General features: G+C 67.9%; 50 protein-coding genes and 2 tRNA genes (1 of these 52 running past the window's edge). 33 read left to right on the forward strand and 19 right to left on the reverse strand.

Annotation, left to right across the window (positions count from 1 at the left end; all coding sequences use genetic code 11):
• Both AC1DV7_RS09970 and AC1DV7_RS09975 read left to right on the forward strand, forming a co-directional pair.
• The coding region (locus AC1DV7_RS09970; protein ID WP_477596965.1) for an ERAP1-like C-terminal domain-containing protein at positions 1-845 on the forward strand (845 nt) is incomplete at its 5' end.
• Between the two features lie 152 nt (positions 846-997).
• Complete coding sequence (locus AC1DV7_RS09975) at positions 998-1960, forward strand: serine/threonine-protein kinase (RefSeq protein WP_477596966.1); 963 nt, start codon at positions 998-1000, stop codon at positions 1958-1960.
• Here AC1DV7_RS09975 and AC1DV7_RS09980 read toward each other — a convergent pair.
• Positions 1947-2447, reverse strand: a complete 501-nt coding sequence (locus AC1DV7_RS09980; protein WP_477596967.1) for a YajQ family cyclic di-GMP-binding protein — start codon at positions 2445-2447, stop codon at positions 1947-1949. The two genes, AC1DV7_RS09975 and AC1DV7_RS09980, sit on opposite strands and share 14 nt — an antisense overlap.
• Before the next feature lie 102 nt (positions 2448-2549).
• Here AC1DV7_RS09980 and AC1DV7_RS09985 point away from each other — a divergent pair.
• A tRNA-Tyr gene (locus tag AC1DV7_RS09985) sits at positions 2550-2630 on the forward strand.
• A gap of 599 nt (positions 2631-3229) precedes the next feature.
• On the opposite strand, the gene AC1DV7_RS09990 is transcribed toward AC1DV7_RS09985, so the two are convergent.
• Positions 3230-3823, reverse strand: coding sequence for a TetR/AcrR family transcriptional regulator (locus AC1DV7_RS09990; protein ID WP_056924151.1), 594 nt, complete (start codon positions 3821-3823; stop codon positions 3230-3232).
• An 89-nt stretch (positions 3824-3912) separates the two neighbouring features.
• Between AC1DV7_RS09990 and AC1DV7_RS09995 the strand changes: the two genes are divergently transcribed.
• Positions 3913-4473 (forward strand): NADPH-dependent FMN reductase, encoded by a 561-nt coding sequence (locus AC1DV7_RS09995; protein WP_056924150.1) that lies wholly within the window; start codon positions 3913-3915, stop codon positions 4471-4473.
• Positions 4474-4593: 120 nt separating this feature from the next.
• Complete coding sequence (locus tag AC1DV7_RS10000) at positions 4594-5631, forward strand: aldo/keto reductase (protein ID WP_477596968.1); 1038 nt, start codon at positions 4594-4596, stop codon at positions 5629-5631.
• Positions 5632-5746: 115 nt separating this feature from the next.
• On the opposite strand, the gene AC1DV7_RS10005 is transcribed toward AC1DV7_RS10000, so the two are convergent.
• Positions 5747-6904, reverse strand: a complete 1158-nt coding sequence (locus tag AC1DV7_RS10005; protein ID WP_477596969.1) for an ROK family protein — start codon at positions 6902-6904, stop codon at positions 5747-5749.
• A 337-nt stretch (positions 6905-7241) separates the two neighbouring features.
• Here AC1DV7_RS10005 and AC1DV7_RS10010 point away from each other — a divergent pair, with 337 nt between their 5' ends.
• From AC1DV7_RS10010 to AC1DV7_RS10065, 12 genes are all read left to right on the forward strand, one after another.
• Complete coding sequence (locus AC1DV7_RS10010) at positions 7242-8120, forward strand: sugar phosphate isomerase/epimerase family protein (RefSeq protein ID WP_477596970.1); 879 nt, start codon at positions 7242-7244, stop codon at positions 8118-8120.
• Positions 8117-9181 carry a Gfo/Idh/MocA family protein gene (locus AC1DV7_RS10015; protein ID WP_477596971.1) on the forward strand — a complete coding sequence of 355 codons (1065 nt, stop codon included), beginning with the start codon at positions 8117-8119 and terminating at the stop codon, positions 9179-9181. Before AC1DV7_RS10010 ends, AC1DV7_RS10015 begins: the two co-directional genes overlap by 4 nt.
• Complete coding sequence (locus AC1DV7_RS10020) at positions 9178-9972, forward strand: hypothetical protein (RefSeq protein WP_477596972.1); 795 nt, start codon at positions 9178-9180, stop codon at positions 9970-9972. Before AC1DV7_RS10015 ends, AC1DV7_RS10020 begins: the two co-directional genes overlap by 4 nt.
• Positions 9973-10027: 55 nt before the next feature.
• Positions 10028-11356: an ABC transporter substrate-binding protein gene (locus AC1DV7_RS10025; RefSeq protein ID WP_477596973.1), complete on the forward strand. Its 1329-nt coding sequence runs from the start codon at positions 10028-10030 to the stop codon at positions 11354-11356.
• Between the two features lies 1 nt (position 11357).
• Positions 11358-12287, forward strand: coding sequence for a carbohydrate ABC transporter permease (locus tag AC1DV7_RS10030; RefSeq protein WP_477596974.1), 930 nt, complete (start codon positions 11358-11360; stop codon positions 12285-12287).
• Positions 12284-13165: a carbohydrate ABC transporter permease gene (locus tag AC1DV7_RS10035; protein ID WP_477597024.1), complete on the forward strand. Its 882-nt coding sequence runs from the start codon at positions 12284-12286 to the stop codon at positions 13163-13165. The genes AC1DV7_RS10030 and AC1DV7_RS10035 overlap by 4 nt, the downstream gene beginning before the upstream one ends.
• A 47-nt stretch (positions 13166-13212) precedes the next feature.
• Positions 13213-14232, forward strand: a complete 1020-nt coding sequence (locus AC1DV7_RS10040) for a sugar phosphate isomerase/epimerase family protein (protein WP_477596975.1) — start codon at positions 13213-13215, stop codon at positions 14230-14232.
• Entirely contained in the window at positions 14229-15356 is a 1128-nt protein-coding gene (locus tag AC1DV7_RS10045; protein WP_477596976.1) for a Gfo/Idh/MocA family protein, read from the forward strand. Before AC1DV7_RS10040 ends, AC1DV7_RS10045 begins: the two co-directional genes overlap by 4 nt.
• 366 nt (positions 15357-15722) lie before the next feature.
• Positions 15723-18116: a GH116 family glycosyl-hydrolase gene (locus AC1DV7_RS10050; RefSeq protein WP_477596977.1), complete on the forward strand. Its 2394-nt coding sequence runs from the start codon at positions 15723-15725 to the stop codon at positions 18114-18116.
• 148 nt (positions 18117-18264) lie between these two features.
• A complete protein-coding gene (locus AC1DV7_RS10055) occupies positions 18265-19245 on the forward strand; it encodes an acetylxylan esterase (RefSeq protein ID WP_477596978.1) in 981 nt (326 codons plus the stop codon).
• A complete protein-coding gene (gene ppgK / locus AC1DV7_RS10060) occupies positions 19242-20069 on the forward strand; it encodes a polyphosphate--glucose phosphotransferase (RefSeq protein ID WP_477596979.1) in 828 nt (275 codons plus the stop codon). The genes AC1DV7_RS10055 and ppgK overlap by 4 nt, the downstream gene beginning before the upstream one ends.
• Positions 20070-20244: 175 nt before the next feature.
• Positions 20245-20529 (forward strand): LacI family DNA-binding transcriptional regulator, encoded by a 285-nt coding sequence (locus tag AC1DV7_RS10065; RefSeq protein WP_477596980.1) that lies wholly within the window; start codon positions 20245-20247, stop codon positions 20527-20529.
• Positions 20530-20859: 330 nt separating this feature from the next.
• Here AC1DV7_RS10065 and AC1DV7_RS10070 read toward each other — a convergent pair whose 3' ends face one another.
• Positions 20860-23394, reverse strand: coding sequence for a glycoside hydrolase family 32 protein (locus AC1DV7_RS10070; RefSeq protein ID WP_477596981.1), 2535 nt, complete (start codon positions 23392-23394; stop codon positions 20860-20862).
• Between the two features lie 385 nt (positions 23395-23779).
• Positions 23780-24805 carry a LacI family DNA-binding transcriptional regulator gene (locus tag AC1DV7_RS10075; RefSeq protein WP_477596982.1) on the reverse strand — a complete coding sequence of 342 codons (1026 nt, stop codon included), beginning with the start codon at positions 24803-24805 and terminating at the stop codon, positions 23780-23782.
• A 389-nt stretch (positions 24806-25194) separates the two neighbouring features.
• Here AC1DV7_RS10075 and AC1DV7_RS10080 point away from each other — a divergent pair, with 389 nt between their 5' ends.
• From AC1DV7_RS10080 to AC1DV7_RS10115, 8 genes are all read left to right on the forward strand, one after another.
• Entirely contained in the window at positions 25195-26484 is a 1290-nt protein-coding gene (locus AC1DV7_RS10080; protein WP_477596983.1) for an ABC transporter substrate-binding protein, read from the forward strand.
• A gap of 136 nt (positions 26485-26620) precedes the next feature.
• On the forward strand, positions 26621-27577 hold the full coding sequence (locus AC1DV7_RS10085) for a carbohydrate ABC transporter permease (RefSeq protein WP_477596984.1): 957 nt from the start codon (positions 26621-26623) through the stop codon (positions 27575-27577).
• Positions 27578-27579: 2 nt separating this feature from the next.
• Positions 27580-28500, forward strand: coding sequence for a carbohydrate ABC transporter permease (locus AC1DV7_RS10090; protein WP_477596985.1), 921 nt, complete (start codon positions 27580-27582; stop codon positions 28498-28500).
• Between the two features lie 159 nt (positions 28501-28659).
• The gene (locus AC1DV7_RS10095; RefSeq protein WP_477596986.1) at positions 28660-29889 is read left to right on the forward strand and encodes a glycoside hydrolase family 32 protein; all 1230 of its coding nucleotides are present in this window, start codon (positions 28660-28662) and stop codon (positions 29887-29889) included.
• 122 nt (positions 29890-30011) lie between these two features.
• The gene (locus AC1DV7_RS10100) at positions 30012-30173 is read left to right on the forward strand and encodes a LacI family DNA-binding transcriptional regulator (protein WP_477596987.1); all 162 of its coding nucleotides are present in this window, start codon (positions 30012-30014) and stop codon (positions 30171-30173) included.
• A gap of 79 nt (positions 30174-30252) precedes the next feature.
• Positions 30253-31251, forward strand: a complete 999-nt coding sequence (locus AC1DV7_RS10105; RefSeq protein ID WP_477596988.1) for a glycosyl hydrolase family 32 — start codon at positions 30253-30255, stop codon at positions 31249-31251.
• Positions 31252-31449: 198 nt separating this feature from the next.
• Positions 31450-31526 (forward strand) — tRNA-OTHER (locus tag AC1DV7_RS10110).
• Positions 31527-31676: 150 nt separating this feature from the next.
• Positions 31677-32120: a hemerythrin domain-containing protein gene (locus AC1DV7_RS10115; protein ID WP_477596989.1), complete on the forward strand. Its 444-nt coding sequence runs from the start codon at positions 31677-31679 to the stop codon at positions 32118-32120.
• Positions 32121-32185: 65 nt separating this feature from the next.
• Here the strand turns inward: AC1DV7_RS10115 and AC1DV7_RS10120 are convergent, their stop codons facing one another.
• The 7 genes from AC1DV7_RS10120 to AC1DV7_RS10150 all read right to left on the reverse strand — a co-directional run bounded on the left by AC1DV7_RS10120 (position 32186) and on the right by AC1DV7_RS10150 (position 41372).
• Positions 32186-32530, reverse strand: coding sequence for a cupin domain-containing protein (locus tag AC1DV7_RS10120; protein ID WP_477596990.1), 345 nt, complete (start codon positions 32528-32530; stop codon positions 32186-32188).
• 38 nt (positions 32531-32568) lie between these two features.
• The gene (gene narI, locus AC1DV7_RS10125) at positions 32569-33297 is read right to left on the reverse strand and encodes a respiratory nitrate reductase subunit gamma (RefSeq protein WP_477596991.1); all 729 of its coding nucleotides are present in this window, start codon (positions 33295-33297) and stop codon (positions 32569-32571) included.
• Positions 33294-34004: a nitrate reductase molybdenum cofactor assembly chaperone gene (gene narJ, locus AC1DV7_RS10130; protein ID WP_477596992.1), complete on the reverse strand. Its 711-nt coding sequence runs from the start codon at positions 34002-34004 to the stop codon at positions 33294-33296. The genes narI and narJ overlap by 4 nt, the downstream gene beginning before the upstream one ends.
• Positions 34001-35650 carry a nitrate reductase subunit beta gene (gene narH / locus AC1DV7_RS10135; protein ID WP_477596993.1) on the reverse strand — a complete coding sequence of 550 codons (1650 nt, stop codon included), beginning with the start codon at positions 35648-35650 and terminating at the stop codon, positions 34001-34003. The genes narJ and narH overlap by 4 nt, the downstream gene beginning before the upstream one ends.
• The gene (locus AC1DV7_RS10140; protein ID WP_477597025.1) at positions 35650-39366 is read right to left on the reverse strand and encodes a nitrate reductase subunit alpha; all 3717 of its coding nucleotides are present in this window, start codon (positions 39364-39366) and stop codon (positions 35650-35652) included. Before AC1DV7_RS10140 ends, narH begins: the two co-directional genes overlap by 1 nt.
• A 35-nt stretch (positions 39367-39401) precedes the next feature.
• Positions 39402-40577, reverse strand: a complete 1176-nt coding sequence (locus AC1DV7_RS10145; RefSeq protein ID WP_477596994.1) for an MFS transporter — start codon at positions 40575-40577, stop codon at positions 39402-39404.
• 417 nt (positions 40578-40994) lie between these two features.
• Entirely contained in the window at positions 40995-41372 is a 378-nt protein-coding gene (locus tag AC1DV7_RS10150; RefSeq protein ID WP_477596995.1) for a VOC family protein, read from the reverse strand.
• A 198-nt stretch (positions 41373-41570) separates the two neighbouring features.
• Between AC1DV7_RS10150 and AC1DV7_RS10155 the strand changes: the two genes are divergently transcribed.
• Both AC1DV7_RS10155 and AC1DV7_RS10160 read left to right on the forward strand, forming a co-directional pair.
• A complete protein-coding gene (locus tag AC1DV7_RS10155; RefSeq protein ID WP_477596996.1) occupies positions 41571-42116 on the forward strand; it encodes a gluconokinase in 546 nt (181 codons plus the stop codon).
• Positions 42113-43606 (forward strand): GntP family permease, encoded by a 1494-nt coding sequence (locus AC1DV7_RS10160; protein WP_477596997.1) that lies wholly within the window; start codon positions 42113-42115, stop codon positions 43604-43606. Before AC1DV7_RS10155 ends, AC1DV7_RS10160 begins: the two co-directional genes overlap by 4 nt.
• 18 nt (positions 43607-43624) lie before the next feature.
• Here the strand turns inward: AC1DV7_RS10160 and AC1DV7_RS10165 are convergent, their stop codons facing one another.
• On the reverse strand, positions 43625-43963 hold the full coding sequence (locus tag AC1DV7_RS10165) for a VOC family protein (RefSeq protein WP_477596998.1): 339 nt from the start codon (positions 43961-43963) through the stop codon (positions 43625-43627).
• A gap of 22 nt (positions 43964-43985) precedes the next feature.
• Positions 43986-44540, reverse strand: a complete 555-nt coding sequence (locus tag AC1DV7_RS10170; protein ID WP_477596999.1) for a TetR/AcrR family transcriptional regulator — start codon at positions 44538-44540, stop codon at positions 43986-43988.
• Positions 44541-44604: 64 nt separating this feature from the next.
• On the opposite strand from AC1DV7_RS10170, the gene AC1DV7_RS10175 reads away from it, so the two are divergent.
• On the forward strand, positions 44605-45513 hold the full coding sequence (locus AC1DV7_RS10175; protein WP_477597000.1) for an alpha/beta fold hydrolase: 909 nt from the start codon (positions 44605-44607) through the stop codon (positions 45511-45513).
• Positions 45514-45924: 411 nt separating this feature from the next.
• On the opposite strand, the gene AC1DV7_RS10180 is transcribed toward AC1DV7_RS10175, so the two are convergent.
• Together AC1DV7_RS10180 and AC1DV7_RS10185 are read right to left on the reverse strand one after the other, a co-directional pair.
• Positions 45925-46224, reverse strand: coding sequence for a hypothetical protein (locus AC1DV7_RS10180; protein ID WP_477597001.1), 300 nt, complete (start codon positions 46222-46224; stop codon positions 45925-45927).
• 201 nt (positions 46225-46425) lie between these two features.
• Positions 46426-46581 (reverse strand): DUF6131 family protein, encoded by a 156-nt coding sequence (locus tag AC1DV7_RS10185; RefSeq protein ID WP_477597002.1) that lies wholly within the window; start codon positions 46579-46581, stop codon positions 46426-46428.
• A 124-nt stretch (positions 46582-46705) separates the two neighbouring features.
• Here AC1DV7_RS10185 and AC1DV7_RS10190 point away from each other — a divergent pair, with 124 nt between their 5' ends.
• A complete protein-coding gene (locus tag AC1DV7_RS10190) occupies positions 46706-47680 on the forward strand; it encodes an NAD(P)H-binding protein (protein WP_477597003.1) in 975 nt (324 codons plus the stop codon).
• A 28-nt stretch (positions 47681-47708) separates the two neighbouring features.
• Here AC1DV7_RS10190 and AC1DV7_RS10195 read toward each other — a convergent pair whose 3' ends face one another.
• The 3 genes from AC1DV7_RS10195 to AC1DV7_RS10205 are packed head-to-tail and all read right to left on the reverse strand — an operon-like array spanning position 47709 to position 52909.
• The gene (locus AC1DV7_RS10195; RefSeq protein WP_477597004.1) at positions 47709-48176 is read right to left on the reverse strand and encodes an SRPBCC family protein; all 468 of its coding nucleotides are present in this window, start codon (positions 48174-48176) and stop codon (positions 47709-47711) included.
• Between the two features lie 29 nt (positions 48177-48205).
• Positions 48206-51754, reverse strand: a complete 3549-nt coding sequence (locus AC1DV7_RS10200; protein ID WP_477597005.1) for a galactose oxidase-like domain-containing protein — start codon at positions 51752-51754, stop codon at positions 48206-48208.
• Positions 51755-51811: 57 nt separating this feature from the next.
• Positions 51812-52909 (reverse strand): glycosyltransferase family 4 protein, encoded by a 1098-nt coding sequence (locus AC1DV7_RS10205; protein ID WP_477597006.1) that lies wholly within the window; start codon positions 52907-52909, stop codon positions 51812-51814.
• Positions 52910-53261: 352 nt separating this feature from the next.
• On the opposite strand from AC1DV7_RS10205, the gene AC1DV7_RS10210 reads away from it, so the two are divergent.
• The 4 genes in view from AC1DV7_RS10210 to AC1DV7_RS10225 are tightly spaced (at most 28 nt apart) and all read left to right on the forward strand, a layout consistent with a single transcriptional unit that may run on beyond the window.
• Positions 53262-54437 carry a glycosyltransferase gene (locus AC1DV7_RS10210; RefSeq protein WP_477597007.1) on the forward strand — a complete coding sequence of 392 codons (1176 nt, stop codon included), beginning with the start codon at positions 53262-53264 and terminating at the stop codon, positions 54435-54437.
• Positions 54434-55492 (forward strand): glycosyltransferase, encoded by a 1059-nt coding sequence (locus tag AC1DV7_RS10215; RefSeq protein ID WP_477597008.1) that lies wholly within the window; start codon positions 54434-54436, stop codon positions 55490-55492. Before AC1DV7_RS10210 ends, AC1DV7_RS10215 begins: the two co-directional genes overlap by 4 nt.
• A 17-nt stretch (positions 55493-55509) precedes the next feature.
• Positions 55510-56838, forward strand: coding sequence for a glycoside hydrolase family 130 protein (locus AC1DV7_RS10220; RefSeq protein WP_477597009.1), 1329 nt, complete (start codon positions 55510-55512; stop codon positions 56836-56838).
• A 28-nt stretch (positions 56839-56866) separates the two neighbouring features.
• On the forward strand, positions 56867-57671 hold the 5' portion of the coding sequence (locus AC1DV7_RS10225) for an ROK family protein (RefSeq protein WP_477597010.1). Its footprint extends 110 nt past the window's final position; 805 of the gene's 915 nt are visible here — the first part of the coding sequence; the start codon lies at positions 56867-56869; its stop codon lies beyond the right edge, outside the window.

Raw genomic sequence — 57671 nt, forward strand, 5'->3', positions numbered from 1 at the left:
GGGCAGTGCTGTGGGTCTCGCTGATCGACGGCGCGTGCCTCGGCTCGGTCGACCCACGCACCGTGGTCGAGACCTTCGGCAGTGCCTGGCCGCACGAGGTCAACGACTCGATCCTGAACCGGACCGCAGGCACCCTGCTGGGCCGCCTCATCCCGACCTTCCTCCCCGACGAGCGCCACGACTGGGCGAAGGCCGTGGTGGCCGAGGCCGCCAAGGTCGTGCTCGACCGCGCGCCCGCCGGGTCGACGCGCGCGCTGCTCGGCGCGCGGACGCTGGCGCGCAGCAGCGCCGACGAGGAGCTGCTCGCGGACTGGGCTGCCGGCAAGAACCTGCCAGCGGGCCTCGACGACGACTCGGACTTCCGTTGGCTCGTGGTGCGCAACCTGGCCGGACACGGGCTCGTCGACACGGACCAGATCGCCGGCTTCCGTGCCGAGGACGACACGCTCCAGGGGCGGCTGGGCGCCCTGACCGCCGCGGCGTCCCTGCCGACGGGCGACGCCAAGGAGTGGGCGTGGCGCGAGCTGGCCACCAACCGGGACCGGTCCAACTACGAGCTGAACGCCTTGGCTCTCGGCTTCTGGCACGGTGCGACGGAGGTCCTGCGGCCGTACGTCGCGCGGTACTTCGTCGACGTGCCCGCCCTGACCCAGTGGCTCGGCGAGGACGCGGTCGCCCGCGTTGCCACCCTCGCCTACCCGGCCAGGGTCGTCGAGGACCGCACCGCGGAGCTCAGCGCCGCCGCCCTCGGCCGCCAGGACCTCACGCCCGCGGTGCGCCGGGCCATCGTCGACGCCGACTCCGAGCTGCGCGAGGCACTGCGTTCTCGAGCCACGTTCGGCTGATTTGGGAGGCATCTTCGCAGGTCAGCGGGCTGCTCCCCGGCGCTGGGTGACGCGTGCTGACCGTTTACGGGCTACTATCGACAGTGGCGAGGCCCCAGAGATGTCAGTTGACGTTCACCCCCGTCTGCGGAGGACTGGGTGGATTTCCCACGATGAACAGACTGAATGAGGGCTTCACCCTCGGTGGACGCTACGTGCTCGGGGTGCGCATCGCCTCGGGGGGCATGGCAGATGTGTGGGCCGGTACCGACCTGGTCCTGCAGCGCCAGGTGGCCGTGAAGGTCATGCGGCCCGACACCGGTCTCGAGGAGCTCTTCGCCCTGCGGTTCCGCGACGAGGCGGTTCACTCCGCAGCCCTCTTGCACACCAACATCGCGACGCTGTTCGACTACGGCGAGGACGACGGGCTGGCCTTCCTCGTGATGGAGCTGGTCAAGGGTGAGCCACTGTCCTTGCTGCTCAAGCGACGCGGCCCCCTCGACCCCGTGGAGGTGCGCTCGCTCATCGGGCAGGCCGCCCTAGCACTCGGCGTCGCCCACGAGGCTCGCGTCATCCACCGCGACATCAAGCCCGCGAACATCCTCGTGCGCCCCGACGGCCTCGTGAAGCTCACCGACTTCGGGATCGCGCGGGCGTTGGACTCCGCTGGGCACACGAGGGCCGGGGAGATGCTGGGGACGCCGGACTACCTGAGCCCGGAGCAGGCCCTCGGCGAGACCGCCACGGGCGCGAGCGACCTGTACGCCCTCGGCGTGGTGGCGCACGAGATGCTTTCCGGTCGCAGGCCGTTCGACAAGGGGACACCCATCGCGACGGCCCTCAGCCACGTCAACGAACCGCCGCCGCCGCTGCCCGAGGGCATCCCCGAGGACCTGGCCTCGCTCGTCAACGACTGCCTGGCGAAGAAGCCCAGCGACCGCCCGGCGAACGCCCGCGAGGTCGCCCAGCGGGTGGGCCTCGGCGACCACGAGATGGCCGGGCTGGCCCTCGGCCTCGCCCGCGCGCTCGACACCTGGTCCGAGGACGACTCACCCGACACCGACGGCTCGGTCATCCGGTTCCCCGACCTGGGTGGGCCCACCATGACGATGAAGGCCGAGCTCAGCGGTAGTTAGTGAACTGGATCGCGAAGTCCAGGTCGTCCTTGCCCTTGAGCAGCGCCTGCACGGCCTGGAGGTCGTCGCGCGACTTGGAGGTCACACGCAGCTCGTCGCCCTGGATCTGGGACTTGACGGACTTGGGGCCCTCGTCGCGGATGATCTTGCCGATCTTCTTGGCGTTCTCCTGCGAGATGCCCTCCTTGAGGCCGAGCTCGAGGCGGTACTCCTTGCCGGACAGCTGGGGCCCACGCTCGGGGACGTCGAGGTGCTTGAGCGAGACCTTGCGCTTGACCAGCCAGGTCTGGAAGACGTCGAGGACGGCGTTGGCACGCTCCTCGGTGTTGGCCTTGATGACGACCTTGTCGTCGCCACTGGCCTCGATGGAGGCGCCGACGTTCTTGAAGTCGTAGCGCGTCGACACCTCGCGAGCGGCGCTGTTGAGGGCGTTCGCGACCTCCTGGTGGTCGATCTTGCTGACGATGTCGAACGAGCTGTCGGCCATGGTGGCGTGTCCTTCCGTGGGCCGGCGCCGGCTGCCATCCCGGTGGGGTGGCGCCGGTTTCGGCAATCGTGGCTGTCCTTGCTATCCTTCCACGCGCACCCAGGCAGGTTGCCCGAGCGGCCAATGGGAGTGGACTGTAAATCCATCGCGAAAGCTTCGAAGGTTCGAATCCTTCACCTGCCACCCAGTGCACGAGAGGGCGTCTGACCTGCGTAAACGCGGATCAGATGCCCTCTGTCGTTACCCGGGAGGGGTATGTGGAGCAAGAAGATTTGCGGCCGGAGCGCCAGGCCTCTGACCTGCGGAAACGCGGCGCCTGTTTGGGCGCGCGGGGAATGGGCGGGGAAATGTGGGGTCCGGAGGCCGTGACAGTCGGACTCACGCGCCGCGTGACCTGCGCGGACACGCGGGGTGGGGGTATGTAATCGCGATGGAGTTGCGCACCCTCCCTATTCCGCGCCGATGAGGCGCTTGGCGCGCGCCGCGTCCTGCAGTACCCGCAGCGGCGAAGTGAGGACGGATCCGTGTGCCAACGCCTCGTCAAAGTCGAGCGCGTCCACGAGTAGACGTCTGGCTGGGGTCGGCCGCGAGCCCTCCGACAACTCATTCTCAGAAGTGGGCGGACGCGCAGGTCGGGACCTCTTTTGGAGGTGCGTGCGGCTTCACGTGCTATAGCTCGCCAACGGAGGATCACATGGACTCCCCGCGCTCCTGCCGGCGTCATTGGCCCCTCATCAGCCGTCCAGAGAGGCTGGCTGGGTGTGGCATCGCCGGTTATGTTCTCAGCCCTCGATGACGCGGCGGGCGAGGTCCTGCCAGCCGGCGACGAATCGGTCCACGGCGAACCCTTCCAACTGCACGGCCTCCTCGACGATCACGGACTCCAGGGGTGCCAGAAGGGCCTTCGCGAGGAACTGCACGTCTCCGCGCACGTCCAGCTCGCGCAACAGATGTATGACGTGAAGCGTGGTGAACGATTTGGCGGCGACGGAGCGGCGGCCAGGCTGCCCCGCCGCCTCAATGAGGCGGGCCGCCTGGAGGTTGTACTCCAGGCGAGTGCGGCCGAATGCGACCAGTCGCTCCCAGGGCTCAACGCCGGGACCCAGGGGCGGCGGACCGCTCATCACCAGGGCCTGAAACTGTGCCTCTCCATGGTTGAGAAGTGCCGCCATGAGGCCAGCCCTGCTGGTGAACCGACGGAAGACGGTTCCCTTGCCGACGCCCGCCTCCCGGGCAAGCGCATCCATGGTCACCGACTCGACGCCGTTGTCCTCGACCATCCGGCGGGCGGCCGCGAGCAATGCCTCGCGGTTGCGTGCCGCGTCAGAGCGCTCGGGTCGGGGGCCCTCGAGCAGCGGGAGCGGGTGGCCACTCATGGCCGCAGTGTAGGGGTGGGAATATAAGCGGACCACGGTCCGTTTAGGTCAGTAAAGCCAAACCCTCACACAGCCTTCAGGAGCCCACCATGACCACTAGCGCCGCCACCCGCCTTGTTGTGCTTGTCGGAAGCCTGCGGAAAGACTCGTTCAATCGCCGTGTCGCCGAGGCGGTCGTCGAGCGCGCACCGCAAGGCGTCGAGGTCGTGATCGCTGACGGGCTGGGCGAGATCCCGTTCTACAACCAGGACCTCGACGCCGCGTCCGTCCCGCCTTCTGCCCAGCGGCTGCGGGAGCTGGTGGCTGGTGCCGACGGGGTGTTGGCCGTAACGCCGGAGTACAACGGCACCATGCCAGCGGTATTGAACAACGCAATCGACTGGCTGTCTCGGCCCTACGGGCGCGGCGCAATCACCGGCAAACCGTTCGCGGCGGTAGGCACGACGTCCAGCCAGTACGGCGGTAGGTGGGCGCACGACCACGCTCGTCGGTCGGCAGCCATCGCGGGTGCGGTTGTGCCGGAGCACATCGAGTTCTCGCAAACCACCACGGACGTCGATGTGCTGGGCGATGAGCAGGTCGTCAGCCGCCTGATCGCGGCAGTGGAGGCGCTAGTGGCGGTCGAGCCTCGGGCCCGCGCCGTCGCCTAGCCCCTGCATGGTCGCCACAAGACTCGACGTCGGCACCGCATCACCTAGGCAATTCTGCTTCTCTTGAGGTTGCGGCTACTCCCGCCTGGCCTGCCCGCCGCATAAGAGAAGGAAATGCTGATGAAGTACTCCGTCCTCGGTAAGACAGGTTTGAAGGTGTCCCGGATCTGTCTGGGAACTGCCACTTTCGGGGTGGCTCCCGCCGCGAAAGACGCCGATCGGCTCGTTCGCACTGCGATCGACGTTGGCATCAACTTCGTCGACACCGCCGACGTGTACGGCAACATGCCGGTTTTCGACCGGCCCGGCGCCCCAGCCGCCGCCGATCGTGAACCGGCCGAACAGATCCTCGGCCAGGCCCTCCGCGGCCGCCGCGACGAAATCGTGATTGCTACCAAGTGCAACGGCATCGTCGGACTGAACATCAACGACCGAGGCCTGTCGCGGCGCCACATCTTCCGCCAGGTCGAGACCAGCCTGCGTCGCCTGGAAACGGACTACATCGACCTGTATTACGCCCACGACCCCGATCCGGACACACCGCTGGAGCAGACCCTTGGGGCGTACGACGATCTCATCAGGCAAGGCAAGATCCGCTATGTCGGCTTGTCCAACCATCCCGCCTGGCAGATCATCCAAGCTCTGTGGATCGCTGACGACCGGCGTCATCAGGCGCCCGTTGCCGCTCAGGTGAAGTACAACCTCATCGACCGGGCAGCCGAACGCGAACTCGCACCGGCCTGCGAGCAGTTCGGTCTGTCCCTCGTCCCCTACGCTCCGCTGCATGGCGGGCTGCTAGCTGACCTTGGAGTTCTGGACCGCGAGGTGGCAGGCGACCGACGCTTTTCCGGAGCAGGCTTCACCGCCGCCGAAATCGCTATCGGCCGCGAAGTCGACCGGCTCAGCCGCAACTGGGAGCTGCGGCCGTACCAGGTGTCGTTGGCTTGGTTGCTGTCCCGCCCGGCGGTCGCCTCTGCGATCGTCGGCGCGGAATCCATCGAAGAGCTGCAGGCCAACGCCACCGCAGCCGAAGTCGAGCTCGAACCAGCGCAGCTCGACGCGCTGACCGCACTGACCACTGAGGCGGCACCCTTCCATCATCATGCGGGCGACGGACCTGAGCAGACGCCCCCAGCGGGCTCGGGCACATCCCACTGAGAACGCATTCCGTCGCGACCCCAACGACCCTCGAGCCGCCAGCCGAGGATGCCCCCATCGACCTATTGATGACCGGTGACGAAACGCCAAGGCACTCGCTCAGGCGCGGTACGCACTATCCAGCGGCCGGCTCCATGGAGGGATCATGAACGGCCGTCTGCCACGCCTCGAGCTGTTCGCCGGAAAGTAGCCCGCGGATCACCGTGTCGGCGCAACCAGCGACGCCAGCGATGTTGGCGTTCTGTGAACTCTCGATCTGCAGACTCTCCGTCGCGAGCGGAAATGAGCGCTTGTCGACAGATCGACGGACCGGTTCTGTCAGGAGGTGTCCTGCCTTGCCTCCTACGCGGCCCCCGATGACGATCAAGGCGGGGTTGAAAAGGTTCGTTGCGCCGGCGACAGCGAGGCCGAGTGCTTCGCCGGCCCGGGCCATGATCTGCACGCACGCTTCGTCACCAGCCAGCGCGCCGGCGACGATGTGTTCGTCCCGGATCTGACGTGGCGGCATCCCCTCGAGGAAGGGACTGTCTCCTCTGCGCATCGCGGCGACACCGAACTTGGTTATCGCCCGCCCGCTTGCCAGCGTGCCCAGGCATCCGAAGTTGCCGCACCAGCAGACCAGAGACCGATCGTTGGAGATCGTCATGTGGCCGATTTCACCGGCCACGCCTGAGGCGCCCCGGTAGAGGACTCCGTCGCTGATCAGTCCCGCACCGATTCCGGTGCCCATCTTCAGATAAAGCATGTTTCGACACTCCTGGGTGGACCGCTCGCGCGCCTCACCTGCGGCCATCATGTTGACCTCGTTGTCGACCCATACGGGAACGTCGTACTTGGCTGTGAACCAGTCGGCCACCGAGAAGCCACCCCATCCACCGTCGCGGGTCGTGTCCATAGTCAGGCCGTCGGGCCCAACCGGGCCTAGCACGCCGACACCGATTCCCCGCAGGGGTCCACGGGCTCTGGCCGTGCTGGCCTCAAGCAACCGCGTGAAGACGGCCTCGGCCGCTGCCAGTGCTACGTCCGGACGCGCTCCCAACGGCAACCGGCGATGACGCGCCACAAGGACACTGCCGGAGAGGTCGGTGATCGCTGCCGCCAGGCCGGTGGCGCCGAGCGAGACCGCGAGCACGCTACCCGCGTCGGCAACGAAGTCGAGCCGACCAGGCGGACGGCCTCCTGTGGAGGCGACCGTCGGACCCTCGCGGACAAGGTTCATCGCAATCAGCTGATCGACCCGCTGGATGACGATCTTCCGGCTGAGCCCAGTCACGCGGACAAGGTCGGGTCGGGTGCTCGCGGTGCCCTCGCGGATCAGCCGAAGCACTTGCTCGAGGTGGGTATCGCTCGACGCGACAGGCTCGGTACTGACGGGCCGTTTTGACACGTGTCCTCCGGGTGTGGTCAGGCGTATTCCAAGGTTACATCCCTCGGGGTTACATCCTTTGCGGATAAAACCTTGACTTTTGGCTCTGAGGTACATATGTTCAGCGTCACATGGCGAGTTGGTCACCTACACCGATCGCCCGAATGGAAGCCGACGCAACCCGCACGTCGCGACTCGCACCCTTCCTGGCGCAAGAACAAGGACACCGATGTCTGGTCAGACGATGAAGGTCGCCGTCAACCCGCTGCCTTGGGTGCTCAGCGACGGCCGGTTCCAGCTGAGCCGCGCAGTCGTGGTCGACGCTTTGGCTGACCTGCGTGAGGTGGGTTTCCGCGCGCTACACGCCCAGGTGCCTGACGACATGACGGTCGTGGAGTACCGCCGGACCCTCGCGGACTACGGGTTCGTGCCGGCGCCCGGGTACTTTTCCGAGGACTTCGCGGAAGCGGGTTCTAGGCAGGAGGTCCTTGAGCGGGCCCGCCGTGCCGCCGAAGAACACATCGAGCTCGGGCTCTCGGAGATATTCATCGCGTCCGATATGGCGACGGAGCGGATGGCCCGTCCCGCCGTCGGGCACCTTGCGGATGACCAACGATTGAGGCGTCTCACCGATGGCATGGTGGCGGCCGCCGAGGTCATGCAGGTGGAAGGAGTCACCGCTGCGTTGCACTCGCACGTCGGCTCGTGGGTGGAGACGGAGGAAGAGATCCGGGCGGTCCTCGACTGGTCGGAGGGTTCTGCGTTGGCGTTCGGTCCCGACACAGGCCATCTGTTCTGGGGCGGCGCGGACCCAGCGCGCCTGGTGAAGGCCTATGCGGCGCGGGTGGCTTGCGTCCATATCAAGGACGTTGACGCCGCCGCGGCCGCAGCCGCCCGCGAGCAAGGAGACGACTACCAAACTGCGACCTCCGAGCGGCACGTGTGGTCCGAGCCCGGACGTGGAGACGTCGACCTCGAGGCCGTCATCGCCGCCCTGGATGGCTTCGGCGGGTGGGCGGTCCTCGAGGTGGACGTGCCGAACCTGCCATCGCGGGTTGAGAGCGCCCGTGCCGGCCTGAGCTACTTCGAGGCCAACCCGGCGTTCGAGGTCTCCGCGTCATGACGGGTACCGCCACGCTCGGCGTCGGCTTCCTGGGAAGCGGGCCGGTCACGCAGGCCATCCACCTACCCGCATTGGCGCGGCTGACGGACTTGTTCACCGTGCAGGCGGTGATGGACGTCAGTGAGGCCACCGCCGACGAGGTCGCAGCTCGAGTCGGCGCTCGAGGAACCACGTCGGTCGACGACGTGTTGCAGGACCCCACCGTGGACGTCGTCGCGGTCTGCAGCCCGCACCAGTTCCATGCCGAGCAGGTCATCGCCGCCTGCCGGGCGGGTAAGCGAGCCGTGCTGTGCGAGAAGCCGTTCGCGACCACCACCGACGAAGCGTCACGGATCGCGCAGGTGTCCCAGGAGACCGGGGTGCCGATCATCGTCGGCGCGATGCACACCTACGACCCCGGGTGGGTAGCGTTCACAGAGGCCTGGGGAGCAACCCGAGGAAGTGCGTCTCACATCAGGTGCTCGGTGGTCCTGCCGCCTAACCCTCGCTTCGAGGACTTCGCCACGGAAGTGACCAACCGCCAGCCGCCCCAAGAGTCCTCACCCCCGAACTCGGTCGACGATCGCGCGAACCGACTCCGTGGCGGGATCCTGGGCCTCGCCATCCACGACCTGCCTTTGATCCGTGCGTTCCTGACCACAACGGACGGCATCGTCGTGCACACGGCGCAGACGCTGAGTCCGTTCGGGTATCTGGTCGTCTTCTCCTGTGGCGACCAGGTCGTTGAGCTGCACGCCCACATGTCCGAGAACTGGAGCCCGAACTGGTTGTTGGAGGTGTACGCCGGCGACAGGGTCGGCTCAGTCAACTTCACCCCGTCCTATGTCCAGGCCGGCTCCGCGGAGGCAGCCATCAGCTCAGCAGGCCAACGGGTGCTTTTTGGGCCCAGCGGGCGAAACGGATACGTCGAGCAGTGGCAACACCTGTACGACCTTGCTCGGGGCCAGGCGCCCCGCTATTCCCCGACGGATCTGATAGCCGACCTGACCTTCGCCCTCGATCTCTCCGCGAAGGCAACCAGCGCGTTGGCGAGCAGCCCTGAACCGGCCGGTGCCCGATGACCGCCCTGCGGGTCAACGCCGGAACCGACGACGCTGTCGCCGGCGACATCCTCCCCGTCATCGCCTCCCTGCCCATCTCCTTGGTGGCCGCTGATTCTGAGAATGCGGCCGACCTGTTCGCCGTCCACGGCGGTCCTGGTTGGCTACAGCGAACCGCCGAATGCCTCCTCCACGAGCCGCGTGGATTGCTGATCGTCCAGCCGACGCCTGTCCTGGCGAACCAGGTCCCCGACGTACTTGCCATACCGGTTGTCGTCGACTACCGGTTCGCGGGGAACCCGGCCCTGGCCGCGGCGGCTGAGGTGTTCGTCGGCTGGCCCGCGGACGCGATGATCGAGATCGCGGCAACGGACCACGAAGCGTCAAATTTGGGTGCCACCCTCATCGACCAGCTTGCCACGCTGCGCAGCCTCGGTCAGCCCTTGGGGGACCTCCACCGACTGAGCTGGAACGGCAACGGCTACTACCTGCGCGCTTCGACGACCGCAGGATCCCCGGTACTTCTCAGTGCCCACGTCACCTCCGGCGCTCCGGCCTCCGTTCGAGTTAGGGGACTGGCCGCCACCGCCGCCATCGAGCTGGTCCTGCCGGACCCCGCCACCGCCCGACCCGCTGTGCTCGTCAGCACCACGCCGGGCGGCGCCACCACCATGCCCACCCTGTGGGAGACCTCCCACCGTGCGGCATGGCGCCGACTACACGCCGCCGTCAATGAGGCCCGGCGGACGACCGACCTGGTCGAGCTGCGGGCGGACCTGACCTTGGTCAACAACGTTCTTCCCACGCCATGACCCCTGCCATGACCCAACTGGCTCAACACAATCCACATCCACGAGAGGACCAATCATGACCAACCCGAGCATTCCCAACTTCTCCCGACGCGGCTTTCTCAAGGCCACCGGCGCAGTTGCCGGCCTGGCCCTCGTCCCCGGTTTGGCGGCCTGCGCCGAGTCGAAGACCCAGACCGGCACAGGTGGCGCCGCCGGGACATTGAAGTTCTGGGACATGCCATGGTCCACCGGGACGTACGACAAGGCCTCGCAGGCGCTGGTCGCCGCCTACAAGCCGGCGGAGGGACTGCCGGGCGCGGCGTTGCAACGGATCCAATGGAACAACTTCACCACCACCTTCTCCTCGGCGCTGGCATCCAAGACCGGTCCCGCGGCTAGTTCCGGCGGCGGGTTCCAGGCCTTCCAGTTCGCCGACCAGGGCTACATCGCCATGGCCGACAACCTCATCTCGACGTGGGAGAAGGAAGGCTTCAAGAAGGACTTCCTCCCCGGCACGATCGAGGCGATGAAGACCGACAAGGGCTACGTCGGCGTCCCTTGGCAGTCCGACTACCGGGTGTGGTGGTACCGCAAGTCCCTGTTCGACGACGCCGGCGCGACGATCCCCACAACATGGGATGAGCTGATGACCGCCGGGGCCGCACTGAAGAAGAAGGGCTACTTCGGTTTCGGTTTGGGGGCGGGAGCAGGCAACAGCTTCGGTGTCCAGGGAATCGTCATGATGATGATCAACAACGGCGGCGGCATCTTCTCGCCCGACGGCAAGCTCGACCTGCTCAACGAGCGCAACGTCGAGGCCATCGACTTCGTCGTCGAGCTGGTCAAGGCCGGCATCAGCGACCGCGCCTCAGTCAGCTATTCGGCGGACAATCTCCTTGCCCAGTGGAAGAACAAGAAGAACGCGTTCGGCATTCACACTGCCGGCCTCAACGAGTCGATCGGAGACACCACCGGAGACTTGGTGGTTGCCAGCCCCTTGACAGGTCCGCACGGCGACAAGGCAATCCTGGCGTACGTCAACAGCATCATGATGTACACCAACACCCCGTCCCAGCAGGCGACGGAGGCGTTCGTGTCCTACTACATCAAGAACATGAAGTCTTACTGGCAGCAGGGCGTCATCAGCGCCCTCCCCGTTCTGCAGTCCATCGTCGACCTGCCCGAGTTCCAGAAGGACGAGGCCAAGGCGAAGGTGGTCAAGGAGTACCAGCCGGTTGCCAAGACCTTTGGCGCACGTTCGGACAAGCTGTTCGGCGCGATCGGCCAGGTCGACGGCAGCCAGCCGCTGAACCAGTTCGCCCAAGCGGTCCTTGGCGGGCGAACCGACGCCAAGTCGGCGCTGACGACCCTGCAGCAGGGCCTGTCCAGCATCGTGAAGTCGTGACATGACGTCCACGACCACGGCCGCGTCGACCCGGGAGAGGCGTGCCCCCGGGACGCCGGGCGGGCGACGGTTCAAGCCCGGTACGTGGACCATGTTCTTCCTGGCTCTGCCGTCCATCGTGCTGCTGCTGCTGATCCATGGGTGGCCGCTCATCCAGGCGTTCCGGCAGTCGCTGCACGATGGCACCCTGATCAACCCGGGGCAGTTCGTGGGGCTGCAGAACTACATCGACAACCTGAACAGCCCCACGTTCTGGAAGGCCGCCGGGTTCACCGTGGTCTTCACCGTGGTCGGGGTCTTCGGCAGCTGGGTCATCGGGCTTGCGCTGGCGCTGCTTCTGCGCACCCGCATACCGGCCGGTGGCATCTTCAAGGTGCTGCTGCTGCTGCCTTGGGTCGTGCCAATCGTCGTCTCCTCGACAGCGATCAACTGGCTGGTCGCTACCAGCTCCAGCCCAATTCCCACGCTGTTCGAGAACCTCGGCCTCGCCCCGCCGCTGTTCCTCGCCGATCCGACCTGGGCTCGGATTCTGGTCTGCGTGTTCAAGGTGTGGGTCAGCTTTCCGTTCATGATGTTGATGTCCAGCGCAGCCCTGGCGAGTGTCGACGAGACCGTCTACGAGGCGGCCCGCATGGACGGCGCGAGCAGTTCACAGCAGCTGCGCTGGATCACCTTGCCGATGATCGCCCGGTCCACGTACATCTCGTGGATCCTCATGACGATCTTCTGCGTCAACGACTTCCCGACCATCTTCTTGCTCACCGGCGGCGGCCCGATCGACGCCACCAACTCCCTGGTCGTCCTCGCCTACAGAACCGTCTTCCAGAACCAGCAGGTCGGCCTCGGAGTCGCGGTCGCGTTCATGATGACCGTCGTGCTGGTGTTCATCGCCACCCTCCTCTACCGGCAGATCCGAAAGGCAGCGATCTGATGGCTATCGTCCACCACACGGCCGAGATCGGTCAGGTCACCGAGAAGCAGCTGCTGACATCAAGGGACAAGGGCACCCGCGGTCAGTGGTGGCGCTTCGTTCTCGTCCTGCTCATCGTGGTCGTTGCTCTGGTACCCATTGCCGTCGTGCTGTTCCTGGCGTTTACCCCAACGGTGACCTCCACCAACAGCGGCGGGTTCACCCTCGAGAACTTCAGCAACGTCTTCGCCAACAGCGACGTCATTCTGTGGTTGCAGAACAGCCTGCTCGTCACTCTCGGCACGGTCGTGGTCTCGGTCGCTGTCGCGGCCCCGGCTGGCTACGTCCTCTCCCGGGGTCGCAGTAGGGCCGTCTCTGGGTACTCCCTCTTGTTGTTCGTCTTCCAGAGCCTGCCCGTGGTCACGTCGGTCATCCCCCTGTTCATCCTGTTTGCCAAACTCGGCCTGATCGACAACCTGTTCGGCGTCACGATCGTCTACGTCGCCTCCGCCATGGCGGTCGCGACCTGGATGATGGCCGCCTACATGGACTCGATCCCCATCTCACTCGAGGAAGCCGCCTGGATCGACGGCGCGTCACTCTTCCGCGGCTTCGCCCAGGTCGTGCTGCGCAACTCCCTGCCCGGCGTCCTGTCCACCGCCATTTTCACCTTCCTTGTCGCCTGGAACGACTACCTCGTGGCCATCGTGTTTCTGCGCTCAGCCGTCGCGTTCACGCTGCCCCTGGGCGTGCAGTCCTTCTTCCAGCAGAACACGACCGACTGGGGCGGAGTCATGGCCATCGCCGTCGTGATGATGATCCCGCCCGTCCTCATCTTCGTGCTGCTCAACAAGTACTTCAGCGTGGGAGGAATCGGCGGCTCACTCGCCGGCCAGTAGCCCGCCCACGCCCACCAGCACCGAAGCGTTACGGATAGGAGAACGCCATGACGCGACCCTTGACCCTGTTCACCGGCCAATGGGCGGACCTGCCGTTCGAGGAGGTATGCCGGCTGGCCTCCTCATGGGGGTACGACGGACTGGAGATCGCCTGCTCCGGAGACCACCTCGACGCCGAACGCGGTGCGGTCGACGACGCCTACATCGCCGAGCGGCAAGAGACCCTCGACAGCTTTGGCCTACGCGTGTACGCGATCTCCGCGCACCTCCAAGGTCAGGCCGTCTGCGACGACCCGATTGACCAACGCCATCAAGGCATCTTGGCTCCTTCCGTCTGGGGTGACGGCGACCCAGAGGGAGTTCGTCGTCGCGCGGCCGAGGCGGTCAAGAATGCGGCACGCACAGCCGCGCGGCTGGGCGTTACCACCGTCGTCGGCTTCACCGGCTCGTCGATCTGGAAGTACGTCGCGATGTTCCCGCCGGCTTCCGCCGCCATGGTCGAGGCGGGCTACGTCGACTTCGCCGCGAGGTGGAACCCAATTCTCGACGTCTTCGACGAGGTCGGCGTCCGGTTCGCACACGAGGTCCACCCCTCCGAGATCGCCTACGACTACTACTCCACCCAGCTCGCCCTCGAGGCAGTCGGCCACCGACCCGCCTTCGGCCTCAACTGGGACCCCTCGCACATGGTGTGGCAGGGCATCGACCCGGTGAACTTCATCTGGGACTTCCGCGACCGGATCTACCACGTCGACTGCAAGGACACCAAGATGCGGACCCCTGACGGCCGCCGCGGCATCCTCGGGTCGCACCTGGCCTGGGCCGACCCCCGCCGCCGATGGGACTTCGTGTCGACCGGGCGCGGCGACGTGGACTGGGCCGACTGCTTCCGCATGCTCACGACCATCGGCTACGACGGACCCATCTCCGTCGAGTGGGAGGACGCCGGCATGGACCGGCTGCAGGGCGCCGCCGAGGCAGTGACCTTCCTGCGCAGCCAGCTGTTCGAGGCGCCCGAGATGTCGTTCGACGCCGCCTTCTCCGCCGCCGCGGGGCTGACGTCATGAGTCGCCCCTTCGCCACGTCAGCCCCGCGTTCGGTCATCGTCGGTACCGGGTTCATGGGCGACGTCCATGCGCGGGCGGTGCGCGCTGCCGGCGGCACGGTAGCAGGGGTTGTCTCGCGCAACGCCGACCAGGCGGCCGCCGCGGCGGCACGGTTCGGCACGGACTCCGCATACACCTCACTCGAGCGGGCACTGACCGACGGCAACGTCGACGTCGTCCACATCTGCACCCCCAACCACACCCATCTGGAACTGGCGCACGAAGTGATCGCCGCGGGCGTGCACGTCATCTGTGAGAAGCCATTGGCCACGAGCGCCTCGGACGCCGAGAGCCTCGAGGCGGCCGCAACCGCGGCTGGCGTGGTCCACGCGATCCCATTCGCGTACCGCTTCTACGGCTCGGTTCGCGAAGCCCGGGCACGTGTCCTCGCCTCCCCGAAGAGCAGCGTCCGGATCATCCACGGCAGCTACCTTCAAGACTGGTTGTCACGTCCCGACGACACGAACTGGCGGGTCGACCCCGCCCTCGGAGGACACTCACGAGCCTTCGGCGACATTGGCGTCCACTGGTGTGACCTGGTCGAGTTCGTGACCGGCCACCGCATCGCGCGGGTCAGTGCGCGACTGTTGGCGTTACCGCGAACAGGAGCCGGGGGATCGGGCACTGAAGACGCCGCAGTCATACAGTTCGTCACCGACCACGGGGCGATCGGTTCGAGCGTCATCAGCCAGATCTCACCCGGTCGCAAGAACCGGCTGTGGTTCTCCATCGACACCGCCGACGCCTCGTACCAGTTCGACCAGGAAGACCCCGACTCACTCTGGATCGGCGGACGGGGACACAACGTGGAACTGCCGCGTGCCGCGGAGGACCAAGTCATCGGCCCCCATTACGACCTGGTCCCTGCAGGGCACCCCCAGGGATACCAAGACTGCTTCACCAACTTCGTCAGAGACGTCCATCGGGCGGTGCGCGGCGAGCGACCCGACGGCCTACCCACCTTCGCGGACGGGCTTCGCGCAGCCGCACTGACCGACGCCGTTCTGGAGTCAGCGCGCACCGGCGCGTGGGTCGAGCCTGCGACGCCCCGGCAGGGGGTCGTCAGTGCCGCGGCCCGGCGCTGATCTTCAGCCCCCATCGAGCCCAAAGGCCGTCCTCGGGCGCCTTCGGAATGTCCCATCCGTCAGTGCCGACCGGAAGCGAGTCAAGTCATGAAAGATCCAACCTTCTCCACAAGCCGGAGCGCCCGCAGGCGCCGGGCGGCTCTTGCCGTCGCAGTCGGCATAGCCGCCACGGGCATCGCACCAGCCCTAGCGTCGGTGCCGCTGGCGCCAGCCGCGCAACCGGCGCGACACACTGCCCTTGGCGACGCCGCATACCAGCGACCCCTCGGAGTCATTGGAAGCGTCCCATGCAGCGTTCACGACTGGCAGCGGTGCGCGGGGGATGCCTCCGCACCTGACACCGTTCCCTTCGCGCTCGGCAACCCGATGGCGCAGCCCGGCCTCGGCATCCCGCTCGGTGGCCTTGGAGCGGGTTCCTTCATGATCAACCAAGCTGGGACCTTCGGTCCGTGGAGCATGGGCGGAGCCACAAACTCCAACTACGAGAAGCGCATCCTTCCTCAGGCTGCCATCCACATCCGCGAACAGCAGCAAGGCCGAACCGCCTCGACGAGGACGCTCGCCGTCAACAGCTCCGAGTTCGGTTCCGTCCTTCCTGCCTGGTCGACCCTAGATGCTGGCAAGGGGACCTACAGCGCGCTCTACCCCTTCGGCCGTATTGAATACACCGACGCTGTGCCCTCCACCTCTGTGTCGACCACATTCTGGTCTCCCATCGTGGCCGGCAACGACGAGTCCTCGTCCCAACCGGTGGCCTACTTCGACGTGCAACTCACGAACAAGACGAGCAAGGCGACGAAGGTATCGACGATGTTCACCTTCCCGAACGCTCCAACCCACGTGGCCAGCACTGTTCAGAACACTCCCAGCCCCGTGTCCAGTGTCCGCACGGGCTACACCAGCCACAAGACAGTCGATCACCGCAACAAGATCACCGGCATCACGCTGGGGGCCTCCAGCCCCGCCAACACCGCAGACTCGCAGAACAGCGAGTGGACCACCGCCGTTCGCAGTGAACCCGGACAGCGAGTCACCTACGCAACTTCCTGGGACGCCGACGGCGACGGCTCCGACATCTACACCCCCTTCAAGGCAACCGGTCACCTCCCCAACGCTGCCCTCGACGACAGCAGCTCCGCCAGCGCCCTCGCAGTCGCGATGAACCTGCCTGCTCATCAGACGCAAACCGTCCACTTCGTCCTGGCCTGGGACTTCCCGCAAATCACTTTCGGTACTGCTGGCGACACAGTCTGGATGCGGCGCTACACCTCCTACTACGGAGCCCGTGAAGACGCACGAAACAACTACATCCCGGGCAGCTATGCCGGCAACCAGGGCTTCGCCATCGCGGCCCGGAACCTCGCCCGCGAAGACAAGGCAGCGAAAGCCGTGGCAGGCTGGTGGAAGCCGGTGGCATTCGACAACACGGTGTCGCCCGCAATCCGCATGGCCGCTCTGAACGAACTCGGACAGCTCCCGTTCAACGGCTCCTTCTGGGAATCCGGCCTCGTCTCCAGTCCACACCTGACCGGCGCACCCCGGATAGGCTCCGCGGTCCCTGGCACCCACCTGTTCCACACGGTCACGGGTGGCGGCTGGGCCGACGCCGGCGAGACCGACGTCGCAGGGCAGATGGCGATCGCCCTGCGCGAGTTGTTCCCCTCCACCGAAGCCGCCTGGGTACGCGCAACCTCCGAGATGGTCACCCAAGACCCGAACGGCCGAGTACCCGGCAGCCCGGGCTTCAACGGCCAGGTCGGCACCTACCTTTGGTGGCACCTGACCGCACCGTGGCTGCTTTGGGAGCACTCCACCAGTCCAGCCGTCCCCGAAACTACCTTCTTCGACCGTCCGGCTAAATACCTGATCCGCTCGTACGGCGCGTATCACAGCTCCGGCAACGACGCACTGTTGCGCGACATCTACCCTGCGATGCTCCGCGCCTGGACGCACGACGTCCAATCTCGCATACCGCAGGGCGACACGCTGCCCACGGAGCCGGCCGCCTTCGCCAGCACCTACGACATCATGGGGCAGTCCGGTGGAGTGCACGGTGTCTACAACTCCGGCCTGTACGTCTTGGCCGCAGACATCATGGCAGCCGCTACAAAGGACGCAAAGCGGCTCGGGATCCCCGCAGCCTCGACGGTGGATCTCGCCGCCCTCGACCACACGCGGGCCACTTCCCGTGCTGCGTATGAGGCGGCCTTCTGGACCGGGAGCTACTACAAGTTCACTGATGCAGGGGCCCGGTCCACGGATGCCTTCGTCGACGTGCTGTGGCCTCAGCACGTGGCAGAGCAGCTCGGCCTGCCGGACATCAATCCGCCTGCACATGTGGCCGCCCACCTGACCAACACCTTCGACCTCATGACGCAGCTGAAGGACTCCACGGGGCACATGCTCGGAGCGCCGAATCTCGTCCCATACGGTGGCAAGCCCTACCCGTTCCTGCTCAACCGGCCGCTGGAACTCGGGTTCCAAGCCGCAGAGGTGTGGACCGGGACGAACTTCGAGCTCGCCGGGACGCTCATCCGGGAAGGCCGACGGCTCGGACGACCCGACCTGGTCGCCGACGGCAACGAGCTCGCGGAGGGTCTGGTGCACCAGATCTACAGCCCCACTGCCGCCGCAGGTGGTGCATACGCCTTCAACACCCCCGAGGCGTGGAACGGCTACGACCCCACCACCTACCGGGCGGCCTACTACGTGCGAGCCCTAGCCGCCTGGGACACGTACGCATCGGCCCGACGCCAGTGACCGCGCAGACCTAACGCTCGTGCACCAAATGAGGACGCAGGGTCAGCCCGTGACCCTGCGTCCTCATCACGTGCGTAAGTCAGCGTCCGTCGACCCCTCTGATGCAGCGTGGTTCCTCCATCCTCGCCAGCCCCGAAAGGCCCACGCCATGCCTTGGTTTGACCTACCCGAGGACCAACTGCGCACGTACCGCACGACCACGGTTGAGCCTGAGGGACTCGACGCGTTTTGGGACGCCCGGATCGACGAGGCGCGGGCAGCGGCCCGGCCGACGACGATGACGCGTCACCGCCCCGAGGTCTATGGAGACCTGCCAGTCTGGGACGTCGAGTTCTCCGGCGCTCGCGGTGACCGCGTACGCGGCTGGTACCTGCGCCCAGCAGGGTCGGGCGACACCCAGCTGCCGCTGGTCATCACCTACATCGGCTACGGAGGTGGGCGCAGCGTCCCGAGCGACCACCTCGCGCTCGCTGCCGTCGGCTTCGCCAACCTCGTCATGGACACGCGTGGGCAAGGCGGTCGCTGGTCAACCGGAGCGACGCCGGACGGGACAGGGACCTTCGCGGAACGAGCCGAGGTCATGACGAGAGGCATCACCCACCCCGAGGACTACTACTACACCCGGCTCTATGTCGACGCCGTTCGTGCAGTCGAGGTCGCCGCTCAGCTACCCGGCGTAGACCCTGATCGCATCGGCGTCACCGGCAGCAGTCAAGGCGGAGCGCTCGCCCTTGCGGCGGCAGCCCTTCTGCCACCAGCAGTGCGGGTCTGCGCGGCAGACGTACCTTTCCTGTGCGACATCCAACGCGCGATCACACTCTCGGACGAGTACCCGTACGGCGAGATTTCCGACTTCCTCGCCATGCACTTCGACCTGGTCCAGGCCGCCCGCGACACGCTGCGTTACATAGACAACGCTCTACTCGCACGCCGCATCACGGCAGACACCACGATAGTTGTGGGCCTGATGGATCGAGTGTGCCCGCCATCAACCGTCTTCGCTGCCTATAACGCCATCACCGCGCGAAAGCGCATAGAGGTCAATCCATTCGGCGTGCACTCTCACAGCAGGCAGCACGACGAAAGCAAGGTTCAATTCCTCCGCGAGCGTCTGGTGGCACCCCAATGAGCGACCAGCCAGATGTCGCCCTTGGCATCGACATCGGGGGCACCGGAACCAAAGGCGGTTTGGTCGACATCTCATCAGGCTCCCTGGTTAGTCAGCGGTACCGGCTTGATACCCCACAACCAGCAACGCCGACCGACGTGTCCGACGTCGTTGCCGCCGTTGCCGCCCGCTTCGACTTCGCCGGCCCTGTAGGCGTCGCTTTCCCCGGCGTCGTCCTCGACGGCGTAGCTCACACCGCCGCCAACCTGGACGACAGCTGGATCGGTTCCTCCTTGCACCAGCTCATCGGTCTCCGGCTGGATGGGCCATCGACCTTTCTGAACGACGCCGACGCCGCCGGCCTCGCCGAAGCTCACTACGGCGCAGCCCGGGGCCAGCAAGGCGTCGTCGTTGTCGTCACCTTCGGCACCGGCATCGGTGTCGCCGTGATCAACAACGGCGAGCTGGTCGCCAACTCTGAACTCGGCCACATTGAGATCGACAACGTTGAGGCCGAACGCCGCGCGGCCGCGTCAGCCCGCGAACGCGACCAGCTGACCTGGGCCGAGTGGGGCGCTCGCGCCGACACCTATCTGAAGGCCCTGGAAAACCTCGTCTGGCCCAACCTGATCATCCTGGGCGGCGGCATCTCCAAGAACCCCGAAAAGTGGCTTCACCACCTCAACCCGCGAACCCCGGTCCGGCTCGCTCAGTCGACCAACAACGCCGGCATCATCGGTGCAGCCGACGCCGCCTGGATGCAGCACCGCGCCGACGCCACGCAGCTGATCCAACACCGCGCCGGGCGCGCCATCCAACCCCCAGCAGAACCATTCCCGTCATGAGCGGGAGGTCTTTGAATGCGGGCTGGAACCCGCCGACCACCGCCTGGGCCGAGATCGGTGACCCCGGCCGACCAGACCCCGGCGGCGCGACTGCTCATAGGACTGCGTGTCGGGTCGCCCGCCCCCACCACATCGTGGCGGATTCCTGGGCCTTCGTGAATGGAGGGCAACCCTCATGACGGACGCCTCAGCCGCGCGCCGAAATTCCCGTGTGTCGAATGTCGAGGTTGAGGGCACCCATGCCAACGGGACTGCGGACCGAAGTGACGCTCCCAGGCCCCCGACCATCAAAGACGTCGCTCGCATGGCGGGGGTGAGTTTCGCGACGGTGTCCCGGGTTATGAATGCCGAACCGCATGTCCGCGAGGAGACCCGGCTGCGGGTGAAGCGCGCCGTCGCGCTGCTCGGCTACGAGAGGAACGAGGCAGCTGCCCAACTTCGTCGCGGCGCCGGGTCATAGGGCTGGCAACAGACTTGGAACCAGGCAACGAACCCGCGTCGATGGCGGCCGTGTGCGACACCAATCGTGGGCGGAGCGCCTCATGCTCAGGGCATGACCTAAGGGTCCGGGTGTGGTCGAAAGTCGACGTCTGATGTCGAGTGTCTGTGGGGAAATCGCGGCTAAATTCGCTGGCGAGCCGAGAAGGTCCAGGCGAGCGGGCGGCATACGCCGGTCTGTAAATCCATCGCGAAAGCTTTGAAGGTTCGGGGCCTTCACCCGCCCCCAGGGCTGACAGAGGGCGCCTGGCCCGCGGCTACGCGGGTCAGGCGCCCTCCTTCGGTACCCGGGTCAGGGGCGGATGGGCGTCACCTTGACGTCGACAGCCTTGGCGGTGCCGCCCACCGCGTAGGCAGCGACACCCGTCGCCGAGGCGGGCGGGTAGATGAGGTCGGTGACAGAGACCTGACCGTCCTCGGCCAGAACCTCGACCGAGCTGCGGTCGAGGTATGCCGTGAAGGTCACCTCGCCGTCGCGCACGCTCACGGGAGCCTCCTCGACGCTGGGGAAGAGGGGGTTGAACGTGACGTTGCCGCTGCGGGTCCGGTCAACGACCAGCGTGCCGTCGCGACGGACCCCGATCCTGGTGCCCACCGCGCCGTCGGCGCTGCGCCGCAGCACGACGCCGGCCTCGGACGCCGAGCCCAGGGCGACGCGGACCTCGACCCGTGCCACGGTCGCGGCGAGCCCGGTCGGCGTCACCCCGGCCGCGAGCGAACGCTCCTTGGCCTGCTGCTTGTCGCGGTTCACGGTCACCGCATCGACTCCGGGGACCGGGGTCTGGCGGAGGCGTGGTCCCGCCTCGGTCGTGACCAGGGACAGCCTGCGGGGCATCGTCATCTGGCCGCGCCACGGGTCGGTGGGCACGTCGCCGGCATACTGCCAGTTGTTCATCCAGCTGATGGTGGTGCGCTGGTTGTCGGGCAGCCCGTTGAAGGTCACGCCGGCGTAGTTGTCGCGTCCGAAGTCGACCCAGCTGGCACGGTCGGTCCCGCTCTTGGCAGGCGCGGAAGCGAGCATGAAGTGGTCGGCGAGGATGTGRCCCCACCCACCGGAGCTGTGGTCGACCACCGTGATCTGCGCGGTCCTGCCCTGCAGGTCGCTGAGGTCCCACGAGGCCCAGTCGAGGGCTTCGCTGTCGGACCCCGTGCTGGACCGGACGGCCTCGCCGCCGACGACGAGGTTGACGGTCGTCTGGGTGTCGCGCGGGCCGGCTGCCATGTCGGAGAACCGGATGTCGTCCACCATGAGGTGTCCCCAGTCACCTCCGCTGTGGTCGTCCCGGACGACGATGCGGGCCTGCTGGCCCACCAAGGCCCTGGCGTCGATGTGGCGCCAGTCCATCTCACCGGAGTTGTTTCCCGTCACCGACCCGACAACCTGCCCGCCCGAGACGAGCTCGACGACGGTCGGGCCACTGGTCCCGGCCGGGTGCGTTCCGCCCGCGATGAGGAGGTTGACGTAACCCTTGGTCACGGTGAACTCAGGCGACACGAAGGTGCCCACGGCGAGGTCACACTTGTCGGGCACGACGCAGGTGTCGAGCACCTTGTCACCCTGGTGGTAGGGCAGGCCTGAGCTGGTCGCGCCGTAGCCGACGAAGTCCCCTGTGGCACTCCACCCGGCGGGCAGGTGCGTCGCGGGGTCGAGGTTCTCGAAGTTGGTGAAGACCTCGCCACCGGGGTCGCCCTGGGTCGCGCCGGCGACAGCCTCGTGGTGGCCGCCGCCGATGAGGAAGTTGAGGTACTTCTGGTTGACCGTGAACTGCGGGGAGGTCAGCTCGCCCTGGGCGCCGTCGAAGTCGATGAAGCTGTTGACGAGGTGCTCGCCCACGTAGCCGGTGACCGGCTGCTGGCCCGGCAGCGAACCGGATGCCGGCTCAGACCCGAAGGCGGTCCCGGTCGGGGTCCACCCGGCATACCCGTTCTCGAATCCCTGCAGGAGCGTCCCGGTGGGAGGCTGGTAGCTCGCGGGCCCGTCCGGCGTGAACGTCGTGCCGTCGAAGTCACCGACGAAGTACTGGGTGCCCGAGCCGCCGGCGATCCCGCCCGGGTTGAGGCTGACGATCATGACCCACTTGACGTTCTCCGGGTCACCGTCGACTGCCAAGGGAAAGAGGTCCGGGCACTCCCAGAGGCCGCCGATGGCGTCGCGGGGGCCGAACTCGGAGAGCCGGGTCCAGTGCTTGAGGTCGGCGGAGCGCCAGATCAGGACCTTGTGCTCGTTGGCGATCACCGACACCATCCGCCACTCCTTGGCGGCCTCGTACCAGAAGACCTTGGGGTCGCGGAACTCGCGCGAGCCGATGTCGATGACCGGGTTGCCCGAGTACTTGGTCCACGTCTGACCGTCGTCCGTCGAGTACGCCAGCGACTGTGCCTGAATGCCCTCGCGACCGCTGGCGGCCGTGTAGGCGCTGGTGTACATCGCCACGAGTGGGGGGTTCGTCACCGTGCCGAAGCCGGAACTGTTGGTCTTGTCGATGACCACCGAGCCGGAGAACACTCCCTCGTTGGCGTCGAACGGGATGGCGACCGGTTGCTCCTTCCAGTGGACGAGGTCGGTGCTCGTCGCGTGCCCCCAGGACATGTTGCCCCAGACATTGCCCAGAGGGTTGTGCTGGAAGAAGAGGTGGTAGACGCCTTTGGAGAACACGAGCCCATTGGGGTCGTTGATCCAGTTTTTCGAGGGGCTGAAGTGGTATGCGGGGCGGTGTTGGGGTGTGTCTGCCGCCGCGGGCGCCACCCCGAGTGCGGCGAGGGCCGCGAGGACCAGCAGGACGACGGCGAGCGGCCGGCGCAAGGGTGAACGAGTACTGACAGACATGGACGAACCTCCGCTATGACAACGTTGTCATTGGCGAGTGTGAGGGTGACTGCCCGGTAGGTCAAGAAATGGGTGTCGCATCGTGGGACGCCTGCAGGGCCGCACGGGGTCGAGGCATCTGTGCGCGCTGCAGTGCCTCGCTGTGAGAAGCGCCGGGCTGTCATAGGCGATCGGGGGAGCTTCAGTTGGGTGGAGCGCCGCCTGCGCCGATCTGGTGTCTGATGGTGTGCCTGACGGGTGCCGACTGGCGTCGAGTCTCCGTGGCGAATTCGCGGCGAGGTTCGCCGGCGAGCGGAAATCTGCAGGTGGGCGGGCGGCATACGTCGGTCCGTAAATCCATCGCGAAAGCCTTGTCTTGCTCGCCGCGGACTCGGATGCCCGAGGGCTACGAGCGGGGCGCGGCGATGGATTGGCGAAGTTGAATCGGCATGTCGATGAGCTGGATTCCCCGGGGGGCATCGGGATCCAGGACCTGTGTCATCGCGCGTCGACCCATCTCTTCATAGGGGAGCTTTGCGGTGGTGAGGCCCGGTCGCATGTAGGAGGCGAGCTCGTCGTCGTCGAAAGAGGCGATGGACACATCATCGGGGACGGTCGCGCCATCTTCCGTCAGCGCCTGGTGCGCGCCGAAGGCGACGCGATCATTGAGACAGATCAAGGCGGTGACCTTCACGCCCGAATCGAGGATGCTCCTGGTGGCGTCGTACCCATTCCAGGGCTCCCACACTTCGAATTCGGCCGTGACGGCAGGCGCAACCCCTGCCTCGTCGAGTGCTTGGTAGATGCCCGCGAACCGGCTGCCGATGGTGGCCGAGATGATGGGGCTGGCGATGGCCTTCGGGGCGTATCCGACGATCCCAATTCCGTGGCGGTGGCCGGCGTCCAGCAGCTGCCGGGTCACCCGGTAGCCCGCCTCTTGCTCCGCCGGTAGGACGGCTGAGTGAGCACTGGTGCTGGTGGCGTTTGCAGTGACCGCGCGGAGGCCTTCGGGGAGGTCCGGCAGCTCAAGCAGCCGTGCGGTGAGCGAGCCGAAGACGATTCCATCGACCTGGCGGTCGATCATGAACTCCAGGGCCTTCTCCAACTGGAGGGGGTGGTTTCCCGTCTCCGCGATCAGAACCCCGTGGTCGCGCTCGTCGGCAACGTCGAGCAGCCCCCGGATCATGGCCGAGGCGAACCGCGTGATGGTCACCTCGTCGGAGATGAAGCCGACCGTGTGCGTCTTGCCGATCCTCAGGGACCGCGCGGCGGGGTTGGGCCGGTAGTTCAGCTCGCGCGCCGCCGCCTGAATCCGCTCCATGGCATCCGCGGATAGCCGCGACCCGGGACGGTTGTTGAGCACCAGGCTGACAGCGGTTTTTGACATCCCGGACTTGGCTGCGACATCAGCGAGGGTGACGCGCTTGGGCATCCGCTACTCCCTCCTGGCTGTGACGCGCTCGGCCACGTAGGGCTGATCCTATCCACAGGGACCAGTACTCAGTCACGAAGTTGCACTTGAAAAGGTTTTAGCAAGCCCTTGTGGTGTCATCTCGACGCTGCTAGCCTGCAGTCTGCTGAATCAATTTAGCACTCGAAGGGCCCTCCCACCCCAGGGGTCCCTCGGCAGCCCCAACGACGAGGCCGTGGCCCGCACTTTCGTCGCTGAGGCCCGGCCTTGAAACGTCGGTCATCACACGATGGAGTCGGCACGACCGTGCGCACGGGCACTGACCCAGACAACCAACGGAGCCCGTCATCCCGGCTCTGTATCCCTATCTGCACATCCTCATCTGCACCTGGATCCCTCGGAGGACTTCCGTGAAGCTCAACCCAACCCAACGCATCGTCGTCGGCCTGCTTGTCGCCGCCCTACCCCTGTCACTCACCGCCTGCGCCAAGGGCGGCAGCTCCGGCGGTGGCGGCAACGGCGAACTCGCCATGTGGACCCACAACGCCGGAAACAAGGAAGAGCTCGCCGCGATCACCAAGATCGTCGACGACTACAACGCCAGCCAGACCAAGTACAAGGTGAAGATCCAGGCCTTCCCACAGGACTCCTACAACCAGTCCGTCGTCGCCGCGGCCGCGTCGAAGAAGCTGCCCTGCATCCTGGACATCGACGGCCCCAACGTCCCCAACTGGGCATGGGCCGGCTACCTCGCCCCCCTCGAAGGCCTGGACAGCACGCTCTCCAAGTTCCTGCCCAGCGTGCTCGGCAAGTACAACGGTAAGACCTACTCCTACGGGTACTACGACGTGGCCCTCGTGATGGTCACCCGCAAGACGATCCTCGAGAAGAACGGCATCCGGGTCCCCACCATCGACCAGCCCTGGACCAAGGATGAGTTCACGGCCGCACTCCAGAAGCTCAAGGCATCGGGGAAGTACCAGAACCCCCTCGACATCGCGACGAGCTTCACCGGTGAGTGGTGGCCGTACGCCTACTCGCCGATGCTGCAGAGCTTCGGCGGTGACCTCGTCAACCGGACCGACTACAAGTCGGCGGACGGGACCCTGAACGGTGACAAGGCGGTTGAGTGGGCCAAGTGGTTCCGCGGCCTGGTCACCGACGGACTGGTGCCCCTCAAGTCAGGCGCCGACCCGGCCAAGGACTTCGTCAACGGCAAGACCGCCATTCTCTACAACGGCACCTGGACAGCGACGGACACCCGCAAGGCATTCGGCGCTGACACCCTGTTCCTGCCGCCGCCGGACCTCGGCAACGGCCCCAAGATCGGGGGCGGCTCGTGGCAGTGGGGCGTTTCGACCGGCTGCGCCGAGAAGGCCGGCGCGCAGGACTACATGAAGTTCGCCGCCCAGGACAAGTACGTCGCGTCAGTGGCGGCGGGAACCAAGAACATCCCGGCGACGGATGCAGCCGCCGCCACCGTGCCCGGCTACCAGGCTGGCGGTGAGAACGACGTCTTCCGTCAGTACGCCAAGAAGTTTGCGGTGCTGCGTCCCATCACCCCCGGCTACCCGTTCATCGCGACGGAGTTCACCAAGACTGCCCAGGACATCCTGACCGGTGCCGACCCCAAGAAGGCGCTCGACCAGGCCGTCAAGGACATCGACGCCAACCAGAAGGGCAACGGCTACTTCAAGTGAGGCCGTGACAGGACGCGGTATGCCGCGGCGAGTGTTCCACCCGCGGCATACCGACTTGACGACCTGACCTCACAACCTCGGCCTGACATCAAACCGAACGTGCGTGACCCGTTGTGCACATCAAAGGAGACGGACAATGACGACCATCTCGACGCCTCGAGCCGACAAGCGCGGGAAGCCGGTCACGACCGGCAAGCGCGGGAGGCCAACCGCGACCGGCAAGCCTCGACGGCCCGGGCAGGCGACCGGCACCGCAGTGCTCATGCTGGTGCCCGCTGCTGTCCTGTTGATCACCTTCCTGCTGATCCCGATCGGCCTCACCTTCATCCTCGCCTTCACCGACGCGAGACTGATCTCTCCCAGGCCCGCCCAGTTCACCGGCCTGGACAACCTCACCCGGCTCTTCAGCGATGAGACCTTCTGGAAGTCGCTGCGCAACACGATCGTCTTCGCCATCGTCATCGTGCCGTTGCAGTCCGCCTGCGCCCTCGGGCTGGCCTTGCTCGTCAACGTCAAGATGCGCGGAGTCAACTTCTTCCGGACTGTGTACTTCCTTCCGGTCGTCACCTCCATGGTGGTCGTGTCGATGCTGTGGCTGTTCCTCTACCAGAAGAACGGCCTCATCAACCAAGCACTGTCGAACTTCGGGATCGCCRGGCCCGACTGGCTGGGCGACCCGCACACCGCGCTTATCGCCATCATCCTCATGTCCGCCTGGCAGGCCATGGGCTTCCACATGGTCATCTGGCTCTCCGGCCTCCAGACGATCCCGGGCGACCTGTACGAGGCCGCCGACCTGGACGGCGCCGGAACGTGGCAGAAGTTCCGCTACGTGACCTGGCCGGGACTTCGGGCAACCCGGACCTTCATCCTGATCACCATCACCATCTCGGCGTTCTCGCTGTTCACCCAGGTCAACATCATGACCGAAGGGGGACCCTTGGACTCGACCTCCACGCTGGTGCTCATGGCGGTCCGGACCGGGTTCCAGCAGCAACAGACGGGCTATGCCTCCGCGATCTCGCTGGCCTTCTTCGTGCTCGTCCTCGCAGTCACTCTTGTCAACCGATACCTCACCCGTGAGAAGGCCTGACCATGACCGCCCTGCCCCACGTCGCCGAGACGGCGGCCCCCGCAACCCACCGCCCCGACCAGGGCCCCAGCCGGATCAGCGTCGCTCTGGGGGTCATCCTTCGGGTCGCCCTGTGCCTGGTGTTCGGTTTGCCCCTGCTGTTCATGATCATCTCCAGCTTCAAACCCGACACCCAGATCTTCGCCGACCTCACCGGACCTGAGGCGTTCCTGCCCGTCGGTGACCTGTCCTTGGACAACTACACGGGAGTCTTCAACCGGGTCCCGTTCGCGCAGTTCATGATGAACTCGATCCTCATCACGGTCGTCACCGTGGTGCTCGGGCTCATCGTCAACTCGATGGCGGCCTTCTCACTGGCCCGGATCAAGTTCCGCGGCGGATCTTTCGTCCTCGGGATCATCCTCGCCACCCTCATCGTTCCGTTCGAGACCCTGGCCCTGCCCTTGCTGTGGTGGTCCAACAAGCTGCCCTTCTTCGGACCGGGCGGCTTCAGCCAAGGGTGGTTGGACACCTACCAGGTGCAGATCGTCCCGTTCATCGCCAACGCCTTCTCGATGTTCCTCTTCTACCAATACTTCGACAGCATCCCCAAAGAGCTGGACGAGGCTGCCATGGTCGACGGGGCGAGCTGGTTCCGCATCTACCGCAGCATCATCATGCCGCTGTCAGGCCCAGCCATCGCCACGGTCGCGATCCTGACGTTCCTGCCGATGTGGAACCAGTACTTGTGGCCGCTGATGTCCGTTCAGTCCGAGGAACTTCGCCCGGTGATGGTCGGCATCGGCTACTTCAAACAGCTCAACGTCGCCTGGGGCCAGATCATGGCGTACGCAACCATGATCACCGTTCCGGTGCTGATCCTGTTCATCGCCTTCCAGCGATCGTTCATCAACTCGATCGCATCCTCCGGCGTCAAGGGCTGAGAGCTTGGTGCTCCAACTTCCCAAGACAAGCGGGTGGTGCTTCTGGCTCGACGACGACGGCCAGAAGCACCACCCGTCCTTCCTCAGCGCCCGCGTCAGCTGCGCAAGCCAAACCTTCTTTCGCGCCCGTTCCAACTCACTATCCAGCGGAGTCAGCCCATGAGCCACGCAAAGAATGGGCGACCAGCCTTTCACTTCACACCCCGACAGGGTTGGCTCAACGACCCCCATGGAGTCGTCTTCCACGACGGGAGATACCACCTGTTCCACCAAGCCCTTCCCGAGCGGGTGTCATGGAGTCCCGAGATCAGCTGGGGGCACGCCACAAGCCTCGACCTGATGAACTGGGTCCCGGAGGCGACCGCGCTCGAGCCTGCCCCCGATGAGACCGGATGTTGGACGGGAACCCTCTGCCTCCTCCCAGACGGGCAGCCGCTGATCCTGTACACCTCGGCCCGGGAACCACATCTTGATCTTGCGGACGTGCGAGCCGCAGCTCCCGCAGACTCCACGTGGCAAACGTGGACGAACGGGGAACGCGTCGCCCTTCCTCTCGATGTGAAGACGCGCAAGCGGATCACCGTCTTCCGTGACCCGTCAGTGCGGCGAGAGAATGATCGTTGGCGAATGGTGGTGGGCGCTGGATATGACGACGGGCGCCCCGCAGTCCTCAGCTGGGTGTCCAAGGACCTGACCACCTGGGCCTTCGATGGCGAGCTCGCGGTCGGAGTCCTCAGAAACGACGGACCCTGGCTCGGCACCGCGTGGGAATGTCCCCACCTGGTCAGGGTGGACGGGCATGACGTCCTCTTCGTCGGCTCTTGGAAGGACGGCATCACCGGCGAAGTACTCGCTGCCGTCGGAGAGCTTCAGGACGGCCGGTTCGAGAGCACCGAATGGACGCAGATTACGCACGGAGGAGGCCACTACGCCGCGACAGCGTTCCTCGACGCCGACAACCTCCCGTGCGCCATCTTCTGGATCCGGGGAGTAGCCGACCTGGAGGCCGGCTGGTCGGGCGCCCTCAGCATCCCCTACCGGCTCTCGGTCGTCGACGGTGCGCTGCACCTTCGACCGCACCCCAACGCGATGAACGCATTCCCAACCAACGGCGCCGACCCGAACGTCCAGCTGCTCGAGGTTGACGAGATCGACGGCTTCCACCACAACGGCATCGACGTGACGTCCGGTCGCGACGAGCTCGTGGTCAGCATCGGCTCGACACACCTGCGCATCCCATCAGTGCGCGGCAGGCCTGCTGAGAACCTGACCGTCATCGTCGACGGTCCTGTTCTGGAGGTCTGCACGGGAACCTCAATCGCCGGAGCGCAACTGCCCGTGCCGGCAGCCGTGCCCGTGTCCCCGACCAAACTTGGCGGCATATCGTGACACCGCAGATAGACCCTCAGGCTGGTACCGAGCCACTACAGCCAACCTCGGACGAGGGCTGCGCCGTGGCGCGAGCGCGGCCCGAAGACCGCCAGGCGCCGGGCCCGCCGACGGTCAAGGATGTGGCGCGAATCGCTGGAGTCAGCACTGCGACGGTGTCGCGGGTCGTGAATCAAAACGCCCACGTCAGCGAAGCCGCCCGGACCGCTGTGCTTCACGCGATCACGGCGCTCGGGTACGAACGCAACGAGGCGGCAGCATCGATCCGGCGCACCCGTGCCTAGCGACGCTTAGTCCGCGGGGACTCGGCTCAATGCATTGGGATGTTCGTTCGGCGGCAGCGAAACAACGAAGGAGACATTGGTGTTTCGACTCCCGGACTCATGGGTGTGGGACTTCTGGCTCGTCGACGACGGCCAGAAGTACCACATGTTCTTCCTCTTCGCCTCGAGGGCGTTGCAGGATCCAGACGCCAGGCATGACCGAGCCTCCATCGGGCATGCCGTGTCGGAGGACCTCCGCAGCTGGATACGAGTTGAGGATGCGCTCGTGCGCAGCGACGCACCAGCATTCGATGACCTCGCCACCTGGACCGGGTCGGTCGTCAGGCATCCAGACGGTCGGTGGTTCATGTTCTACACCGGCGCCACGCGCGCCCCCGCCAGCAGCAACATCCAAACCATCGGCTTCGCCACCAGTACCGATCTGATCCACTGGGACAAGGGCACGGGTCCCGTCCTGGCAACGGATGACCGATGGTACGAGAAGCTTGCCGACGGGCGTTGGCACGACGAGGCATTCCGCGACCCCTGGGTGTTTCCGGACCCGGAGGGTTGCGGATGGCACATGCTGATCACGGCTCGGGCGGTCTCCGGTCCGCCGGACAACTTCGATCGAGGCGTCATCGGCCACGGTTGGTCCGCGGACCTCACAGGGTGGGAGCTGCGTGGCCCGCTCACAGAGCCGGGCCAGGGCTTCGGCCAACTAGAAGTCCTCAACCTCCTGGACTTCGATGGCGCTCACTTCGTCACGTTCAGCTGCTTGGCACAGGACGCCGCACAGTGGCGCCGCGCGACGGGCACCACGGGGGGAGTGTGGGCAGCAAGGGCCGAAACACCGTTGGGTCCGTACGACATCGAAGGTGCACAGTTGCTGACCACCGATGAGCTGTACGTCGGCCGGTTCATTCGCGACCGAACCTCCGGCGACATGATGTTCCTCGCGTTCATCAACCGAGTCGACGATGTCTTCATCGGCACCGTCACTGACCCGATGAAGTGCGTGCTGAAGGACGGACGCATTTGGTTCGTCGACAGCTACGGCGCCCATCACGAGAAGCACCCACCGCCAACTGGCTCCTAGCCAACAGCCCTGGCGGCGGAATGGCGCACGCCGATGGGGCGAATGTGCCAAGACCGTTCTTGGCGACCCGGGTGCCCCAGGGAGTCGCAGGGGACCCATGGCACGCGCGAGTCTGGTCCTCGATCCAACGTTGGCCGACTGGGTTGCCGGCGAGTGTCTGTGGGGAAGTCGCGGCGAAGTGCGCGCGCGAGCCGTGAAGGCAGGTGAGCGGGCGGCATACGGCGGGCTGCAAATCCATCGCGAGAGCTTCGAAGGTTCGAATCCTTCACCTGCCACCCTGTGCAACGAGAGGCCTCCGGCCAGCGACAACGCTGGCTGGGGGCCCTCTGCTCGTACCCGCCGGGGGGACCTGCGCCTAGGGTCGGGGAAACGGGTGCGACCCGTGGAGGGATGGAGCCATGTGCCACTACTGCGGGTGTCGAGAGATGCCTCTGATCAGGGACTACATTGCCGAGCACGAGCGGGCGACCAACCTGGGTGGCGACGCGGTGCGCGCCATCGACCGCGGTGAGCTGGCCGAGGCGCGTGCGCTGCTGGGTGCCATGGGCGCCGAGCTGCGGTCCCACTGGCAGGGCGAGGAGAACGGTCTGTTCGCCGTGATGGGTCGCGACCCCTTGGTGGCGGAGCACATCGGTCCATTGGTGCGGGAGCACCGCGAGCTGGAGGACCTGCTTGTCAGGGTGGACCTTTCAGACCTGGCCGACCAGGAACGCGTTCGGGCTGCGGTCTTCGAGCTGCACGAACACATCTCGAAGGAGGAGGACGGCCTCTTCCCTGCGTCGCTCATCGCGCTGGGAGGCGCCGAGTGGGACGCCTCGATGCTGGCGTGGCATGAGGCTCACCCGGGTCAGAGCATGATCGGGCAGTGATGCCCGGTTGGTGCAGGGCCAGCCGCCCGACCCCCTGGGTCAGTGCCCAGGCAGGCAGCCGGGTGTCAACCGTTCTTCTTGCCCACGCTCAGGAGGATCGCGGAGTCTTCGTCGGCCTCGAGGGCGTGTCTGGCATCGGGCACGACCAGCAGGTCCCCCGGTGACCCGCTCCACGACGTGTCCCCTGAGACGAGCCTGACGTGCCCATGCAGGACCTGGACCGTCGCCTCGCCCGGATTCTCGTGCTCGTCGAGGGCGCTGCCGGCGCGGAGGGCGATGAGGGTCTGGCGAAGGACGTGATGGTGACCTCCGAACACGGTCTGTGCACTCCGTCCGCTGGTGGCCGCCCGCGCGAGCTCGAGGTGGTGTCGCGTCAGGTCGTTGAGGGACTCGTTCTGCATCGTCTTCATCTCCAGGGTTGTGGTTCAGGTGGCCGGGCAGAGGGCCCTCAGCCGACACGGGTCCAGCCGCGACGGGGCCGGTGACTGCCGAGCTCGGTGTCGTCGCGACTGCGGTAGACGATGTAGGGACGAGTCAGGTAGCCGACCGGCGCGCTGAACACGTGCACCAGCCTGGTGAAGGGCCACAGGGCGAACAGCCCGAAAGCGACCAGCGCGTGCAGCTGGAATCCCAGCGGAGCGTCCGCCATCAGGGACGCGTCGGGGTGGAAGGCGAGGAACGAGCGGTACCAGACGGACACGCCCTCGCGGTAGTTGTACTCGCCGCCGATCGTCATGATCGACCCCGCGATGGTGTTCCACATTCCCAGCACGATCACGACGCCGAGGAAGGCGTACATCACCTTGTCCATCCGTGTGGTCGCGGAGAAGACGGGGCCGACGGTGCGTCGTCGGTAGACCAGGATCGCCATCCCGACCACCGCCATGAAGCCGGCCAACAGGCCACCGGTGACGGCCACCACGTGGTAAGCGTGCTCATCGATACCGGCCCAGTCCGTCCACGCCTGCGGCACCAACAGACCGATGATGTGGCCGCCGACGACTCCGAGCATCCCGAAGTGGAAGAGCGGGCTCCCGATCCGCAGCAGGCGGTTCTCGTAGAGCTGGGACGACCGGGTCGTCCACCCGAACTTGTCGTAGCGGTAGCGCCACAGGTGACCGACCACGAACGTCGTGAGGCAGAGGTAGGGGAGGATGACGAAGAGGAACTCGTTCATGTGCGGGCTCCCGGAAACGACGGCATGGGCAGCGCGATGGATGCCGTGGCAGCAGGGGTGTCCGCGCCGGGGCTGAACTGCGGGCTGGCAAACGGCGCGAGGCCGACCTCCTCCTCGGGCGGGCCTTCGGCAGCGAGGCGCCGGACGGCGTCACGCTCGTCACCACGAAGCGGCGGCAGCGTGGCGGTGACTGCATCGAGGAGGTTTGCCCACGGTGAGGACAGGTCCCGCAGCGAGAGTCGCAGGAGCTCCAGCCCGGCGCGGTGGTCAAGGATGAGGTCGCGCCCGACGGCCTGGTCGACGGTGGCGGCGAACTCGAGCACGACGCAGAGGTGGTCGGGCAGCTCGGCGTCGTCCAGTTCGAACCCGGTGCGCAGGTAGGCCTGCTTGAAGCGCAGCAGCGCCATGCCACGCTTGCGCGTGTCGCCGTGGGCGAAGTAGGTCAGGAACAGGTTGCAGCGGCGCCGGGTGTCGAAGGTCTCGACGTAGTCCGCCTGGAGCTCAGGCAAGGGGGTGCCCTCGAGGTGGTCGAGGAAGACCCGGATGGAGCTCCCGATGGCATGCGGCAGACCGCGGGATGCGGACCTGAGAAGGTCGGCCCGGGCAAGCAGCTTCTCGTCCGGGTAGTCGAGGAGCAACGAGACCGACTGCCACACGACGGTCAGGCTGTCGCTGGGCAGGGTCGGTCTGGGTCGGCGGCTGCTCACGAGTCCGACCCCGTCGGCGGGAACATCCCTGGCGGTGAGCCCTTGCCATCCCAGTTGAGCAGGTTGACACGGCCCTTGGTGTTGCTCGGTCCGGCCAACGAGTCGGAGGTCTGTCGGTCCTGCAGCATCTGGAAGTTCTCGACCGCGATCGGCGTCGGGATCCCCGACCCCTCGCCGAACAGGTCCTGCTGACCGCCGCCGTACTCCGACACCGAACACTCGGTGGACAGCTCTTCCAGGGAGTGGGCTTGCTCGGCGTGCGCTGGCGGGATCACATACCGCTCGTCGTACTTCGCGATCGCGAGAAGGCGGTACATGTCATACATCTCCTCCTCGCTCATCCCGACCGCGGCCGGGATCGAGCCGTCCGGGTCGCGGCCCATGTTGATGTCGCGCATGTAGCAGCGCATCGCGGCGAGCTTCTTGAGCACGGCGTCGACCGGTGCGACGTCGCCGGCCGTGAACAGCTCGGCGAGGTACTCGACCGGGATCCGCAGGGCGTCGATCGCTGCGAAGAGGTTGCTCTTGTCCTCGGCGTCCTCCCCGGTTTCCGCGACGACGTCGACGACGGGGGAGAGCGGTGGGATGTACCAGACCATGGGCATGGTGCGGTACTCCGGGTGGAGCGGCAACGCGACCTTGAACGTGTTGATCAGGGCGTGGATCGGCGAGCGCTGGGCCGCGTCGATCCAGTCGCGGGCGATCCCGGCCTTCTCCGCCTCACGGATCACCTCGGGGTCGTACGGATCCAGGAAGACGTCACGCTGGGCCTCGTAGAGCCCCTGGTCGTCGGTGGTGGAAGCCGCGGCGAGGACCTTGTCCGCGTCGTACAGCATCAGACCGATGTAGCGCAGTCGACCCACGCACGTCTCGGCGCACACGGTGGGCAGGCCGACCTCGATGCGCGGGAAGCAGAACGTGCACTTCTCGGCCTTGCCGGTGCGGTGGTTGAAGTAGATCTTCTTGTAGGGGCAGCCCGAGACGCACTTGCGCCAGCCGCGGCACTTGTCCTGGTCGACCAAGACGATTCCGTCTTCCTCCCGCTTGTAAATCGCACCGCTGGGGCACGAGGCGGCGCACGACGGGTTGAGGCAGTGCTCGCAGATCCGCGGCAGGTAGAACATGAAGGTCTGCTCGAACTCGAACTTCACCTTGTCGGCGATCTTCTTGAGCATCGGGTCGCGGTGCGCGGTCTCGGTGGAGCCGCCGAGGTCGTCGTCCCAGTTGGCCGACCACTCGATCTTCATGTTCTTGCCACTGATCAGCGACTTGGGTCGTGCGACGGGGGTGTGCTCCTGGGCTGGTGCGTCGGTGAGTGTGGAGTAGTCGTACGTCCACGGTTCGTAGTACTCGCCGATCGAGGGGAGGATCGGGTTGGAGAAGATCGTCGTGAGGTTCTTCAGGCGTCCACCTGCCTTGAGCTTCATGCGGCCCCTCTTGGTGAGCTCCCAGCCTCCCTTCCACTTCTCCTGGTCCTCGTAGGTCCGCGGGTAGCCGAGCCCCGGCCGGGTCTCGACGTTGTTGAACCAGATGTACTCGGTGCCCGAGCGGTTGGTCCACGCCTGCTTGCAGGTCACCGAGCAGGTGTGGCACCCGATGCACTTGTCGAGGTTCATGACCATCGCCATCTGGGCCATGACCTTCATCAGTACGTCACGTCCTGGCTGCGCTTGCGGATGATGGTGACCTCGTCACGTTGGTTGCCGGTGGGGCCGAGATAGTTGAACGCGAAGGTCAGCTGGGCGTAGCCGCCGATCAGGTGGGACGGCTTCACGAGCAGCCGGGTGAGTGAGTTGTGTATGCCGCCGCGCTTGCCGGACGTCTCGGCGAGCGGGACGTCGATCAGCCGGTCCTGGGCGTGGTACATGTACACCGTTCCCTCGGGCATCCGGTGCGAGACGATCGCCCGCGCCACGACGACGCCGTTGCGGTTGACGGCCTCGATCCAGTCGTTGTCCTTGATGCCGACCTTGGCCGCGTCGCGGTCGCTCATCCAGATGTTCTGGCCGCCGCGCGAGAGCGAGAGCATGAACAGGTTGTCCTGGTACTCCGAGTGGATCGACCACTTGTTGTGTGGCGTGAGGTACCGCACGGTCAGTCCTTCGACCTGGCCGGCCGAGCCGTCCGACACGGTGCCAAGGGCCGGCTCCGCGAACAGCGCGGCCATGTTGAGTGGAGGCCGGTAGACGGGAAGTCCTTCGCCGAGCTCGGTCATCCAGTCGTGGTCGAGGTAGAAGTGCATCCGCCCCGTCAGGGTGTGCCAGGGCTTCTTGCGCTCCACGTTGATGGTGAAGGGGGAGTAGCGCCGCCCACCAGTCTCGGAGCCCGACCACTCGGGCGACGTGATCACCGGCACGGGCGGTCCCTGGGTGTCGGCGAAGGTGATCTGCTTGCCCTCGTGCTCCTCGGCCAGGTCGGCGAGCTGGACTCCGGTGCGCTTCTCGAGGGTCTTGAAGCCCTGGGTGGCCAGGTGCCCGTTGGTGGTTCCGGACATCGCGAGGATCGCCTCGCAGACGTTGACGTCCTTCTTCAGCGAGGGGCGACCGTCGGCCACGCCACCTCGGACGGCGCCGTTCTTGGCGCGGAGGTAGTCCACCTGCTTGCTCAGCTCGAAGGTGACGCCCTTGGTGGTCGCGCCGAGGGTGTCCACGAGTGGGCCGAGTGCGTTCATCTTGGCGGCGACGGCGCCGTAGTCACGTTCGACCTCGACGAGCTTGGGCATGGTGACGCCGGGGATGGGTTCGCACTCGCCCTTCTTCCAGTCGCGGACCACACCGTGCGGGTTGGCCAGTGCATCAGGTGTGTCGTGGGTGAGGGGCACCGCGACGACGTCCTTGCGCACACCGAGGTGGGTGGCCGCGAGCTCACTGAACTTCTCCGCGATCGTCTGCCAGGCGTCCCAGTCGGTGCGGGTCTGCCACGGCGGCGCGATGGCGGGGTTGAAGGAGTGCACGAAGGGGTGCATGTCCGTGGTGTTGAGGTCGCGCTTCTCGTACCACGTCGCCGCCGGGAGGACCACGTCGGAGAAGATCGTGGTGCTGGTCTGCCGGAAGTCGATCGTCATCAGCAGGTCGAGCTTGCCTTCGGGTGCCTTGCTGCGCCACGTCACGTCGACGGGCCGCTGTCCCTCTGGCGTCTCGGTGGCGCGCACCGAGGAGTCGGTGCCGAGCAGGTGCTTGAGGAAGTACTCGTTGCCCTTGCCCGAGGACCCGAGCAGGTTGGCCCGCCAGATCGACAGGATCCGCGGGTAGTTGGCCGGCGCATCGGGGTCCTCGCCAGCGAAGTCGAGGTTGCCGGACTTGAGCTGGTCGACCACGTACTCGCCGACCGGCTGGCCGGCGGCGGCAGCGTCGTCGCTGAGGTCGAGCGGGTTGCGGTCGAAGGTGGGGTAGGACGGCATCCAGCCCATCCGGGCGCTCTGGGCTATGACGTCGGCAGTGGACCTGCCCGCGAGCTGGCCCTTGCCCGTGGTGGCCGAAAGGGAGTCTGCCCCGAACTGGTCGTAGCGGAACTGGTTGGTGTGCAGGTACCAGTAGGCGGTCTGGATCATGTTGCGGGGCGGGCGGTTCCAGTCGAGTGCGTTGGCGATCTGTGTGTAGCCGGTGATCGGGCGGACCTTCTCCTGACCGACGTAGTGTGCCCAGCCGCCGCCGTTGACACCCTGGCAGCCGGTGAGGTTGGTGAGGGTGAGAAAGGCGCGGTAGATCGTGTCCGAGTGGAACCAGTGGTTGGTGCCCGCACCCATGACGATCATCGACCGGCCGTTGGACTCCTCGGCGTTCTGGGCGAACTCGCGTCCGATCCGGGCAGCCGTGGCGGCGGGCACTCCCGTGATCGCCTCTTGCCAGGCGGGGGTGTACGGCGCCTCTGCGTCGTCGTACCCCTTGTTGTCCCCTGTCGGCCAGACCCCGGGCAGGGGCTGGCCGTCGTGCGACCGGCCGACGCCGTACTGGGCCAGGAGGAGGTCGAAGACGGTGGTGACGAGGTGGCCGTCGACCCGACGCACGGGCACGCCTCGGGGCAGGTCGGCGGCCGCGCCGTCGGGGGTGTCGAAGCGCGGCATACGCACGACGACCGACTCGGTCGCGGTGTCCAGGAGGGACAGGACCGGGTCGGTGTCGGCGAGGTCGAGATTCCACTTGCCCACGCCGGCCTCGCCGTAGCGGTGACCGAGGGATCCGTTGGGGACGACGGCCTCGCCGGTGGTGGAGTCGATGAGCACGGTCTTGAAGGCGGCGTTCTCGTCGGCCGCGTGGTCCGGGAGGTCGGCGGCGGTGAGGAACTTGCCTGCCGTGAACTCACCGCCGACGGCCTCCTCGAGGCGGACCAGGTGGGGGAGGTCCGTGTAGGTCTTCACGTACTGCGTGAAGTAGGGCGTCTGGCGGTCGACGAAGAACTCCTTCAGCACGACGTGGCCCATGGCCATCGCCAGCGCGGCGTCGGTGCCGGGCTTGGCCGCCAACCACTCGTCGGCGAACTTCACGTTGTCGGCGTAGTCGGGGGCGACGGCGATGACCTTCTGGCCGCGGTAACGGGCCTCGGTCATCCAGTGCGCGTCCGGGGTGCGGGTGACCGGCAGGTTGGAGCCCCACATGATCAGGTAACCGGCGTTCCACCAGTCGCCGGACTCGGGAACGTCGGTCTGGTCGCCGAAGACCTGCGGCGACGCGACGGGCAGGTCCGCGTACCAGTCGTAGAAGCTGAGCATCGACCCACCGATGAGGTTCACGAACCGGGCGCCGGAGGCGTGCGAGACCATCGACATCGCCGGGATGGGTGAGAAGCCTGCGACCCGGTCGGGGCCGTACTTCTTGATCGTGTGGACGTGGGCCGCAGCGACGATCTCGCTGGCCTCCTCCCAAGTCGCCCGGACCAGGCCTCCCTTGCCGCGCGCGGACTTGTAGGCCTTGGCGCGTAACGGGTTCTCGACGATGTGCTCCCACGCCTTGACGGGGTCACCGGCGTGCTGAGCCTTCGCCGCGCGGAACATCTGAAGGAGGACGCCTCGGACGTAGGGGTAGCGCACGCGAGTGGGGGAGTAGGTGTACCAGGAGAATGCCGCGCCACGAGGACAACCGCGGGGCTCGTACTCCGGCGAGTCCGGGCCGACCGAGGGATAGTCGGTCTGCTGGGTCTCCCAGGTGATGATCCCGTCCTTGACGTAGACCTTCCAGGAGCAGGATCCCGTGCAGTTCACGCCGTGGGTGGATCGCACGACCTTGTCGTGGCTCCAGCGGTCCCGGTAGAAGTCGTCGGCCTCCCGCCCCCCGACCTGCGAGATGGTCCTCAGGTCGTCGGAGACGGTCCCCCGGGTGAAGAACCTCCTGCTGCGGACGAGGGCTTCCGTGAGGGAGCCGTCCATCCCGATGTCGGACGTGGACTTCTTGGCCGAGGGGGTCAACGAGCTTCCTGTCCTTGGGCGGCGGTCCGTCGGACGACCGTGACGGTGAGCAGCAGGGCCAGGGCTGCGGTGACGCAGAGCATCCAGAGCCCGATGGCGTAGGAGTCGGTGCGGCCGTAGACGTAGCCCATGATCAGTGGCGGGACGAACCCGCCCAGGCCTCCTGCGGCGCCGACCAGTCCGGTCACGCCCCCCACGCGGGAGGGCTCGGTGACCTTGGCGATGAGCGCGAAGGTGGCGCCGCTCCCGGAGCCCAGCGCGGCGGCCATGGCCAGGAACGCGACAGTGCCGATGCCGTTCAGGGGCGGCGTGCCTGCCGAGATGCCGGCACACACGACGACGACGCCGAAGCCGCTGGCCAGCACCGGGACCGCACCGACCTTGTCCGCGAGCCAGCCTCCCACCGGGCGCAGGATGACGGCGACCAGGACGAAGCCGGCCATCCGGTTGGCCGCGCTGGCGGGGGTCAGGTGGTGGGCCGTCTTGAGGTATGCCGGGAGGTACACCGAGAACGCGACGTAGCCACCGAAGGCCACGGCGTAGAGCAGGCAGGCCTGCCAGGCGATGGGGAGCCGGGAGTTGGCGGAGATCCGTGAGGCCAGGGAGGTGGTGGGAACCACTCGGCCGGGTGCGTCCCGAAGGATCAGCCACGCGGCGACGGAGTATCCGGCCAGCACCGCCGAGGTGATGAGGAAGGGTGCCTTGGCCCCCAGGTGGTCGGTGAGCTTGACGGTGGTCAGCGCGCTGATCGCGGTGCCTCCCATGCCGGCGCCGAAGATGCCGACCGCGAGGCCGCGCTTCTCAGGCGGGAACCACGCGTTCACGAACGGGACGCCCACGGCGAAGGCGGTGCCGGCGATGCCGAGGAAGAAGCCGCCGAGGATGAGCAGGGTGTAGGAGTCGAGGGCGAAGAAGGCGATGAAGAGGGTCGGGATGATGGTCACGCCTGAGACGATCGGGAACATGACCCGTCCGCCGTACCGGTCGGTCAGCCCGCCCACGACGATGCGGCCGAGGGAGCCCACCACAACGGGGACCGCGACGAGCAGGGCGACGTCGGACTCGGTCAGGGTGCCGAGGGACCCGGTCGTCCGGAAGAGCGGACCGAGTGGGCTGATCAGCGCCCAGGCCCAGAAGTTCACGGCGAAGCCGATGGTGGCCATCGCCAGCATCAGCCAGGGCGATCTGGTCGCCGCTCGGGGGTGTTGGTCCGAGGGCAACGGGGTGGTCGTCATCGGAGTGGTCACAGTCGTGCTCTGACGACGGAGCTGTCGACGACGGGCATTGCGGCGGCGTGGTCGGCCATGGCTGGTCTCCTTGACGGCCCACCGGCGGTGGTGGGTCTGCGCGGAAACCAGCACAGTGGCTTCGCTGCACGCGTGTCAGGGCCAAAGGTCCCGCTCGTCGGGGGAACCCGGTCGGCTCTTCGCCCCTGTCGGGACGCAGCTCGCGGGCGGTGCCACACGATGTCTCCTCTGCCAAGCGGTGCAGCAGCTGAAGTCACCGGGTCCGGGGCGACGACGAGTTGGACCTGTCCCGACCAACATAGCCCTTGCCGAGCCGACTGGCGCCGACTCGTGCGACTGGTGTCAGGTCTGCTGGCCGACCGACAGGATGTTGCCGTCAGGGTCCTTGAACCACGCGCCCTTGACGCCCTCGATCTCGGCGATGCCATCCACGGTCTTCAGCCCCGGCATGTCGTACTCCTCGAAGACGACGCCGCGCTCGCGGAGCTCACGCACCGCCTTCTCGACGTCGTCCACGTCGAAGCCCATGTAGGTGCTCTTCGCGGTGCCGGCGAACTGGGACGGGTACACGAGCACCAGCGACCCTCCGCCAGCGTCGTACCGGACTCCATCGGCCCTCTCGTCGTTGACCTTCAGGCCCAACGTCTCGCCGTAGAACTTCTTGGCCCTCTCGATGTCTGACACCGCGATGGTCGGAGTCGCCCTGAGTGTTTCGAACATTGCGCAACCTCCTCATTTCGGCGCTCACGCGTCTACCCACGGGTCGGCCCGGATCGTGGCGACGACCCAGGTGAGACGCTACGCCGCTGGCCTGCGCTTGGCGTCCCCCCTTCGACGGGTCCTCGATCGGTTCGGGTGACGAGGTGCAGGTGCCGAGGTGCAGGTGCCGAGGGGCGATACCGGGACTAAGGTCGCAGAATGGGCAGTCCTGGAGGGCCGGGTGCTGGTGCCCCGGATCACGTCGTCGTCATGGGCGTCTCGGGTTCGGGCAAGTCCACCGTCGCCAAGGGGATCTCGACCGTCACGGGGTGGGAGTTCGCCGAGGGCGATGCGTTCCACTCCGACGCCAACGTCGCCAAGATGAAGGCCGGACACCCGCTCACCGACGAGGACCGCTGGCCCTGGCTGGAAGCCATCGGAGCCTGGATCAGCTCCAAGGAGGACCAGGGTGAGTCCGCCGTCATCACCTGTTCCGCCCTGCGCCGCGCGTACCGCGACGTCCTGTGCAAGGACCGCCCGCACGTGCGTTTCCTCCACGTGACCGCATCCTCGGAGCTGATCCGCGACCGGATGGAGCACCGCCCCGGCCACTACATGCCTGCCTCCCTGCTGCCCAGCCAGCTCGCCACCCTCGAGCCGCTGCAGCCCGACGAGCCCGGCATCGCCATCACCAACGAGGGAACGGCGGCCGTGGTGCTGGACCGCGCGCTGGCCGCCCTGGGCCTCAGGAAGGACCACCCATGATCGCTTCACTCCCGCTCGAGCTGCCCGGGACCGTCGCACTCGCGGCGGCAGACGAGCCGTATGCCGGGGACGGCGTGCTCGTCGTCGCGTGCGTCGTCGGCATCCTCGCGGTGGTCCTGCTCATCACCGTGGCCAAGGTGCACCCGTTCCTCTCCCTGATGCTCGGGTCCGCGGTACTCGGTGCCATCGCCACCATGCCCCCGGCGGACATCGTCAAGAGCTTCATCACGGGATTCGGCAACACGACCGGCTCCGTCGGGGTGCTCATCGCGCTCGGCGCCATGATCGGCAAGATGCTCGAGGACTCCGGCGGCGCGAACAAGATCGTCTCGACGATGATCAGTCGCGTGGGCCGCAACGGCCTGCCCTGGATGATGGCCGCCATCGCCGCCATCCTCGGCCTGCCCTTGTTCTTCGAGGTCGGCGTCGTCCTGCTCGTGCCCGTGGTGGTCATGGTCGCCCGCCGTACCGGGCTGTCCCTCATGCACGTCGGCATCCCCGCGCTGGCGGGCCTGTCCGTGCTCCACGGACTCGTCCCGCCGCACCCCGGTCCCTTGACGGCGATCGGGCTGCTCAAGGCCGACCTCAGCCTGACGCTCCTGTTCGGCATCATCATCGCCATCCCCACCGTCATCATCGCCGGACCGGTGCTGGCGCGCTTCGTGCACAACTGGGTGCCGAAGCACGCCACGGAGCTGGCGTATGCCGGTGCTGGTGCCCCCGGCGGGGGCGGGGTCGAAGCCGGGGGCGAGGCCGAAAGGTCGTCAGAGCGAGCGGCCGAGGTTCGGGACGACCGGGCGGCGACGCAGCCGGGGCGGCGTCAGGTGCCGTTCTCCTCGGCCATCATCGCCATCACCCTGCCGGTGATGCTGATGCTCATCGACGCGATCGCCAAGCTCGTGGTCACCGACGAGGAGACCGGCTTCCGGAAGGTGACCGACTTCCTGGGGACTCCGGTCGTCGCCCTGCTCATCGCCGTGATCTTCTGTTACTTCGCCCTCGGCCTGGCCACGGGCATGAACCGCTCGCAGGTCAGCGACTCCTTCGGTGCGAGCCTGCCAGGCATCGCCGGGATCATCCTGATCGTCGCCGCCGGTGGCGGCTTCAAGCAGACCCTCGTGGACGCCGGTGTCGGCGACGTCATCAAGAACTGGGCCGAGGGCGTCAACATCTCGGTGCTCCTGCTCGGCTGGCTCGTCGCGGTGCTCATCAGGCTCGGGACCGGCTCGGCCACCGTGGCCACCATCACCGCGGCCGGCATCGTCGGTCCGCTCGGCACGAGCCTGTCGGCCAACCACCTCGCGCTGCTGGTCCTGGCCATCGGCTGCGGCTCGCTGTTCTTCAGCCACGTCAACGATGCTGGCTTCTGGCTGGTCAAGGAGTATTTCGGGCTGACGGTCGGAGAGACGATCAAGTCGTGGTCAGTGATGGAGACCGTGATCTCCGTGGTGGGGTTTGCCCTGGTGATGCTCATGAGCCTGGTCGTCTAGCGGACCTGACCGGCGTCCTCAGGTCTCGACGCAGAACTCGTTGCCCTCTGGGTCTGCCATGACCACGAGGTCGCCGCCGTCGCGCAGGACGGTGGCGCCCTGGGCAACGAGTCGCTCGACCTCGGCACTGACCGAACCCATGGCGCGAAGGTCGAAGTGCTGCCGGTTCTTCGCGGTCTTGCCCTCCGGGACCCGCTGGAACCACAGGTTGGGGCCTCCCCACCCGGCCGGCTCGACCCAGGCACGGTCGTCGGTGCTCTCCTCGTCGACGTTCGACCCGAGTGCCTCGGCCCAGAAGGCCGCGAGCCGCAGCGCGCTCGAGCAGTCGAAGGTCACCGATTTCACGTAGGAAGCCATGGGGAGATGCTGCCCCACGAGGTCAGGTCGCCGCGAGGGCGCGAACGGCGCGTTCGATGGCGGGGCGCAGGTCGAGCTCCGGGTCGACCGTGAGCCGGTGGAGCATCAGCCCGTCGCCGAGTGCCATGAGGGCCCGCGTCGCCGGCACGGGGTCGGCAATCCCGACGGCGCTCACCATCTGCTCGGTCCACCGCTCGAACTCACGGCGCTGTCGCCGCATCGGCTCGCCGAGCTCCGGATCGCCGGAGAGCTCGAGGAACAGCGCGTAGCGCGCGCGGGTACGGGCGGCGAACGGCCCGGTCTGCAGTGCCGTCATGGCGCAGAGGCCCTCGATGAGGTCGTCGACCCCCGTGATCGCGGGCATCGCGGCCGGGTCGAAGTCGGCGCGTTCGCGCTCGGCCATCCAGTCGACGACCCCGGCCAGCAGCGCCCGACGGGTCCGGAACCAGTTCGACGTGGATCCCGGCGGCAGACCGGCCTGCTCGTCGATTCGACCATGGGTCAAGGCGCGCACGCCCTGTGCCCCGAGCAGCTCCACCGCTGCCTCGAGGGCACGCTCGCGGGTCCCTGCCGGCATCGACACCCCCTTCTCCGAGGTCTACTATGAACATAGTATCCAGCACCACGCGGAAGGGGTCGCCATGACCACGCCCGAGCCCCGCGCCATACGCCCCGTCGCCCCTGCGTCCTGGTCGCCGCCGCTGCCAGCGGCCGCCGGCTTCGACCACCTCGTGGTCGAGACGCCCGGCCTGCGCACCCACGTGGCCGTCATCGGCGATGGTGAGCCGGTCGTCCTGCTGCACGGCTTCCCTCAGCACTGGTGGCAGTGGCACGCGATCGCCCCCGTCATCGCCGCCGGCGGCCACCGCGTGATCTGCCCTGACCTGCGCGGAGCTGGCTGGACCGTCGCCGACGACCCGCGCATCGACCGCGAGACGCGGCTGCGCGACCTGCTCGCCCTGCTCGACGTGCTCGAGGTCGAGCGTGCCCACGTCGTGGCCCACGACATGGGCGCGATCACGGCGCTGCAGCTGGCCTACGACCATCCCGGGCGGGTCCGGACGATGGTGCAGCTCGCGGTGCCGCCGTTCTTCATGGCCTTCAGCCCGAAGGTGGCGCCCGGCTTCCGGCACCTGCCCCGGTTCATCTGGCACCGCCCTGGGGCCTCGCTGCGCGGAGTCTTCTCGCAGGCCTACCTGGCTCGCCCCATGTCGGGGGCGACCATCGAGGCCCACCTCGCCCCGATGCTTCGACCCGACGTCGACGGCGCAGTGCGACCCCTCACCCGCGGGATGATCCTGCCCGAAGCCATGCGACTGGCACGGGGCGTCTACCGCCGTCGGCGGCTCACGGTGCCGACGCTCGTCGTGTTCGGCCGGCGCGACCACCCCTGGACCGAGGACACCATGCAGAGGGTCTGCCGCCGTCCGGAGCGGTATGCCGACCGGGTCGAGTTCGCGTACGTCGACGACGCCGCGCACTACCTCACCGACGACGCCCCTGCCGCCGTGGCCGACCTCGCGATGGACTGGTTCGCGCGGGCGGCCTGACCGAGGGCGCGCACCGAGGTGCGCGGTACCGTCCCGGAGCGCGCTGGCGCCTCCACCGGGCGGTGGGCGCAGCAGTGCCCCCACCCGAGCGAGCAGGGGCACCACTTCGGTCGACGTCGTGAAGCTCCCCTGAGAGCGACATCGCCGGGATGGCCTGAGTCGAGCCACGCTGTTGGACCCGCACGCCGACCATCGACGTGGCCTGCGGGTCTGGGCAGGCTTCCCGCCGATGGTAGGCGCTGTACCTCCTGCCTGCCTAACCTGGGTCGACTGGTTCCCTCGCGCCCACGAGGCGTCCGGGGGCATCGAGCGCGGTCGGGGGATCGAGCGCGGTCGGGGCATCGAGCGCGGTCGGGGCATCGAGCGCGGTCAGGTGCGGCCGTGCCTGCTCCACACGTCGAGCGTCACACCTCAGGGGCGCTGCAGCCGGTCCAGGGCGTCCTTGAGCGCCTCCACCGCCTCGTCCTGACGATCGTCCGGCACCCGGAGCAGGACGACCGTCGCGGCGGAGCCGGCCGGGCCCGGCTCGAACCTGAGCGGCCAGCTGGACTGGTGCGGCCAGTCCGCGCGCAGACGCTCCTCGGCCCGCTCGACGGTGAGCGGTCCCGTCAGGACGACGTGGACGTCGTGCGCCGGGCCAGCGGTCGTTCGCCGCTCGTTCGTGACCCGCTCGACCTCGGTGACGGTGACGGGCGGCTCTGCATCGTTCACGCCGGGTCGGCCCCGCCGCCGGCGTGCTGGTCTGCCCTCGCCTGCTGATCCGCCGTCGTCCACTGGGTGTCACAGACGAGGCAACGGAATGCAGGGTGCGGTCGGGCGTCCCTGGACCCGGGTGCGCCCGGCAACATCACGGTGGTCGCCTTGGTGCTCCCGCACTCCGGGCACACGTGGGTGGCCATCAAGCAGCCTCGCTCAGTACCAGTGCCGTCGTCCGCCGATCGCGCGGCCGCTCGCGCCCAGGAGCATCAGCACCAGGCCGATGACCGCCAGGATGACGCCGATCGTGACCAGGACGGGAATGTCGACCAAGTAGCCGACGATGACCAGGATGATGCCGAGGATGATCATGGTTACCTCCTTGTCCTTGGGGTGACAGGGACGTGCCCGCTCGAGCGCCTTTTCAAACATCTCCGGGGCTGCGGGTAGGTTGGCCGGACCCGGCGGCCCCCGCGCCGGTCGTCTGGAGGCCTGCGTGCGCGTCGTCGTCATGGGTGCCGGCGGCTACGTCGGCAGCCGCCTCGTCCCAGCCCTCCTGGCCGAGGGTCACGAGGTCGTCGCGACGTTCACGGAGAGGGCCTCTGCAGCGCGGTTCTGGTGGGCCGACCGCGTCGAGGTCGTCGAGATGGACGTCCTCGACCGCGCCTCGGCGCGGGCCGCCTGTGCCGGGGCCGAAGTGCTCTACTACCTCGTCCACGGCCTGGGCGGCGACGACTTCTCGACGAGCGACCGCGAGGGCGCGTACAACGCGGCCCATGCCGTCGTCCGATCTGGCATCGGACGGATCATCTACCTCGGCGGTCTCGTCCCGCACCTCGACGAGGCAGAGCTCTCGCCGCACCTGCGTTCGCGACTCGAGGTCGAGCAGGTGCTCACCGACTCGGGTGTACCGACGGTGGCGCTGCGGGCGGCGATGGTGGTCGGTGGTGGCTCGACGTCGTTCGAGATCATGCGACAGCTCAGCGAGCGGATGCCTGTGCACGTGCTCCCCACCTGGATGGACAGCCAGGTCGAGCCCGTCGCCGTCACGGACGTGGTTGCGGCCCTGGTCGGCGCGTTGCGCGCCCCCGCCGTCAGCCGCGCCTTCGACATCGGCAGCGGCGAGCGGATGACGTATGCCGCGCTGCTGCGGCTCTTCGCCGACCGTGCCGGTCTGCGTCGGGTCCAGGTGCGGGTGCCGTTGCTGCCGACGCGCCTCGTCTCGCGCCTCGCGCCGTTGCTGACCCGGGCCCCGTCGTCCACGGTGCAGTCGCTCGTGGAGAGCCTGCACCACGACATGGTCTGTGCGCAGCCGGGTGCCATCGCCCAGCTGGTGCCGTCGGGTCACGCCCTCACCGCGGTGGCCGAGGCCGTGGAGCGCGCGCTCGCGGCCCCGGACGAGTCCGTCCCGGACCGTGATCGCGACGTCCTCGGACCCCTGTCCTCCGACCCGGCCTGGGTCGGCCGCTGAGGGTCGGGTCGGATCGGGCCGGGGGCTGTCAGCCCTTCCGCGCCGAGAGCTGACGGTCGAGGTTGTGGGCGAAGCCGGCCCCCATCGCGGCGATGACCCCCTGCATCGAGGTCTGCACGACCGGCTTGGACAGCCGCGGGAACGGCAGGTCGACGTGGACCCCCAGGTCGATCGACACGTGGGTCCCGCGCCCGCGGTCCTGCAGGGTGTAGGTGCCTTCCACGCCCGCGCGCTCCTCACCCTTCGGTGCGTGGGTGTACTCGATCTTTTCCTGGGGCGTGAACTCCATCCGCTCCGTGAAGGAGAGCCCGACGCTCTTGCCGAGGATCGCGATCGGCGCGAGCTTCCAGAGCCAGGTCTCGCCCCGGTCCTCGATGGAGCGCACCATCGGCGTCAGCTTCGCCACGACGGTGGCGTCGGTCAAGACCGCCCACACGGCCTCCCGGGGATAGGGCACGACGGCACTGGAGCGGCGTGAGGCGGAGAAGACGGTCATGACCCCGAGTCTGGTCCATCGACCGTCGGTCAGCGGCCCTTGGGGGTCCGAGGTGCTCTCTTGCTGGCGGCTTTGCCGGTGGCCTTGCTGGTGGCCTTGCGCGGCTTGGGAGGTGGCTTGCGGGTCGGCAGCCCGGGGATGACGAAGCCCGGCAGGTGCTCGTGACCGCCCTTCGTGTGGTGGGTGCCCGCTGTGACCTTGGGCGGGGGCAGCGGATCCCGGCCCAGATGCACCCAGAGTGCGACGGAGGGGATGTCGCAGTCGTCGACGACGAAGAGCATGTACCACCCGGGCGGGGCGAGGTTGGGGTTCTTGGTGACCTCGACCGTGAGGGTGCAGGCGTCGCGACACACGATCGGCAGGTCGACGAGGCGCTGGCTCGTGTCGTCCGAGTGCGTGGTCGCCATCGGCCGCACCAGCTGGGCCCACTTGATGGTCATGGCCGAGGGGGTGCTCACCTCGACCGTGGTGCCGTACCGCCACTCCGTCGGCGCGGAGTCCAGCAGCGGGCGCGGCCCGCGGAAGAGGTATGGCGGGTGGTACAGCTCGAGGCGCAGCTCGTCGTCGCCGCGGTCAGGGTTGGACCCGGCGGTCACCACTCGACCGTCGGGCAGCAGCAAGGCGATCGAGTGGTAGAGCCGCGACACGGTCGCCTCGGCGACGGACCGCATGGTGTTCGTTGCGGGGTCGTAGATCTCGGCGAGGTGCACTGCGTCGGCGCGTGTCTCGCCGTGCAGGCCACCGCCCGTGACCAAGACGGTCCGGTCCGGGAGGATGACCGAGTTGCACAGTCCGCGGGCCTTGGCGAGGTCGGGGCCGGCGTGGAAGGCCGCCCCGGCAGGGCCCGAGGACAGGTCGATGATGTCGGTGCGCTTCGTGGCCGCGGGGGCACCATTGCCACCGATGACCATGACCCGCTGGTCCTGAGCCGGTGGCAGCAGGATGCTGTTGCCCTGGTCGCGCTTGGCCTTGTCCCGCAGGCCGGAGACGGGCTGCTCGACCCCGGACCACGGGTTGATGGCGCGGCCCTCGATGGTGGCGCCGCCGAGCTGGCCGCCGGTGTAGAAGAGCTGGCCGTCCTTGAGCAGCAACAGGTGCGGGTAGAGCGGGAGGCTGGTGGTGTTCGGGAGCGGGCGCCATCCGATGGCGGGGTCGAAGACCTCGTTCGGCGCCTGGATTCCGGAGCTCACCACGGCTCGGCCGTCGCCCATCGTGACGAGGGTGGGGTACCAGCGGTGGGCGTCCATGTCGTCCACGCGGATCCACTGCCGCAGTTGCGGGTCGAACAGGTACGTGGCCTGTGACCCGACGAAGTCGTCGTACTTGTCCGTGCCACCGGCCACGAGCACCTTGCCGTCGGCCAGCACGGTCTGGCTCGCGCAGAACACGTCGAACGGGCAGCCCGGGTCGTAGAAGGTGCCCTCCTGGTAGTCCCAGACCACGCTCTTGACGAGGCGCGCGTCGAAGTTCGGGACGTTGTTCCCGGATCCGGCGAAGAACAGCACCTGTCCGGTGTGCATGAGGACGGCGTGCACCGCGAGGACATGGGAGTCGACCGGGAGGAGCTCCCAGTACCCCACGTCGGCAAGGTCGCACACGTCAACAGGCTCCGTGGCCGGCATGCCGGGCATGGTCATCCCGGTGGACGTCGCCGTCGTGGACGTTCCCACGGACGTCCCCGTCCCACCGTGCATCGGCAGGTGCATCGCGTCGAGGAGCGCGTCGGCGGCGACCCCGCCGCCGACCCCACCAGCGGCGCTCCGCGCCGGGTGCAGGTGCGCCGCCGCCGGGCTGGCTGCATGGGGGTGGTCGTCGCCCCCGTGGTCGTCGCCCCCGTGGTCGTCGCCCCCGTGGTCGTGACCGCCGCCGCCGTGGGTGTGGCGCCCCCCGACCCGCTCACACACCTCGCACGGTGCGTCGGCGTCGTGCCCGCAGCAGCGGGTGGTGCCGTGGTCGTGGCCGCAGCAGCGTCCGTGCGGTTTGCCGGGGGAGTGGGTGTGGTCGTGCGGGCACTGCTTGGGGTCGCAGTCGCTGCCCTCGTGGGCACCCCCGTGGTGGGGGCGGGGTCCGTCGTCGGCGTGGTGGTCGTCGTCGGGTGTGCCGCAGCACGGGTTGTGCGGCTTGGTGTGCGGGTGCGGGTGGTCGTGGTCGCCGGTGGCGCAGTCGCCGCACCGGACCAGGTCGACCCAGTCGAGGTTGTTGCGGCCGTCATCGAGGGGCAGCCTCAGGACCGACGACCAGGCGGTCCTGGGGTCGACCCAGACCCAGTCGCGAGCGCGGACCAGTCCGGCCAAGCCGGCCATCATGTGCTCCTCGAGGTGGCAGTGGAACAGGAAGTCGCCCTTGACCCGCACCCGGCAGGCGTCGTCCGGGGGGTCGCACTGCAGGTCCTCGAGGTCACAGGGCAACCGCACCGCCGCCGGCACGATGGTGTCGGCCGTGAAGCCCTCGGCCGGGCTCAGCCCGTGCACGTCAGCCGCACCACCGGGGGGCGCCGGGAGCGCCCAGCGGGCGGAGTGCGGATGGAAGTTGTGCCAGACCGAGCCGAGGTCGAGGTTGACGACGTGCCACCGCAGCCGCTGCCCGGTGTCGGCTTCGATGGTGGGGGTGTTTCCGACGAATGCACGGCCGTTGAGGCAGTAGGTCAGCGCTCCACCGCCGGGAGCAAGCACGATGTGGTCGAAGTTCTGGTCCAGGGTCCAGACGACCTTGTTGCCGGGACGGACCGACACGGCCGGCGGCACGAAGCTGTTGTCGCGGATGTCGACCGACCGGTCACCGGCGGGTGCGCCGGGGTCGACCGTGACGGTCCCCGACATGGTGGGGCCGTGGATCTTGCAGTGGTAGGCCACGACCCCGGCCGTCGTGAAGGTGTGCGTGAAGGTCTGCTTCGGCGTGGCCTTGTGCAGCACCGGGCTCTCGAAGGCGTCGTCGGTCGACGGGGCCTGCAAGGCGTGCAGGAACAGGGGGACGTCCAGCGCGCGAGGCGCCCTGGGGTCGCGCACGACGAGCGCGCCGAACAGACCGCGGTTGACGTTGGCCTGAACCATGTGGACGTGGTCGTGGAAGGCCCAGACGCCGATGCTCTCCTCGGTGACGTCGAACGTGTAGGTCCAGCTCTGACCCGGGAGGATCTCGTCGCTGCGCAGACCGCGGCGCGTGCCGACGCCGAAGGGCCAGGCGCCGTCGGACTCGACGCCGTACTTCACCCCGTGGACGTGCAGGCTGTGGCAGTCGACATCGCCGTTGAGCACGTGGATCCGCAGCTGCTCGCCCGGATCCGCGTAGAGCACGGCCCCGGGGACGCGGCGGTACCACGGCGGCTCGTTGACGTCGGCCTCGACCAGCTTGGCGGTGTTCGGGGTCGTGTAGTGGTCGTCGAGGTACTCCCGGTAGACCAGGGCGTTGACACTGGTGGCTGCGATCTCAGTGGGCTTCACGCGACCGGTCTCGTGACCCATGCCGTACATCGCGTCCCGCCCGTACCGGCGGCTGCCGACGATCGGCGCGAGGGGGCTGTAGCCGCCCAACGGCTCGATCCTCAGGAAGATGTCTCGACGACGCAGGCAGTCGGACATGGCGCTCCCCGTTCGCAGGGCCGTCCGAGCCTCACGAAGGCTGCGGTTGGGCCATGCTCACGGTATTGGCGGCACATTGGTCGCGAGATCCACCGTTTGCCGTAGTTGGGTGTTCGAGGCCAGGGTGGGCAGACCCGAGGACAGGTCGCCGTGGACGACGCGCTCGAAGAGGTCGAGGTAGTCGCGCACCATCCGGCTCGAGTCGAAGCGCCGAACCGCCTCCGCACGACAGGCAGCCCGGTCGAGTCCAGCGACCCCGGCGACAGCGGCCACGGCCTCGGTCGTGTCCGCGACGAGGAACCCCGTCGTGCCGTCGGTCAGCAGCTCGGGCATCGAGCCGAGGGGCCTGGCGATGACGGGGGTCCCCGTGGCGAGTGCCTCGACGACCGAGAGGCCGAACGGCTCGGCGAACTCGATCAGGTGCAGGAGGGCGAGTGCGCCACCGAGGAGGGAGTCGCGCTCTGCCGGACCGACCGGACCCAGGTAGGTGACCCGGTCTCCGTCGACGTGGGGCAGGACGGCGGTGGCGAAGTACTCCTCGTCCTGGACGATCCCCGCCATCCGGAGTGGGATCCCAGCGGCCCGAGCGACCTCGATGGCGCGGTGCGTGCCCTTGTCGGGGTGGATCCTGCCGAGGAAGAGCAGGTAGTCACCCGGATCGGGTGCGAACGTGAACGCGCTGGTGTCGATGCCGTGGTGGATGGTGGCCGCGTAGGTCAGGTCGGGGTGCCGGTCCGCCTCGCTGATCGCCACGTAGTGCGCGATGTCGTCGTAGGCGCGGTAGACCGGGACGATCCGTGGTGAGGACAGCCCGTGGATCGTGGTGACGACCGGTGTCTGCACGAGCCTGCTGTACGTGAGGGGCATGAAGTCGAAGTGGTTGGCGAGCACGTCGAAGTCGGCGGCACGCTCGAAGGCGGAGGCGTTGTGCAGTCCCTCCCACGCCTTGGCGTCGAGCCCCGGCGCCTCCTCGTAGCCGTGCGGCGCGGTGGGGTGGAGCCGCGCGGCGGTCGCCGAGTCGGCCGTCGCGAAGAGGGTCACTTCGTGGCCGTGCGCGACGAAGCCCTCGGCCAGGGTGGAGGCGATCTGCTCCCACGGGCCGTAGCCGGTCGGTGGCAGACGGTGGGCGATCGAGGCGATGACGCCGATCCTCATGGGTCCTCCAGCGGGCTCGCGGCGACTGGCGCGGCAGGTGCCGGTGCGGTGGCCGCGGTTCTCGCAGCTGGCGGACGAGGCGTCAGGTGGCCCACCCTAGCCGCGCGGCTTCCGGTCCGGGCCGATCCAGCCAGCGGTCGACCGGCGCAGGGGCACGCCGTGCGGTGTTACGGTGAGTACCTCGACGCCTCGCATGGAGACGGGGCGCATCACGGCGATCGCCTGCCGCGACAAGCGTGCGTGTGTCCACTCCGCGCAGGCCCCCAACGCACCGTGCGTGCAGTCCCAGCCCCTCGGGTGGCTGTGCTTCGCGCCGGCTGTCGACGCGGGGTCGACAGGAAGGCATCGCACCATGTCCGTGTCCTACGGCGTCCTCAGCACCTACCCCCCGACCCAGTGCGGGCTGGCCACCTTCAGCCGCTCGCTGGTCGACTCCCTGCGCGACGAGCAGGACAGCGTCGGGGTGGTCCAGCTGGTCGACTCGGCCGACGAGCCGCGCCCCGCCCACGTGGTGCACCAGTGGGTCCGCGGCAGTGCCAGGGGAGGCGAGTTCGCGGCTGATGCCCTGAACCAGTTCGACGTCGCGATCCTCCAGCACGAGTACGGCATCTTCGGCGGCCGCGACGGCCTCGACGTGCTCGATGTCGCGGACGCCCTGCGGGTCCCGATGGTCCTGGTCGTCCACACCGTCCTCGTCGAGCCGAGCAACCGCCAGCGCCTCATCGTCCGCGAGCTGGTTGCGCGGAGCGCCGTCGTGGTCACGATGACGCGGGCTGCCCGCGATCGGCTCGGGGCGCACTACGGCATCGACCTCGACAAGATCCGCGTCATCCCGCACGGGGCCCATGCCGGCAGCCACCTGACGGGTCGGCCGCAGGCAGCGGCAGGCCAGGAGTCCTGGGCTGCGCCGACCGCGAACGTGCAGGAGCGTCGGCCCGTGGTCCTCACCTGGGGACTGCTCGGCGAGGGCAAGGGGATCGAGTGGGCGGTCGAGGCCATGGCCCAGCTCCGCGACCTCTCCCCGGTGTACCGCGTGGTCGGGCAGACCCACCCCAAGGTCCTCGCGCGCGACGGTGAGCGGTACCGCGACCGCCTGGTCGACCGGGCCCGCCGGTGCGGGGTGACTGACCTGGTCGAGTTCGACGCTCGCTACCTCGACGCGGAGTCCCTGCGACGAGTCGTGGCCGATGCCGATGTCGTGCTGCTGCCGTACGACTCGAAGGAGCAGGTGACCTCGGGTGTCCTCGCCGAGGCAGTGACGGCGGGCAAGCCGGTGGTGTCCACCGGGTTCCCGCACGCGGTCGAGGCCCTCGGCGGCGGCGCAGGCCTCCTCGTGAACCGCAAGGACCCCACGGGCATCGCCCACGGGGTGCGTCGAGTCCTCACCGAGCCCGCGCTGGCAGCCTCGATGACGGCGGAGGCCCGTCGCATCGCCCCGCAGATGCTGTGGCCCGCGGTGGCGCAGCAGTACCGGGACCTCGCAGCCGGGGCCCTCGCCTCGACGCAGCTCGCGGCGGCGACATCATGAGCATCGCGCTCGAGCGTCCGCAGACCAGCGTCCCCGTCTCGTTCCAACACCTGTTCCACCTGACCGACCGCGTCGGCCTGTTCGAGCACGCCGAGCTCACTCGACCACGCCGTGACCACGGCTACTGCGTGGATGACGTCGCCCGAGGCCTCGTCGTGGCCGCCCGCCAGCCCGAGCAGTCGGCAGCCGTGACAGGACTGGCCGAGACCTACCTGCAGTTCGTCCTCGACTCCCAGGGGGCTGGGGGAGATTTCCGCAACCGTCGCTCGGTCGACGGCTCGTGGACCGATGAGCCCACCACCGAGGACTGCTGGGGGCGGGCCCTGTGGGGCCTCGGTACCGCGGTGGCCCGGGCTCCCGGACTCGCCGACTGGAGGGCACTCGGTGCCTTTACGCGGGGCGCGGAGCTGCGGTCTCCCTGGAGCCGGTCCATGGCCTTCGCGGGTCTGGGCGCCGCCGAGGTACTCACGGTGAGCCCGCTCCACGTGCCGGCCCGGACCCTGCTGGGGGACGCCGCCCGCCTGATCGCCACCTCGACGCCCTTCGGGATCACCGCGCCGGTGGTGCCCGGTTGGCGGTGGCCGGAGCCGCGGCTGCGGTACGCGAACGCAGCCCTCGCCGAGGTCCTGATCGCGGCGGGCTCGCTGCTGGGGACGTGGAAGTGGTTGACCGAGGGACTGGGCATGCTCGCCTGGCTGCTCGAGACGGAGACGCGGGACGGGCACCTCTCCCCGGTGCCATCGCGAGGCTGGGCCCTCGGCGACCCCCGCCCGGGGTTCGACCAGCAGCCGATCGAGGTGGCCGCTCTCGCTGACGCCTGCGCCCGGGCGTTCGAGGTCACGGCAGACCCACGCTGGCAGGACGCCGTCCAGCTGTGCGCCGACTGGTTCGAGGGTGCCAACGACGCGGCGACCCCGCTTCACGACCGGGCGAGCGGCGGTGGGTGCGACGGCCTCCACGAGTTCGGGCGCAACGAGAACCAGGGGGCCGAGTCGACGATCGCCATGATCTCGACGTTCCAGCAGGCCCAGCGGATCGGTGCCACCGGCCCGTGACCTGCGACCCCGCTTGGGTGCACCGCACCTCGCTGACCCTGCGGCCCGATCCCGGTCGGGTGCTCGTGCGGCTCTTCCTCCCGGGGCAGGAGCTGCTGGGCGACGGCAGGTCCCGGGCTGACGCGGTGATCGCGCGGGTGCTGGCGATGGACGACGCGCAGACCCGGGCAGTCCTCTCGGACGCCCTGGCTCGCTTCGCCGACCGACACCACGACCTCACGCGAACGTTCCGGGAGCACTACGCACTGGTGGCGCACCACATACCCGACGCGGACGAGCTCAGCGCCGACCGGCAGGACCTCGTCGGCGCGTATTTCACCCAGGAGTACGCCCTGGAGGGAGCCGCGCTGTTCAACCCGTCCCTCGTGCCGCACCCCGACCAGGAGGGTCTCGCCAACGGCGAGCTGCGCTTCGTCATGAGCCTGAGGGCCGTCGGCGAGGGGCACATCTCGAGCATCGAGTTCCGCACCGGGGTGCTCGGGGCGGCGGGTGAGGTGCGGGTGGACGCCCCTGCGCCCCATCCCACGACCGGCCGGATCACCCCGACCGAGATGTCCAGCGACCGGCGCGCGGATCCCCCCGAGGACGCGCACGACCGCGCGGAGAGCGGCGACGCGGCCTACACGCTGTGCTTCGACCCGCAGCGCCCGCTGTCCGCCCGGGTGGTCTTTCCCACGGTGGCCGCGGAGAGCCACGGGGTGGAGGACGCCAGGTTCGTCGCCTTCACCGACGAAGGGGCAGTGACGTACCACGCGACCTACACGGCATACGACGGGGCGAACGTCGCGCCCAGGTTGCTGAGCACGACCGACTGGGTGACCTTCCGCAGCCGGCCGCAGCGCGGGCCCGCGGCCCGCGACAAGGGCATGGCGCTGTTCCCCCGCAAGGTCGACGGACGCCACCTCGCGCTGACCCGGTGGGACCGCGAGTCGCTGGGGGTCACGAGCTCCGACGACGCGGTCACGTGGCTGGAGCCCGTCACCCTCGCCCGGCCGGAACGTCCGTGGGAGCTCATCCAGCTGGGTCAGTGCGGAGCTCCCCTCGAGACGCCGTCCGGCTGGCTGGTGCTGACCCACGGGGTCGGGCCGATGCGCACCTATGGGATCGGGGCCCTCCTGCTCGACCTCGATGACCCGACCGTCGTCGTCGGCGTGCTGGACGAGCCCTTCCTCACCCCGGCCGTGGACGAGCGCGACGGGTACGTGCCGAACGTCGTGTACTCGTGCGGGGCGCTCCTGCACGGCGACCGACTTGTCGTGCCCTACGGCTGCAGCGACTCCTTCGTGCGCTTCGCGTTCGTCGAGCTGCAACCGCTCCTGGACCTGTTGACGCCCCCTCCCGGGTAGGTCCTGCCACCGATGGTTGAATCTCCTCGTGCCCGACACCACGGAGGTCGTCGCCGCCGTCGACATCGGCGGCACCCGGATCAAGTCCTCACTCGTCGACCGCTCGTTCGCCGTCCTGGCGAGGACGACAGTCGTGACGCCACGCGACATCGGCGAGGACATCGGGGCCGTCGTCGCCGCGGGTGTCGGCGAGCTCCTGGCCGCGGTCCCCGCTGACCGCCCCGTGCGACTCGTCGGGTGCGGGGTCGTGGTCCCCGGCCTGGTCGACGAGGCCAGGGGCGTCGGGATCCGGTCGGTCAACCTCGGCTGGCGGGACCTGCCCATCCGCGACCGGGTGCGCGCCCGGCTCGACGTGCCGGTCGTCGTCGGCCACGACGTCCGGGCCGGCCTGGTCGCCGAGACCCGCCTTGGTGCCGGAGTGGGCCACTCCCACGTCCTGTTCATGCCGCTCGGCACGGGCATCGCCGGGGCGCTCCTGCTCGACGGGACCGTGGTGGTCGGGGACGGGTTCGCCGGCGAGCTCGGACACGTCGTCGTCGACCCCGCCGGGCCTGCCTGCCCGTGCGGGCAGCAGGGCTGCCTGGAGGTGCTCGCGTCCGCGAGCGCGCTCGAACGGTCCTACGAGGCGGCGTCGGGCACGAGGGTGCCTGCAGAGGTCGTGGCCGAGCGTGCCGCCGCGGGCGAGCCGATGGCCTCGGCGTCGTGGTCGGGTGTCGTGTCCGCCCTCGGCCGTGCCCTGGCGACCGTGGTCACCCTGACCGGCGTCGAGCTCGTCCTGGTCGGCGGAGGCCTCGCCGAGAGCGGTGAGCTGCTGCTCGCACCACTGCGGCAGG

Source organism: Pedococcus sp. P2_E4, from assembly GCF_056403935.1.

Bases quoted from the DNA above. Each gene is read 5' to 3' on its own strand.
- AC1DV7_RS09975 (WP_477596966.1), top strand. From the start codon at position 998: ATGAACAGACTGAATGAGGGCTTCACCCTCGGTGGACGCTACGTGCTC.
- AC1DV7_RS09980 (WP_477596967.1), bottom strand. From the start codon at position 2,447: ATGGCCGACAGCTCGTTCGACATCGTCAGCAAGATCGACCACCAGGAG.
- AC1DV7_RS09990 (WP_056924151.1), bottom strand. From the start codon at position 3,823: ATGAGTGGCCACCCGCTCCCGCTGCTCGAGGGCCCCCGACCCGAGCGC.
- AC1DV7_RS09995 (WP_056924150.1), top strand. From the start codon at position 3,913: ATGACCACTAGCGCCGCCACCCGCCTTGTTGTGCTTGTCGGAAGCCTG.
- AC1DV7_RS10000 (WP_477596968.1), top strand. From the start codon at position 4,594: ATGAAGTACTCCGTCCTCGGTAAGACAGGTTTGAAGGTGTCCCGGATC.
- AC1DV7_RS10010 (WP_477596970.1), top strand. From the start codon at position 7,242: ATGAAGGTCGCCGTCAACCCGCTGCCTTGGGTGCTCAGCGACGGCCGG.
- AC1DV7_RS10015 (WP_477596971.1), top strand. From the start codon at position 8,117: ATGACGGGTACCGCCACGCTCGGCGTCGGCTTCCTGGGAAGCGGGCCG.
- AC1DV7_RS10020 (WP_477596972.1), top strand. From the start codon at position 9,178: ATGACCGCCCTGCGGGTCAACGCCGGAACCGACGACGCTGTCGCCGGC.
- AC1DV7_RS10025 (WP_477596973.1), top strand. From the start codon at position 10,028: ATGACCAACCCGAGCATTCCCAACTTCTCCCGACGCGGCTTTCTCAAG.
- AC1DV7_RS10030 (WP_477596974.1), top strand. From the start codon at position 11,358: ATGACGTCCACGACCACGGCCGCGTCGACCCGGGAGAGGCGTGCCCCC.
- AC1DV7_RS10040 (WP_477596975.1), top strand. From the start codon at position 13,213: ATGACGCGACCCTTGACCCTGTTCACCGGCCAATGGGCGGACCTGCCG.
- AC1DV7_RS10045 (WP_477596976.1), top strand. From the start codon at position 14,229: ATGAGTCGCCCCTTCGCCACGTCAGCCCCGCGTTCGGTCATCGTCGGT.
- AC1DV7_RS10050 (WP_477596977.1), top strand. From the start codon at position 15,723: ATGGCGCAGCCCGGCCTCGGCATCCCGCTCGGTGGCCTTGGAGCGGGT.
- AC1DV7_RS10055 (WP_477596978.1), top strand. From the start codon at position 18,265: ATGCCTTGGTTTGACCTACCCGAGGACCAACTGCGCACGTACCGCACG.
- ppgK (WP_477596979.1), top strand. From the start codon at position 19,242: ATGAGCGACCAGCCAGATGTCGCCCTTGGCATCGACATCGGGGGCACC.
- AC1DV7_RS10065 (WP_477596980.1), top strand. From the start codon at position 20,245: ATGACGGACGCCTCAGCCGCGCGCCGAAATTCCCGTGTGTCGAATGTC.
- AC1DV7_RS10075 (WP_477596982.1), bottom strand. From the start codon at position 24,805: ATGCCCAAGCGCGTCACCCTCGCTGATGTCGCAGCCAAGTCCGGGATG.
- AC1DV7_RS10090 (WP_477596985.1), top strand. From the start codon at position 27,580: ATGACCGCCCTGCCCCACGTCGCCGAGACGGCGGCCCCCGCAACCCAC.
- AC1DV7_RS10095 (WP_477596986.1), top strand. From the start codon at position 28,660: ATGAGCCACGCAAAGAATGGGCGACCAGCCTTTCACTTCACACCCCGA.
- AC1DV7_RS10115 (WP_477596989.1), top strand. From the start codon at position 31,677: ATGCCTCTGATCAGGGACTACATTGCCGAGCACGAGCGGGCGACCAAC.
- AC1DV7_RS10120 (WP_477596990.1), bottom strand. From the start codon at position 32,530: ATGAAGACGATGCAGAACGAGTCCCTCAACGACCTGACGCGACACCAC.
- narI (WP_477596991.1), bottom strand. From the start codon at position 33,297: ATGAACGAGTTCCTCTTCGTCATCCTCCCCTACCTCTGCCTCACGACG.
- narH (WP_477596993.1), bottom strand. From the start codon at position 35,650: ATGAAGGTCATGGCCCAGATGGCGATGGTCATGAACCTCGACAAGTGC.
- AC1DV7_RS10140 (WP_477597025.1), bottom strand. From the start codon at position 39,366: ATGGACGGCTCCCTCACGGAAGCCCTCGTCCGCAGCAGGAGGTTCTTC.
- AC1DV7_RS10145 (WP_477596994.1), bottom strand. From the start codon at position 40,577: ATGCTGGCGATGGCCACCATCGGCTTCGCCGTGAACTTCTGGGCCTGG.
- AC1DV7_RS10150 (WP_477596995.1), bottom strand. From the start codon at position 41,372: ATGTTCGAAACACTCAGGGCGACTCCGACCATCGCGGTGTCAGACATC.
- AC1DV7_RS10155 (WP_477596996.1), top strand. From the start codon at position 41,571: ATGGGCAGTCCTGGAGGGCCGGGTGCTGGTGCCCCGGATCACGTCGTC.
- AC1DV7_RS10160 (WP_477596997.1), top strand. From the start codon at position 42,113: ATGATCGCTTCACTCCCGCTCGAGCTGCCCGGGACCGTCGCACTCGCG.
- AC1DV7_RS10165 (WP_477596998.1), bottom strand. From the start codon at position 43,963: ATGGCTTCCTACGTGAAATCGGTGACCTTCGACTGCTCGAGCGCGCTG.
- AC1DV7_RS10170 (WP_477596999.1), bottom strand. From the start codon at position 44,540: ATGCCGGCAGGGACCCGCGAGCGTGCCCTCGAGGCAGCGGTGGAGCTG.
- AC1DV7_RS10175 (WP_477597000.1), top strand. From the start codon at position 44,605: ATGACCACGCCCGAGCCCCGCGCCATACGCCCCGTCGCCCCTGCGTCC.
- AC1DV7_RS10185 (WP_477597002.1), bottom strand. From the start codon at position 46,581: ATGATCATCCTCGGCATCATCCTGGTCATCGTCGGCTACTTGGTCGAC.
- AC1DV7_RS10195 (WP_477597004.1), bottom strand. From the start codon at position 48,176: ATGACCGTCTTCTCCGCCTCACGCCGCTCCAGTGCCGTCGTGCCCTAT.
- AC1DV7_RS10200 (WP_477597005.1), bottom strand. From the start codon at position 51,754: ATGTCCGACTGCCTGCGTCGTCGAGACATCTTCCTGAGGATCGAGCCG.
- AC1DV7_RS10205 (WP_477597006.1), bottom strand. From the start codon at position 52,909: ATGAGGATCGGCGTCATCGCCTCGATCGCCCACCGTCTGCCACCGACC.
- AC1DV7_RS10210 (WP_477597007.1), top strand. From the start codon at position 53,262: ATGTCCGTGTCCTACGGCGTCCTCAGCACCTACCCCCCGACCCAGTGC.
- AC1DV7_RS10215 (WP_477597008.1), top strand. From the start codon at position 54,434: ATGAGCATCGCGCTCGAGCGTCCGCAGACCAGCGTCCCCGTCTCGTTC.